Annotated in this window: 49 protein-coding genes and 1 tRNA gene (2 of these 50 only partly in view); 22 read left to right on the top strand and 28 right to left on the bottom strand. The window is 69.9% G+C overall.

Annotated elements, in window-relative coordinates; all coding sequences use genetic code 11:
- Both KGD87_RS15780 and KGD87_RS15775 read right to left on the bottom strand, forming a co-directional pair.
- Positions 1-342 carry the 5' portion of a PaaI family thioesterase gene (locus KGD87_RS15780; RefSeq protein WP_163778356.1) on the bottom strand. It extends 72 nt beyond the left edge of the window, so 342 of the gene's 414 nt are visible here — the first part of the coding sequence; its start codon is at positions 340-342; its stop codon lies beyond the left edge, outside the window.
- 1,223 nt (positions 343-1,565) lie between these two features.
- On the bottom strand, positions 1,566-2,120 hold the full coding sequence (locus KGD87_RS15775) for a peptidase associated/transthyretin-like domain-containing protein (RefSeq protein WP_284668235.1): 555 nt from the start codon (positions 2,118-2,120) through the stop codon (positions 1,566-1,568).
- Positions 2,121-2,778: 658 nt separating this feature from the next.
- On the opposite strand from KGD87_RS15775, the gene KGD87_RS15770 reads away from it, so the two are divergent.
- The gene (locus KGD87_RS15770) at positions 2,779-2,949 is read left to right on the top strand and encodes a hypothetical protein (protein ID WP_284668234.1); all 171 of its coding nucleotides are present in this window, start codon (positions 2,779-2,781) and stop codon (positions 2,947-2,949) included.
- Positions 2,950-3,092: 143 nt separating this feature from the next.
- On the opposite strand, the gene KGD87_RS15765 is transcribed toward KGD87_RS15770, so the two are convergent.
- On the bottom strand, positions 3,093-3,860 hold the full coding sequence (locus KGD87_RS15765) for a hypothetical protein (RefSeq protein WP_284668233.1): 768 nt from the start codon (positions 3,858-3,860) through the stop codon (positions 3,093-3,095).
- Between the two features lie 138 nt (positions 3,861-3,998).
- On the opposite strand from KGD87_RS15765, the gene KGD87_RS15760 reads away from it, so the two are divergent.
- Both KGD87_RS15760 and KGD87_RS36920 read left to right on the top strand, forming a co-directional pair.
- Positions 3,999-4,190 (top strand): DEAD/DEAH box helicase family protein, encoded by a 192-nt coding sequence (locus tag KGD87_RS15760; RefSeq protein WP_284668232.1) that lies wholly within the window; start codon positions 3,999-4,001, stop codon positions 4,188-4,190.
- A 9-nt stretch (positions 4,191-4,199) separates the two neighbouring features.
- Complete coding sequence (locus tag KGD87_RS36920) at positions 4,200-4,460, top strand: DEAD/DEAH box helicase family protein (RefSeq protein ID WP_350102318.1); 261 nt, start codon at positions 4,200-4,202, stop codon at positions 4,458-4,460.
- A 250-nt stretch (positions 4,461-4,710) separates the two neighbouring features.
- Here KGD87_RS36920 and KGD87_RS15755 read toward each other — a convergent pair whose 3' ends face one another.
- A complete protein-coding gene (locus tag KGD87_RS15755; RefSeq protein WP_284668231.1) occupies positions 4,711-5,292 on the bottom strand; it encodes an imm11 family protein in 582 nt (193 codons plus the stop codon).
- 755 nt (positions 5,293-6,047) lie between these two features.
- On the opposite strand from KGD87_RS15755, the gene KGD87_RS15750 reads away from it, so the two are divergent.
- Positions 6,048-6,998 carry a TauD/TfdA family dioxygenase gene (locus KGD87_RS15750; protein WP_284668230.1) on the top strand — a complete coding sequence of 317 codons (951 nt, stop codon included), beginning with the start codon at positions 6,048-6,050 and terminating at the stop codon, positions 6,996-6,998.
- Positions 6,999-7,153: 155 nt separating this feature from the next.
- Here the strand turns inward: KGD87_RS15750 and KGD87_RS15745 are convergent, their stop codons facing one another.
- Positions 7,154-8,191, bottom strand: a complete 1,038-nt coding sequence (locus KGD87_RS15745) for an AraC family transcriptional regulator (RefSeq protein ID WP_284668229.1) — start codon at positions 8,189-8,191, stop codon at positions 7,154-7,156.
- Between the two features lie 134 nt (positions 8,192-8,325).
- On the opposite strand from KGD87_RS15745, the gene KGD87_RS15740 reads away from it, so the two are divergent.
- Both KGD87_RS15740 and KGD87_RS15735 read left to right on the top strand, forming a co-directional pair.
- Entirely contained in the window at positions 8,326-8,895 is a 570-nt protein-coding gene (locus tag KGD87_RS15740) for a hypothetical protein (RefSeq protein WP_284668228.1), read from the top strand.
- A 267-nt stretch (positions 8,896-9,162) separates the two neighbouring features.
- Positions 9,163-10,710: a hypothetical protein gene (locus KGD87_RS15735; protein WP_284668227.1), complete on the top strand. Its 1,548-nt coding sequence runs from the start codon at positions 9,163-9,165 to the stop codon at positions 10,708-10,710.
- 202 nt (positions 10,711-10,912) lie between these two features.
- On the opposite strand, the gene KGD87_RS15730 is transcribed toward KGD87_RS15735, so the two are convergent.
- Together KGD87_RS15730 and KGD87_RS15725 are read right to left on the bottom strand one after the other, a co-directional pair.
- Complete coding sequence (locus KGD87_RS15730; RefSeq protein ID WP_284668226.1) at positions 10,913-11,818, bottom strand: RluA family pseudouridine synthase; 906 nt, start codon at positions 11,816-11,818, stop codon at positions 10,913-10,915.
- A 68-nt stretch (positions 11,819-11,886) separates the two neighbouring features.
- A complete protein-coding gene (locus KGD87_RS15725; protein ID WP_284668225.1) occupies positions 11,887-13,161 on the bottom strand; it encodes a DEAD/DEAH box helicase in 1,275 nt (424 codons plus the stop codon).
- Positions 13,162-13,329: 168 nt separating this feature from the next.
- Here KGD87_RS15725 and hflX point away from each other — a divergent pair, with 168 nt between their 5' ends.
- On the top strand, positions 13,330-14,748 hold the full coding sequence (gene hflX / locus KGD87_RS15720) for a GTPase HflX (RefSeq protein WP_502888027.1): 1,419 nt from the start codon (positions 13,330-13,332) through the stop codon (positions 14,746-14,748).
- Between the two features lie 83 nt (positions 14,749-14,831).
- On the opposite strand, the gene KGD87_RS15715 is transcribed toward hflX, so the two are convergent.
- From KGD87_RS15715 to rpsU, 9 genes are all read right to left on the bottom strand, one after another.
- Positions 14,832-15,740: a hypothetical protein gene (locus tag KGD87_RS15715; RefSeq protein ID WP_284668223.1), complete on the bottom strand. Its 909-nt coding sequence runs from the start codon at positions 15,738-15,740 to the stop codon at positions 14,832-14,834.
- Positions 15,741-16,184: 444 nt separating this feature from the next.
- Positions 16,185-16,652, bottom strand: a complete 468-nt coding sequence (locus KGD87_RS15710; protein ID WP_284668222.1) for an SRPBCC family protein — start codon at positions 16,650-16,652, stop codon at positions 16,185-16,187.
- The gene (locus KGD87_RS15705; RefSeq protein WP_284668221.1) at positions 16,649-17,038 is read right to left on the bottom strand and encodes an ArsR/SmtB family transcription factor; all 390 of its coding nucleotides are present in this window, start codon (positions 17,036-17,038) and stop codon (positions 16,649-16,651) included. The genes KGD87_RS15710 and KGD87_RS15705 overlap by 4 nt, the downstream gene beginning before the upstream one ends.
- Before the next feature lie 532 nt (positions 17,039-17,570).
- Positions 17,571-17,643 (bottom strand) — tRNA-Ile (locus tag KGD87_RS15700).
- A 79-nt stretch (positions 17,644-17,722) separates the two neighbouring features.
- Entirely contained in the window at positions 17,723-18,091 is a 369-nt protein-coding gene (locus KGD87_RS15695; protein ID WP_284668220.1) for an MGMT family protein, read from the bottom strand.
- Between the two features lie 81 nt (positions 18,092-18,172).
- Positions 18,173-20,299 carry an RNA polymerase sigma factor RpoD gene (gene rpoD / locus KGD87_RS15690; protein ID WP_284668219.1) on the bottom strand — a complete coding sequence of 709 codons (2,127 nt, stop codon included), beginning with the start codon at positions 20,297-20,299 and terminating at the stop codon, positions 18,173-18,175.
- Between the two features lie 92 nt (positions 20,300-20,391).
- Positions 20,392-22,212, bottom strand: coding sequence for a DNA primase (dnaG, locus tag KGD87_RS15685; RefSeq protein WP_284668218.1), 1,821 nt, complete (start codon positions 22,210-22,212; stop codon positions 20,392-20,394).
- Between the two features lie 333 nt (positions 22,213-22,545).
- Positions 22,546-23,004: a GatB/YqeY domain-containing protein gene (locus KGD87_RS15680; protein WP_284668217.1), complete on the bottom strand. Its 459-nt coding sequence runs from the start codon at positions 23,002-23,004 to the stop codon at positions 22,546-22,548.
- 104 nt (positions 23,005-23,108) lie between these two features.
- Positions 23,109-23,303, bottom strand: a complete 195-nt coding sequence (gene rpsU, locus KGD87_RS15675) for a 30S ribosomal protein S21 (RefSeq protein ID WP_002614080.1) — start codon at positions 23,301-23,303, stop codon at positions 23,109-23,111.
- Positions 23,304-23,414: 111 nt separating this feature from the next.
- Here rpsU and KGD87_RS15670 point away from each other — a divergent pair, with 111 nt between their 5' ends.
- Entirely contained in the window at positions 23,415-25,028 is a 1,614-nt protein-coding gene (locus KGD87_RS15670; protein WP_284668216.1) for a HEAT repeat domain-containing protein, read from the top strand.
- Between the two features lie 25 nt (positions 25,029-25,053).
- Here KGD87_RS15670 and KGD87_RS15665 read toward each other — a convergent pair whose 3' ends face one another.
- Both KGD87_RS15665 and KGD87_RS15660 read right to left on the bottom strand, forming a co-directional pair.
- Entirely contained in the window at positions 25,054-25,965 is a 912-nt protein-coding gene (locus KGD87_RS15665) for a GGDEF domain-containing protein (protein WP_284668215.1), read from the bottom strand.
- A gap of 60 nt (positions 25,966-26,025) precedes the next feature.
- Complete coding sequence (locus tag KGD87_RS15660; RefSeq protein WP_284668214.1) at positions 26,026-27,087, bottom strand: asparaginase; 1,062 nt, start codon at positions 27,085-27,087, stop codon at positions 26,026-26,028.
- A gap of 246 nt (positions 27,088-27,333) precedes the next feature.
- Here KGD87_RS15660 and KGD87_RS15655 point away from each other — a divergent pair, with 246 nt between their 5' ends.
- Genes KGD87_RS15655 through truD form a run of 3 tightly spaced genes read left to right on the top strand, consistent with a single transcriptional unit; the run spans position 27,334 to position 30,525 of the window.
- Complete coding sequence (locus tag KGD87_RS15655; RefSeq protein WP_284668213.1) at positions 27,334-28,152, top strand: DsbA family protein; 819 nt, start codon at positions 27,334-27,336, stop codon at positions 28,150-28,152.
- A gap of 7 nt (positions 28,153-28,159) precedes the next feature.
- Positions 28,160-29,494 (top strand): DUF4388 domain-containing protein, encoded by a 1,335-nt coding sequence (locus KGD87_RS15650; RefSeq protein ID WP_284668212.1) that lies wholly within the window; start codon positions 28,160-28,162, stop codon positions 29,492-29,494.
- The gene (gene truD, locus KGD87_RS15645; RefSeq protein ID WP_284668211.1) at positions 29,491-30,525 is read left to right on the top strand and encodes a tRNA pseudouridine(13) synthase TruD; all 1,035 of its coding nucleotides are present in this window, start codon (positions 29,491-29,493) and stop codon (positions 30,523-30,525) included. The genes KGD87_RS15650 and truD overlap by 4 nt, the downstream gene beginning before the upstream one ends.
- 93 nt (positions 30,526-30,618) lie before the next feature.
- Here the strand turns inward: truD and KGD87_RS15640 are convergent, their stop codons facing one another.
- Together KGD87_RS15640 and KGD87_RS15635 are read right to left on the bottom strand one after the other, a co-directional pair.
- Positions 30,619-32,028 carry an OmpA family protein gene (locus tag KGD87_RS15640; RefSeq protein ID WP_284668210.1) on the bottom strand — a complete coding sequence of 470 codons (1,410 nt, stop codon included), beginning with the start codon at positions 32,026-32,028 and terminating at the stop codon, positions 30,619-30,621.
- A 17-nt stretch (positions 32,029-32,045) separates the two neighbouring features.
- Positions 32,046-32,363 (bottom strand): DUF4398 domain-containing protein, encoded by a 318-nt coding sequence (locus tag KGD87_RS15635; RefSeq protein WP_163785162.1) that lies wholly within the window; start codon positions 32,361-32,363, stop codon positions 32,046-32,048.
- 77 nt (positions 32,364-32,440) lie between these two features.
- Here KGD87_RS15635 and KGD87_RS15630 point away from each other — a divergent pair, with 77 nt between their 5' ends.
- Together KGD87_RS15630 and KGD87_RS15625 are read left to right on the top strand one after the other, a co-directional pair.
- Positions 32,441-33,496 (top strand): HEAT repeat domain-containing protein, encoded by a 1,056-nt coding sequence (locus tag KGD87_RS15630; RefSeq protein WP_284668641.1) that lies wholly within the window; start codon positions 32,441-32,443, stop codon positions 33,494-33,496.
- A complete protein-coding gene (locus KGD87_RS15625; RefSeq protein WP_284668209.1) occupies positions 33,493-34,458 on the top strand; it encodes an N-acetylmuramoyl-L-alanine amidase-like domain-containing protein in 966 nt (321 codons plus the stop codon). The genes KGD87_RS15630 and KGD87_RS15625 overlap by 4 nt, the downstream gene beginning before the upstream one ends.
- A 7-nt stretch (positions 34,459-34,465) precedes the next feature.
- Here the strand turns inward: KGD87_RS15625 and KGD87_RS15620 are convergent, their stop codons facing one another.
- Positions 34,466-34,912 (bottom strand): hypothetical protein, encoded by a 447-nt coding sequence (locus tag KGD87_RS15620; RefSeq protein ID WP_284668208.1) that lies wholly within the window; start codon positions 34,910-34,912, stop codon positions 34,466-34,468.
- 83 nt (positions 34,913-34,995) lie between these two features.
- Positions 34,996-35,358: a response regulator gene (locus KGD87_RS15615; RefSeq protein ID WP_026114334.1), complete on the bottom strand. Its 363-nt coding sequence runs from the start codon at positions 35,356-35,358 to the stop codon at positions 34,996-34,998.
- Between the two features lie 168 nt (positions 35,359-35,526).
- Here KGD87_RS15615 and hpf point away from each other — a divergent pair, with 168 nt between their 5' ends.
- From hpf to KGD87_RS15600, 3 genes are all read left to right on the top strand, one after another.
- Complete coding sequence (gene hpf, locus KGD87_RS15610) at positions 35,527-35,886, top strand: ribosome hibernation-promoting factor, HPF/YfiA family (RefSeq protein WP_163785154.1); 360 nt, start codon at positions 35,527-35,529, stop codon at positions 35,884-35,886.
- Between the two features lie 144 nt (positions 35,887-36,030).
- Complete coding sequence (locus KGD87_RS15605) at positions 36,031-38,112, top strand: MXAN_5187 family protein (RefSeq protein WP_284668207.1); 2,082 nt, start codon at positions 36,031-36,033, stop codon at positions 38,110-38,112.
- Between the two features lie 110 nt (positions 38,113-38,222).
- The gene (locus KGD87_RS15600) at positions 38,223-39,047 is read left to right on the top strand and encodes a class I SAM-dependent methyltransferase (protein WP_284668206.1); all 825 of its coding nucleotides are present in this window, start codon (positions 38,223-38,225) and stop codon (positions 39,045-39,047) included.
- Between the two features lies 1 nt (position 39,048).
- Here the strand turns inward: KGD87_RS15600 and KGD87_RS15595 are convergent, their stop codons facing one another.
- From KGD87_RS15595 to KGD87_RS15575, 5 genes are all read right to left on the bottom strand, one after another.
- Positions 39,049-40,698 (bottom strand): ATP-binding protein, encoded by a 1,650-nt coding sequence (locus tag KGD87_RS15595; protein WP_284668205.1) that lies wholly within the window; start codon positions 40,696-40,698, stop codon positions 39,049-39,051.
- A 10-nt stretch (positions 40,699-40,708) separates the two neighbouring features.
- Complete coding sequence (locus KGD87_RS15590; RefSeq protein WP_284668204.1) at positions 40,709-42,079, bottom strand: periplasmic substrate-binding domain-containing protein; 1,371 nt, start codon at positions 42,077-42,079, stop codon at positions 40,709-40,711.
- Complete coding sequence (locus KGD87_RS15585; RefSeq protein ID WP_284668203.1) at positions 42,076-43,434, bottom strand: FG-GAP repeat domain-containing protein; 1,359 nt, start codon at positions 43,432-43,434, stop codon at positions 42,076-42,078. The genes KGD87_RS15590 and KGD87_RS15585 overlap by 4 nt, the downstream gene beginning before the upstream one ends.
- Positions 43,431-46,058, bottom strand: coding sequence for a penicillin-binding protein 1A (locus KGD87_RS15580; RefSeq protein ID WP_284668202.1), 2,628 nt, complete (start codon positions 46,056-46,058; stop codon positions 43,431-43,433). The genes KGD87_RS15585 and KGD87_RS15580 overlap by 4 nt, the downstream gene beginning before the upstream one ends.
- Positions 46,059-46,154: 96 nt before the next feature.
- Positions 46,155-47,183: a tetratricopeptide repeat protein gene (locus tag KGD87_RS15575; protein WP_284668201.1), complete on the bottom strand. Its 1,029-nt coding sequence runs from the start codon at positions 47,181-47,183 to the stop codon at positions 46,155-46,157.
- A 197-nt stretch (positions 47,184-47,380) separates the two neighbouring features.
- Here KGD87_RS15575 and xth point away from each other — a divergent pair, with 197 nt between their 5' ends.
- From xth to KGD87_RS15550, 5 genes are all read left to right on the top strand, one after another.
- A complete protein-coding gene (gene xth, locus KGD87_RS15570; RefSeq protein WP_284668200.1) occupies positions 47,381-48,151 on the top strand; it encodes an exodeoxyribonuclease III in 771 nt (256 codons plus the stop codon).
- On the top strand, positions 48,151-48,345 hold the full coding sequence (locus KGD87_RS15565) for a hypothetical protein (RefSeq protein WP_284668199.1): 195 nt from the start codon (positions 48,151-48,153) through the stop codon (positions 48,343-48,345). The genes xth and KGD87_RS15565 overlap by 1 nt, the downstream gene beginning before the upstream one ends.
- 81 nt (positions 48,346-48,426) lie before the next feature.
- Positions 48,427-50,910 carry a serine/threonine-protein kinase gene (locus KGD87_RS15560; protein WP_284668198.1) on the top strand — a complete coding sequence of 828 codons (2,484 nt, stop codon included), beginning with the start codon at positions 48,427-48,429 and terminating at the stop codon, positions 50,908-50,910.
- A gap of 183 nt (positions 50,911-51,093) precedes the next feature.
- The gene (locus tag KGD87_RS15555; protein ID WP_284668197.1) at positions 51,094-52,770 is read left to right on the top strand and encodes a DUF1800 domain-containing protein; all 1,677 of its coding nucleotides are present in this window, start codon (positions 51,094-51,096) and stop codon (positions 52,768-52,770) included.
- 3 nt (positions 52,771-52,773) lie between these two features.
- Entirely contained in the window at positions 52,774-54,318 is a 1,545-nt protein-coding gene (locus tag KGD87_RS15550) for a DUF1501 domain-containing protein (RefSeq protein ID WP_284668196.1), read from the top strand.
- A gap of 55 nt (positions 54,319-54,373) precedes the next feature.
- Here the strand turns inward: KGD87_RS15550 and KGD87_RS15545 are convergent, their stop codons facing one another.
- Positions 54,374-55,594 carry a M20/M25/M40 family metallo-hydrolase gene (locus KGD87_RS15545; RefSeq protein WP_284668195.1) on the bottom strand — a complete coding sequence of 407 codons (1,221 nt, stop codon included), beginning with the start codon at positions 55,592-55,594 and terminating at the stop codon, positions 54,374-54,376.
- A gap of 246 nt (positions 55,595-55,840) precedes the next feature.
- Here KGD87_RS15545 and KGD87_RS15540 point away from each other — a divergent pair, with 246 nt between their 5' ends.
- On the top strand, positions 55,841-56,405 hold the 5' end (the start) of the coding sequence (locus KGD87_RS15540; protein ID WP_284668194.1) for a GMC family oxidoreductase. It continues 1,052 nt past the right edge of the window; only the first 565 of its 1,617 coding nucleotides appear in the window; the start codon lies at positions 55,841-55,843; its stop codon lies beyond the right edge, outside the window.

Below are 56,405 nucleotides of genomic sequence, written 5' to 3'. Positions count from 1 at the left end.
CACGGTCATCTCCGCGATTACGGCCTTGGAGCCGTCACGGATGACCTTCGCGGTGGCCACCAGGTCCTGCTGCTTCGCGGGCTGGAGGAGCCGCACGTTGATGTCCGACGTGACGACGATGGCCCCGCTGTGCGCGGCGGCCGTGAACCAGCCGGCCATGTCCAGCAGCGTCGCCAGGATGCCGCCATGCGTGTCCTGCATCCCATGGTCGAAGTCAGGCTTGCGCTTCCAGCGGCAGATGGCTTCGTTCTGGTCGTTGTATTCGAGCGTGACGCCCAGCAGCTTGTTGACCGGCGCTTCGGTGAACTGTGCAATCAGCAGGGCGTGGAGTGGGTTCGACATGTGTGATCTCCTTTGGGGAATGAGGCCCCCTCCGCCTATCACAGGCAGGGCATGCGCGTACCTGCAAATCTAGACCAACCAGAACACCCTGGGCCGCCGGGGGAAGGAGACTGGCCGGACGCACCGTGGGGTGCTCGTCAGGCCCACCGGCCTCAGGCGGTCCCCGTCGGATGCGCGTGCGCTCATCCCCTTGTCCCGCTGATTGTGCTGACGTTTGACCTCTCGATACATTCAGTCGCGGATGCTTATTTGTCAAGTAAATCAGGATATCAGTGGATGCGTATGGTTATTGCCACGGCGCCGTTCGCGGGTGTTTTGAGCGGGCGTAGAGATACCGCTCCGTCGTCCATCAGGCCAGGGCCCGGTACGTGCGTTTTTGTCTGTCAATTTGCATCACCTCCCAAGTCTCCCCGTCGAACCGGCCTTGTCAGTTCGCGAGAACAAAGGGCTCTGGGTGGGTTCTTCCCTGATGCGCTTGTCCGTATGTCTGGTCAACCCGCGGGGTCGCCGGGATATATGTTATTGCGCGGGCGCGGCCGGATTCTTGATGTCTGCGAACCGCGGCGGGTGGTCCGGGAGGGGAAATCCGCCTGGGCGGCGTCGCATCCGAGCCACGGGGTCGGGCCCCGTGGCGCCCCCTGGCGCGTTGGGATTCAACCCGTCAGGTGGGCGGGGGGGCCTCTCAGCGCACGGAGGGCTCCGCCGGGTCATGGGGATGGACGCCGAGCTGCCATGCTTCCCACCCACTGCGGCTGAGCGAGTCAGACGAGGGCGATGAAGGTCCTGTCGCCTCGTGTGCCGGCACGGCGCACGTGCAACCGAAGCTGGCCTCTCCGGCTGGTGCTCCGCGCTCGCCAATCCACCCAGGCGGTTCAAGGCGCCCGCGTCACCGTCACGGGGTGGGTCTGCGACGCCCTGCGGATGAGGAGCGTGGCGGGGCTGCCTGGCGCCCCCAGTTCGCGCTCGCGGGCCTCGCTCACGTCGAGCACCGTGGCGCCATCAATGGGCGGCTGCGGCGAGCGGAAGCGTCTCCGACTCCTGGGACGTGACAACCGAGGGCAGCTCGCCCCGCCGTCCACCCTTCGTGGCCCAGATGCGCAGCGCTCGCGTGCTCACGGAGTCCGCGCCCATGCCGGAGGCCGTGACCAACGCACGCGCCGCGGGAGCCCCGTCCGCATTCTCGACGAAGCCCTTGTTGAAGGCCGAACCGTCCAGTTCGACGGTCAGCTCCGCCCCAGCAGGAACCAGGACTCGCTCGATGCGCGTGGGCGCGTGCCCGGGGGGCGGGCCTCGAGCAGGTACTCACCGGGGGCCAGGCCCTCGAAGCGGAACGCCCCCCACGAATCACTGGCGCCCGTGTGCTGCTCCTCGTCCGGGGTCCTGGCCGCGCCCCCCCCCCGCGTGCGCGGCGTGCGCGTGCGCTGCGTCAGCGTGACGGGCTCACGCGAGGCACGAGCCGCCGTGCGGCCCGCCAGCACCGCGCCCGCCTCCAGCGTGAGCCCCACCTGCGTGCGCGCCTCGCCACGCGCCCGGGTGACGCTCACTCGGGCCGGCGCGAGCCCCTCTGCCTTCGCGCTGACGAGGTAATCCCCCGCGCGAGCGGGGAGCGTCGTCAGTTCTCCCGAGGCATCCGTGGAGCCCTGCCCCGAGGTGAACCAGGCCGCCCGGCCCCGACGACGGTCGCTCGCGCCCAGGAGATACACCGTGACGCGCGCGACTCGCACGGGGCCCGCGCCTCCGAGGACCTCGACGTGCAGCGCGCCGTCCTGTTCTCGCATTGGCTCCGGAATCCGGCCGCCGTGGGGTTGGGATGAAACGCTTGTACCGCCTGGAGGTGTCGCTCCGCGACCTCGCGGGGCGTGGGAGCGGGCACGTCCTCCAGGTAGAACTTAGGGAAGAAGAACTGCACGTCATCCGTGAAGAGGTCCGACAAGGTCGCGTGAATGAAGTGATGGTGGCGACCTCGTCGGCGGACGGGGGCTGGGTCGAAGCGGTCCCCCTGGCTGGCCGGCTCCTGCCAGTCGGGCCGCTCAACCGCCACGGTTCCCCGCTCCCAGCGGGGACGTGGATGCTCAGGTTCGAGGTGCTGCGCTCTCCTCCATCGAGCCTGTCCACGCCGACGGTCGACGTGCTCGGCTTGACCCGGCGAGCCCACCCGCGTGGGGCCGCCGCGCGGTCATCCGAGGGGCAGGGCCCGTGCAGGTTCGGCCCGCGGCCTCCATCTCAATCCAGGCCTTTGGTTCCGGAGGGGCAATGAGGACCCGCCCTTCAATGGGGCTCCACGCTGGGCGGTGTCCTGACGCTGATCTTCTTCGGCCTGGACCGCTTCAAGGCCATCCACGTCCCGCCGAAGGTCATTGTGGGGTTGCTTCTCTTCACGTTCGTCGCCGCCGTGGGCTGAAGCCGGGCGACGTCGTCCTCCGCTATGGGAAAGCCATGGTGAAGGAGCCCGCGGAGCTGTCACACGCCGTGGCGGTTGCCCGCCGCGCACCGCTCATCAAGGTGGAGGTCCTGCGCGACGGGCAGCGACAGACCTTCTACGTGCGGGGCGGTGTCAGCCTCGCCGCGACGGGCTCGCCCCTGGTCGTGCTGGCCGGCTCCGACTGAGGGGCGCTGGAGGGCAGGACGCTGCTCAGGTGTTGTCCTCGCGGTCCACTCATGCTCCACGCCCTGGCGCCCTCGCCCGCGTTGCCCGCGGAGCGGGGCGTTGGGCGGATGGCCGGGGCGAAGCACTACGCGCTCCTATCCCTTCATTCATCCTTTCGCGTGCAACCAGACTTCGCAATGAGCTCCGTCGGGCATTTGACCCGGCGGAAGGTTGTGTTCGGGTTTTTCGCGTTCTTGAACCAGCCGAAGCGCCAATTACAACCCTGCCGCAGCTCCGCCGGCAACTGGGAACATTGGCTTGAATTGCTGACGCCGCCGTATCGCGCACCCCAACCCTCGCTTGGGGCATTCCACTGGCTCTGACAGCCGTTGAAGATGCCAACCCCACCGCCAGGAATCATCAGGCTGAAATGGTTCGAATCCGGATCTGAACTCATTGTCGAATTGATCACCTGGGCCACGAACGTCTTGCCCTTCACGGATCCGCTGGTGAACTTCAATTCGTAGCAGGCGCAAGAGGTGTCACTTTCAGACTTTCCGGCCAGGCTCGCCGCGGCAAATCCATACGATAGCTTCTTGTTCACGGGCCAGGGTTGATTCGAGGTGCAGGTGAAGCCCGTGCCGCCACTGCAAATGGACTGTGTTGCGGCATCGACCGGTGTCTTGCCATCCCTGGCGCAGGCCTTGACCGGAGCGTTCACCTCGGCCTTTCCATCAAACGCGCCGCTTGCCTTGCAACAATCCCAATAGCGGGTCGTCTTGGCCTTCGCCGAGTTGGAGAGATAAGTGAAGGACGGGGATGTCTGCGCCTCGGCCTCAGGAGCGAAGACGCCGCAGCCGAACAGGAAGACGAGCGCCGTTGTTGTGATGGTGTTTTTCTGGGGCGTGATTCTGTTCAGGGTGATTTTCATTGTATGGATTGGAACACGGCGATGGGTGGGCGTCAAGCATTAGTGCTATGCCTTGTGTGCTGTGTGACCGGCAGACGCACCAACGAGACGACGCAATCAGGCGGGCATCGACAGCAATGAGAAGTGCCTCTGGGGGGCGTGTGTTCCACTTCCCGCCGGTACGCACGGACGGCCCTCTGTCAGGCCGTTCCGAGCCTCGCGGAGCGCGAGCGTCGCAACCAGATTGAAATCATCGACCACCAGGACTGGTACGTGGTGACAGGGAAGCCCGACCCGGACTCCACCCCGCGAGGCTGGGTGGAGCGGGAGGAGCGGGCCCAGGCAGCCTGATTCGCCGGGTTGCGGCTGACGGGCAAAGCCTACTGGGTCGAGCGCTCGGACTGGATCGGCATTGTTGACTACGAGGCCCGCGTCTCGAAGACCTTCGCGGGCCGCAACATCATTGGCATGTGCAGCTCCTGTCTGGACCGGTACCCGCCGCACGAAGTCCTGGATGTGGTCGCCAACCACGAGTTCGCCCGCGCGCGCGGGTCGGGCGGCTGGCAGATGATTAGACCCGGCACGCGGACCTGTCCTGGGCCATTGACCGTTGGGCGGTAGCGCGCCTGCCTTCCGCCGAGCGGGAGGCGGTGCGCGCGGCACGTCAGCGGGCGGTGGATGCGCTGCGTGCGGAGGTCTCTTCGCCGACCGATGCGGCGCTCCTGCGGACGCTGGGGCTGCCTGAGCCAAAGGTCGCTGTCGCGATGGTGGACCTGCTCTCGCGGGAGCTCTGGAATTGAGGCCCGGGTCTGCTCGTGGGCGAGCTCCGCCCGCCTGTTCTCCGACCTGTTCGAGGAGCACGAAACCCGGCTTAAATCATGCCCGGCTCATATTCATCATCGGCAACGAACATGAACCCGGTGAGCGCCGCCTGTTCAACGGCTTCCTTGATGCTCTTGTGAACGACAATCAGCATGATGTCCTCACGCAGGCGGAAGATTTTCTGGCCCTGTAGCTTGTCTTCGTCCAGGCACATTTCCTTGATGGCCAGGACGTTTCCACGGCTGGACATCACGACCTCCGACTGGTCCAGGTCGAGCCCATTTACAATGCCGACTACATTCGCCACCTTGTAGGGCAGCTTCTGCCCGGTAGGCTCGTAGACAACATCAGCATTGAAATATTGAACATTGTCGACCCCGAGCCCCGTGAGCAACCCGATAAACCGCTGAGAAAACAGGAGGGCACGAGAGGGGGCGTGAATGTCACACGGAGGGAACTCGGAGGCATCCTTCGCCTTCTTGTCTACAGACAGGAGGATTGAATAGTCCTGTTGTACGTTGTTCAGGAGAACCCCGTCATTCACCTGGATGTCTGGGCCAGAGATGATTTTTGGTGTCGGGCCCGCCCAGGGTGGATCCGCCAGCATGATGTAGAAGTTCTTGCTTGCCATGGGGATGTCGTCTCTAGCGAAAGGTCATGTTCATGAATGGGTTGTGACTGCTATTTCGGATTGTCGAATATCAACGGCATTGAGGGAAGTGGGCCCTCCTGGATTCGAACCAGGGACCCAGCGGTGATGAGCCCGGTGGGCAGGGGCTCGCAGCCCCTGTCAGCGCCTCGGAACCTGCGGAAAGGACTGGGGCTTCCCAGGGAGGCGGTGTCGAGGATGCTCACGATGCGTGAGGTGGCGGAGGAACTGGCCGTCTGCCGGGCCACCGTCAACGCGCTCCTGGAGCGCGGGGAATTGGGACGGGTGTGAGGCGGGCGGTCCATCCGGATCCCGGCCGCGTCGCTGACGCGTAGCCGCCGGCGGTACACCTGGTGGAGCGGGTGTCTCATCGAGAGTGGACGCTGTCCTTGGCGCACCGGGAGCGCCCATTGTGGAGCACCGTCACGGCTCACGCGGCCTGCTCGGCGCGAGGGAGGCCTGTCCTTCCGCGAGCATCCGACCGTCGGTGAGTGCCTGTTTCGCGGTGTTGACACGTTCCTCAATCCTGTGTGATTGTTATCAGCGCTACATGGAATGCGTTGAGCTCACATGCAGGAGCACCGCTCCAGTGCGCGACGCCGAGGGAGTGTTCAAGAACTCCCATCCAACATCAGGCTTGAGGGGCCTCTCCGCTCGATGCGGCGGAGCCAGGCCTTATTTTGTCGGGAGCGCTTGAGCGCAGAAGCGCTGCCGTCTGCACCGGGAGGGCTGCACGCATGTCGACACGGGTCAAAGATCGTCCACTGTTGTTGACAAATGAGGGCCGAGGCTGCTCCGACATCACCGAACAAGAGGTTTGGGATGCCCTGGATACTCACGGCGCCGTCTTGTTCCGGGGGTTCGACGTCGACTCCGACGGCTTCTATGCGTTCGCATCGCGCTTCAACAGAGGCTTCCTGACCTCGCCTTTCGACGACCGGAAGGCGGCGCACGAGCACAACGAGCTGCAAACGGTGACATTGGGGCGAGCCGGCTTGAGCGTGCATTTCGAGTTTGGAAACATGCCGCTCCGGCCGGATCTGCTGTGGTTCTACTGCCGTCGCCCCGCCGACCAGGGGATGGGTGGAGAAACCCTGGTCGTGGATGGCATCGCCCTCTTTGAAAAGCTGCAGCCAGGCACGCAGCAGGCGCTGCGGGAGCGGCGCATCAAGTACAGAAACTACTTGCCGCGCCATGCCATGGACGCGATCCTGACAAAGAACGATCAGATGCAGGGCATGTTTGGCCATGATGTCATCGGCTTCCTGCACACGCGCTTCGCTTTCCACATCGTCGAAAACAACGCAGACAGGATCGTCTTCGACTACACCGCGCCCGCGGTGATGCCATCCGCGGAGGATGGCAGGATGAACATTTGCCAGAACATCTTGACGGACGCCTACCATCGCCCGACGCACCAGGACGCACCGGATTCGTTCAGCACGGAAGTCACTTGGGATGACGGCGCGCCAATCGCCGCGGACATCCTGCAGGACCTCAAGACTTCCGCCAGCTCACTCACTCGCGGCATCCGCTGGCGAGCGGGCGATTTCGTCGTCGTCGACAACAACAGGGTGCTGCACGGCAGAAACCAGACGCGAGATCCGCTGCGGGACATCATCATGCTGAACTCCTTCAGTGTGCGCCATCCGTTCTTGAGCGCACAGGCGGAAGAGCGGCCGTGTTGAGGGAGTGGGTTGGAGCGGCGATAGAGCGCTCCCCAAGTTGTAACGCAGGACCGGGAGCAGCACGCTCCCCGTCCGCGGGCTCAGCCAGACAAGGCGATAGAAATTTCGTAGAGACTCCACCGCGCGCGCCGCAGCCAGTACGTGCGCGGCGGGCGTCACGGCGCCGCGTTGCGCGTCCGATAGGCTTGCGGTGTCATGCCGTGCCAGCGACGAACGGCACGAAAGAACGACGCCTGCTCGGCGAAGCCGAGGAGATAGGCAACCTCGGCGAGGGTCAGCTCCGGCTGCTTCATGTAGCCCTCCGCCAGCGCCTTGCGTGTGCCGTCGAGCAGCTCTTGAAAGCCAAGCCCGAAACCCTGGAGACGCCGCTGCAGCGTGCGCTCGCCGAGCCCCAGGGCCTGGGCGACGCTGCCCAGCGTCGGCGCGCCCTGCTGGAGGTGAGCTCGGATGACGGCGCGTACCGAGGTGAGCAGCTTCGGAGCATCGTCGGGCATCGGCAGGGCGCGCTCGAGGACGCCGCGAAAATAGCACTCCATCTCCGCGTCCGCTTTGCGCACGCCCAACGTGGAGACAGCCGGCTCCAAGATCAGCTCGGCGAAGGTCGCGCCGGTCGTCACGGCGGCGCCGAGTGTCTCCTCATAGAGTGCGCGCTCCCGTGCTGGCATCCGTGCTCTGCGGCTGTACATCGCAAGCACGGGGATGGGGGCGTCGCTCAGCAGGGAGAGCAGGCGGACGGCGACGAGCATGGTGTAGTCGGAGATGAGTTGGCTGCCGAGGCGCGGGTCATCTCGCTGTTCGCGGAGGTGTAGGCCGGTGGCCGCGAGGACCGTCTGGTAGGTCGCGGTGCGGTTGGTCAGCCTTTGAAAGCGGGCGTGACACGCCATCGCCACACCGACGTTCGGCATGGTCTTGCAGGCGAGGCCCACGACACCGAGGCTCTTGGCGTCGTATGCACGCACCGCCTCGACGACGAACTCGGCATAGCGGGGCTTCTCGAACATCAGCTCCATGTGCTTGTACGTCGACGCGCCGCTGACGCACGCATCAGGCTCGAGCAACACCTGTCGGCGCCAGCCGAGCTGGCTTGCCAGTTCATCCTCGGTGGCACCGAACCGGAGTGACGTTTCGAACGCCGGGATGACGTTGCACGCGGCGATGTCGCCCTCGGACAGTGGTTTGGCGGCCTGGGACATTGTTGGTGGCTCCCCTGGGTCAGCATCATCTCCGCATGAAATGCCTGAGTGCGCTCTTCTTTGTTGTGTGCGGTGCGGTTGGCTGTGGGCACGTACCCCTCACGCCCGAGCAGACGTCGCGGTTGGCGGCGCCCGTGGCCAGCCATGGTGAGTTGATCTCCGTGGGAACGGTGACGCCCGAGGGGAGCACCGCCCCTGTGTTTCGCTACGAACGACGCGTCGTGGAGCGCCCGAACGGCGAGCGCGTCTCGACGCACATCACCTTCGCCGACAACACGCCGGTCGTGCTGCAGCAGGCGACGCAAGCGGGTGACGGTCGCCTCATTGAGTTCGATGAGGTGCACGGTCAACGCGGCGAAGCACATCACTTCGACGGCGGCGAGCGCCGTGGGGCAGGCCTCGTCGTCGGACCGACGCTGTTTCGGTTCGTACGCACGCACCTGCGTGAGCTGCGCGCCGGGCAGGCCGTCCCCCTGGAGTTCTGGGACCGAGGCAGCACCTACGGCTTCGAGCTGACCTTGCACGGCGACACCGTGCGGATGCGTGCGACGAGCTTCTTCGTCGCGCTGGCGATTGCACCCATGGCGCTTCGACTCGGCCCGGATGACCAGGTCGTGGCGTTTCGCGGGCGCGTGCCACCGCTGCACGAAGGCGACGCTACCGACGCCAACGTGACCTACGTGCACCTCGCACCGTTCCGCTAGGACCGAACCCCGCGACACCTCGGTGGATGACGCGGATGGGGAGGCGCGCGGGGTGACGCCTCCGCGGTGGTGACTGGCGCCATCTGCCTGGTGACTGCGGTCACCGGCCCAACCCCTCACATGGGGGCCCCGAGGCCATCGAAGTCATGTGAAATCAGTATGTTGCGTAGCATGCGCGAGGTGGCATGGGCGCTGCATTGAGACAGCGCATGGGCGGGACAGACTCGCCGCAGCAATCCTCCTTCGCTGTCAAAACCAGGTGATCCCATGATCGGCAAGGCCAAGACCCGCTCCTTCTCCCCCAAGCGTCCGGACGCTGCGCAGCCCTCTCCCACGACGCCGAAGCCGCCGCCCTCGGCGGGGCCGGTTCCGGACAAGGGCGGGCGCGTCCCCCAGGGCCCGTCGAGCCAGTCGACGCGGCCTTCCGGCCCGGTGGATTCGTTCCAGCCCTCAGGCGGGCCCTCACGGCCCTCCAACCCGGCGGCGGCGCCCCAGTCCGGCGCGCCTGGACGGACCTCCGGCCGGGAGGCGGCGCTCCAGGCCGTGGCGGACTACGGCCCCGCGGCGCTCCAGACGGTGGCTGACTTCGGTCCCGCGGCGCTCCAGGCCGCGGGCGCCTTCGGCCCGGCGGCGGCGCTCCCGCCGATGGGCGCCTTCGGTCCTGGGGCCGCGCTCCCGCCGATGGACAGCTTCGGTCCGGCGGCGGCCCCGCAGATGGGCGGCTTCGGTCCTGGGGCCGCGCTCTCGCCGATGGACAGCTTCGGTCCCGCGGCGGCGCTCCCGCCGATGGGCGGCTTCGGTCCCGCGGCGGCGCTCCCGCAGATGGGCGGCTTCGGTCCGGGGGCGGCGCTCCCGCCGATGGGCGGCTTCGGTCCGATGTCGCCGCTCCAGGCTGGTGGCGTGCCCATGGGCCACGCCAACCCGATGGACGGGTTCGGAGTGGGCGCCATGCCCCACCCGCAGTCCTTCAACGCGCCGATGTTGCCGGGGGCGCAGGGGCCGGTCAGCCAGCCCGCCACCTTCGCGCCCCGCGGGATGCCCAAGAACCTGGAGAACCTCAAGCCGGCGCCCGAGACCACCGGCTCCGGCGTCCCGAGCGCCAAGGACAAGCGCCCGGCCGGTGACAAGCGGACGGCAGCGCAGATCGTCGATGACTCCCCCGCGCTGAAGAACCTGGGCCGCCAGAAGGACATCAAGTTCAAGGAGCTGTGCAAGCAGACGGGCATCGACCCCAAGCTCGACCTGAAGGACGCGAAGCAGAACCCGGACGCCGTCTACCGGCTGGCCAAGGTGCTGGAGTTCATCGACAGCGCGAAGGCCTCCACTGGCGACGACCGGTCGAACAAGGTCAAGAATGGCAAGGGCGACGGCAACATCGAGGGCATCACCAAGGATGGCGATGCGCGGCACGGCACCGAGGCCGGCATGGTGAAGGACTTCGCGGAGAAGGGGTACTCCTTCCTGGGTGAGCACCAGTTGCCGACCACGAAGGACACCCACGTCAAGGCGGACGGAAGCAACAAGGACAACTTCCAGTGGTTCGCGGGTGAGGCGGGCAAGCACCTGTGGTTCCTGCCGGGCGTCAGCAATGTCCTGACGGGCATCGGCAACTCGGAGGGCGGCGTCAAGGGCGTCTTCGAGGGCGCCGCGAAGGGCTACCTCAACACCGTGAAGGGCGCAGCGGAGGGGGTCCTCGGGGCTGTCACCACGGGCCGCATCAACCCGGCCTCCATGATCTTCGGAGGCGCCATGGGCGCGCTGGCGAACACGGAGGCCGCGCCGCAGCCGGTGAAGGACATCGCCAGCATGCTCTAAGTTCGTGGTGTGGCCTTTGCGCCAGCAGCTCCCGGCTTGAAGACGTCCCTCGGTGCCCCCGTCCAACGGGCAAGCTCCGGGGGACGTCCGCTTGGGGCTCAGGACAACGTCGCGCGGGTGGCGCGTCCCCACGGCCGAACAGGTCACCGCGCGGCACCCTGTGGCCGGCGCGCACGCGTGGCTCGAGGGATGCGCCCGGGCGCTAACGCCAGGAGTCCCGGACGCGGAGCTCGAGCGGGGGTGGCGCCTGAAGCTGAACGTGCTCGCCCGAGCGCGGATGCAGGAAGGTGAGCGACTCCGCATGCAGCAGATAGCCGCCGTCTCCGGGCAGGCCGGGGTGCTCCGCCAGCGGAAGGCCGCCCACGGCGAAGAGCGGGTCCCCCACGAGCGGGTGCCCGATGAAGGCGAGGTGGATGCGGATCTGCTCGGAGCGCCCCGTGTGGATGTCCACCTCGAAGAGGGTGTGCTCGGAGCGCCGCTCCAGCACCCGGGCCGTGCTGTGTGAGGGCTTGCCCCGCGCACTGGCCCCATGGACTTCGCCCAGCAGCGGATGGGGCACCAGCCCGATGGGCGCGCGGATGTCGTAGGACTCCTGGGCGGCGAGCCCCTGGGAGAGCGCGCGGTAGCGCTTGTGCACGCGGCCCTCACGCCAATCGCTCGCCAGGCGCGCGGCTGCGTCGCGGGTGCGGGTGAAGAGCACGAGGCCCGACGTCGCGCGTCCCAGGCGGTGCATGGGGACCGCTTCGGGCCATCGTGCCTGGACGAAGGAGAGCAGGGTGTTCTTCAGGAAGCCTCCCGAGGGCAGGGTCGGCAGTCCGCTCGGCTTCACCACGACGACCAGCTCCGCGTCCTCGTACACGCGCTCGAAGGACTGCGGCGTGTCCGCCTCCTCCCACGGCGGGCGGTGCCAGCACAGCCACTGCCCCGGCCTCAGCGGCTCCGAGCCGTCGGCGGTGACGTCGTCGAGTCGCACCTCGCCCCGAGCGAAGCGTGCCCGCCACTCCTCCTCCGAGGAGTGCCGATACTTGTCCGTCAGATGGGCGAGCGCGCTGCTGCCCGGTTGGCGCCCGAGCTTCTCTCGATACACATAGCCGTCGTTGAGCAGCACTCGCGCACCCTACACCAGGAGGGACTGACCCGCGCGTGGCCCTGCTGTCCGCGCGGGAGCAGGAGCCGCTACGGCTTGCGCTTCGGTGGGGGAGTGGCGGCGGCAGCAGCGGCGGCTTCGCGCAGCTTGTCCTTCTTGCTCTTGCGCCGCCCCTTCACGCCGCCGTTCGGATCCAGGGGCTGCGGGGTCGGCGAGACCTTTTCCGTCGGCTCGAAGCCCGGCACCTGCTCACGCGGGAGGTCGAGCTGGTGGCGTTTCTCGATGAGTCGGAAGTGGGCTTCGGTGTCCGCGCTGACGAAGCTGATTGCCTCGCCCTTGTCGCCGGCGCGCCCCGTGCGGCCGATGCGATGCACGTAGTCCACGGTCGAGCGGGGCAAGTCGTAGTTCACGACCGCAGGCAGCTGCGCGATGTCCAGGCCGCGAGCGGCGACGTCCGTGGCTACGAGCACGCGCACGCGCTTCGCCTTGAAGTCCGCGAGCGCCTTCGTGCGCGCGCCCTGGCTGAGCTCCCCATGCAGTGACGTCGCGGCGATGCCGGCGCGGTTCAGCTTCAGCGCGACATGGTCCGCCGTGTAGCGGCTGGCAACGAACGTGAGCACATGGCTCCACGCATGGGTTTCCAACAGGTGCCGCAGCAGCATCGTGCGCCGGGGCACATCCACCTGGATGGCCCGCTGGAGGATGAACTCCGTCGAGGGCAGCTCCCCGTCATCGACGTCGATGCGCGTGGGCTCGTGCAGCAACTGCTCCGCGAACTTCCGCACCTCGGGCGGGAAGGTGGCGGAGAACAACAGGCTCTGTCGGCGCGCGGGCAGCAGCGCCAGCAGGCTGTTGAGCTCATCGGCGAAGCCCAGCGAGAACAGCCGGTCGGCCTCGTCGAGCACCAGCGTCTCCACCTCGTCCAGCCGGAGCGCGTTCTGGTGCACCAGGTCCAGCGCGCGGCCGGGCGTGGCCACGACGATGTCCGCGCCGCCCCGCAGCGCCAGCATCTGCGGGTTGGCGGAGACGCCGCCGACCGCGAGGCAGGTCTTCAGCGGCTTCTTCAGGTGTTGGCCGTACCGCTCGATGGAGTCGACGATCTGCGCGGCGAGCTCCCGGGTGGGCACCAGGATGAAGGCCCGCACCGGTCGGACGGACCCACCGGGACGCGCCCGCAGGGCTTCCAGGATGGGCAGCAGGAACGCGGCGGTCTTCCCCGAGCCCGTCTTCGCCGAAGCCCAGACGTCGCCACCTCGCAGGACCACTGGGATGGTCGCGCGCTGCACTGGCGTGGGTTCGTCGTATCCGAGTCCGGCCAAGGCGCGGGTGAGCGCGTCCGACAGGCCGAGCGAAGCGAATGTCATGGGAAGGAAGCCTTGGGTGACGCGAGGACGCGGAAGCCTACCCTGTCCGGGACGTCCGCCCCCGGCATTCCTGCCCCCTCCCCATCCAGGCAAGGTGTCTTCCGGACCTGGTGGGGGGCAGGGGGCGTGGACTCGTCCCGTCACGGGACGGCCCGACGTGGTACGAGCATGCGCATGACGATATCCACTCTCCCTGAGCGTCCGCGTGCCGTCCTCGTCGGTGTCCAGCTTCCGGGCGTCTCCGACGAAGAGCACGCCGCGGACTTCGCGGAGCTGCGCCGGCTGGTGCACACGCTGGGGTATGACACGGTGGCGACCGTGTCCCAGAAGCGGACGCGGCTGGCCACGGGCACGGTGCTCGGGACGGGCAAGCTCAAGGAGCTGGCGGCCCTCACCGGTGGCTCGGGCGTGATTGCGTCCGGAGCGAGCGACCGGACGTCGAAGGCCCGCGAGAAGTGGGAGGCCGCCGCCAACACGGAGCCCGACCCGGAGGAGGACGAGGCCGGCGACGTGGAGCCGGAGGACGCGCTGGTGCCCCCGCCTTCGGAAGAAGACGACACAGCGGGGCCCCGGCCCACCGTGGTGGTCGTGGACCACGAGCTGTCGCCCAGCCAGCTGCGCAACCTGGAGAAGGCCACCGGCGCGATGGTGCTGGACCGCGCAGGCGTGATTGTCGACATCTTCCACCGGCACGCGAAGAGCCACGAAGCGCGGATGCAGGTGGAGATCGCCCGGCTCAACTACCTGGCCCCCCGGCTGCGCGAATCCACCGGAGGCCGCGAGCGGCAGCAGGGGCGAGGCGCGGGTGACTCCGCGGTGGAGCTGGACCGCCGCAAGATTCGCGATCGGCTGGCGGAGCTGCGCGAGGGACTGGCGGCCATCCAGAAGGACCAGGATCACCGCCGCTACGCGCGAAGGGACCAGCTGCGGGTGGCGCTGGTGGGCTACACGAACGCGGGCAAGTCCTCGCTGATGCGTGCGTTGACGGGCAGCACGGTGCTGGTCGCGGACCAGCTCTTCGCCACGCTCGACACCACGGTACGCGCGATGCAGCCGGAGACCCGTCCGCGCATCCTGGTCTCCGACACGGTGGGCTTCATCCAGAAGCTGCCGCACGACCTGGTCGCGTCCTTCCGCTCCACGCTGGACGAGGCCCTGGAAGCGTCACTGCTGCTCTACGTGGTGGATGCGTCGGACCCCACGTGGGCCGCGCAGCTTGAGGTCACCCGCACGGTGCTCCGGGAAATCGGCGCGGACGCCGTACCGAGCAAGCTGCTCTTCAACAAGGTGGACCGGTTGGACGCGGCGGCGAAGGAAGCGCTGCTCGCGAAGCACCCGGACGCCCTGATGCTCTCCGCGCACCTGCCGGACGACGTGGCGATGCTGCGCAAGAACATCATCGCCTTCTTCGAGTCCTCGATGGTGGAGGCGGACCTGGTGATTCCCTACGCCCGGCAGGGGCGCATCGGCGAGGTGTACGAGCACACCACGGTGGTGTCCCAGTCCCACGACGAGAGCGGCAGCCGGCTGCGCGTGCGGGGGCTGCCAGGGGCCATCGCGAAGCTCACCCAGACGTTCCAGGAGTAGGTCTTCCCCGGGGGCCGCCCCAGTTGGCGGCTGCCCCCCCTTTTTACGAGCTGCGGGCGCTGACGCGCCTTGGTCGGGAATCCCTACCGCTGAAGCCCCTGCTGAATCTCCTCAGCACCCGGCCTCCACATCACCTTCCAGCGCGCCTCGGGGAGCTGCGGTGGAGGAGGCTTCACCTCCGACACCCCCGCTACCTCCACGTGCACCCCGCCACCCCAGGCGATGATGCCCGCGAACAATCCCAGGACGCTCATCGCGGGATGGATGGGGCCCTCGTAGCGCCGCGCGCGCCAGTGATGCAGGCGTGGCGCCGCGGGCCCCCTGGCGCTGGGTATCAGGAAGAGCTTGCCGGGGGCCTGCGCCCCTGGCACCGGGAAGAGCGGCACGATGAGCAGGCCCACTTCTCCGGCCTCCATGTGAACCGTCGTCTCTCGCGGATAGCGCAGTCGCGACTCGGGAGGCCCCGACAGCTTCAGCGTCAGCGCCCGCTCCGCGTCCACGCACCCCTGCGCCATCAGATGCAGCTCCAGCGGCGCGGGTCCCTGCTGGGCCACTGCCAGTCTCACAGCGAAGTGCACGCCGTCGACCTCGAGGATGTCCTCGGCCCGGGCCCACTCGCGTAGCACGTTGGGCAAGACCTCCTCCCGCCGCCAGTCCTTCCACATCCGGCCCCCGATGAACGCGGTCACCATCGCGCAGCCCAGCGCGAGCCACGGTGGAAGCCCGCTGAAATCGGAGGAGGCCACCATCCAGATGCCCAGCACGACCGGGGGCGTCCCGAAGCAGAACAAGAACAGCTTGGCCGCGCCGTCGGCGTCGCGCTTCCAGAAGGCCCGCGCGCTCCACGTCGCGAGCAGCAGCCCGCCCACGAGCCACCCCAGGGCGGGGGCAGGCGGGGCCCGATAGCGCAGCGTCACCCCGGCGATGCCCGCGGCCGTCAGCCCCACCAACACCAGAAGTCCCAGCAGCACATGTCCGCGTGTCGCTCTCATGGCACCACCCCGTCCTGAGCCTGCCCCGGTTCCGTGGCTCTCCCTCACTTTTCGTGCTCTCCCTCGGAAGCGCAGGCAGACGCAGCAGGGCGCCATTGGAGACAATCTCCCCGGGAGGCCCGGATTTCGAGCCGGACTCTCTCCCCAGTCTTTGACGACGGACAGGCTCGCCCCCTCGGAGTCCGCGCACCTGAACAGCACCTCTCGCGAACCCGCCCTGTGCCACGCGTCACTCGAAGTGCGGGAGAGCCACGAAATCGGGGCAAGCCCAAGGCATTGCCGGGGATGTTAGCGCCGGCCGAAACTCCCCCTTCACTGCGTCGAGCTCATTTCCGACCAGGGCCGCATCCGCACGGGCTTCGGTTCTTCCCCATGCTGAGCTCGCTGCGCTTGAAGCCGCGCTGACGTGGGCACTCGCGCGCACGGTGCCGTGGCGACGAGCGACTACTGCTGCGTCGCGAGGTGCTGCTCGAGTCGCGCGAGCGTCTGATTGCCGCCTTCGACTGCGTACTTTGCCGCCTGCTCGCGAGCTTCGACGGTGGGCATCGTGTGCTGCATCGTGACGCGCGTCTTTCCCGCCTCATCCTGGAAGGTGACGACTGCCTTGAACATCACCTCGCCCTCCTTCGAGCCGTGCTCCCACTCAAGCCGCTCGTTGGGGACGACCTTCGTGTAGACGATGTGGTTCGGGAAGTCGGTGCCATCCGGCCCGTGCATGGTGAACTTCCACGCGCCACCCGGACGCACATCTTTGATCACCGTCGTCGTGCGGAAGCCGTTCGGCCCCCACCAGTTGGAGATCATCTTCGCGTCGGTGAACGCCTGAAAGACCAGCGCGCGTGGGGCGCTGATCAGCCGCGAGATTTGCAACTGCCGCTTCGCGAGTTCGTTGAGGTCGATCGCTGCGTTCATGTGTGTGCTCCTCGTTTGGGCTTCTTCGGAGTTGCAACCCTGCGGGCGCGCGCCGGGCGCTTCTGCCCCTGGAGGTCGGCGAGGTAGTCCTCGAGCCGGTCGAAGCTGCCCTCCCAGAATTCGCGGTAGTGCTCGAGCCAGGCGTTCGCGACTTTCAGCGGCTTCGGCGCGAGTCGGCAGGGGCGCCACTGCGCTTCGCGGCTCCGTGTAATCAGCCCTGCGCGCTCGAGCACCTTGAGGTGCTTCGTCACGGCAGGGAGGCTCATTTCGAAAGGCTGCGCGAGCTCCGTGACGGAGGTTTCACCCTTCGCGAGCCGCGCGAGGATCGCGCGCCGGGTCGGGTCGGCGAGTGCGGCAAAGGTGGCGCTGAGCGGGTCGGTCGACATGGCGTAATTAACCACTTGGTAATCTAACTAGTTGGTTAAAAAAGCGCAAGCACGGTCGCGCGAATCGCGTTGAACGGCGCGCGAGGATGGCATCAGGGTGTCGGCGATGTGGAAACGGGAACGTCCCGGACAATGTGCGGAAGTGGGACCACCTGGCTACCCATGGCGGCGAGCGTCGCCGAGCGCAGGCAAGCCTTCGGCTCGACACCGCAGCGCTGTCGCGGCAAGACGCGCGATAGGGATTGGACTTCCGCTGGCCCTGTGCGCCTCGGCCCCTCCCCGCCCCCCACCCAGGCAGTGCAGGAAGTGAAGCGCTTGGCTTAATCCTTTCACGCGTCATCTGCGTTGACACTCACCGCACGCGGGCCTGGAGCAGCTCAGCTTCCAGCCAACCGAGGAGCCTCTTGCAGTGGTGCTCCCGCTGGCCGTGGGCGGCCCGCATGGTGCGCCGGTGGCGGAGTTCGGCGGAGGCGGCTCAACGCGCAGACGCCGCCGGGGAGATTCCCGAGTCGGTGCGCGGGGTTGAGGGGAGTGGGCCCTCCTGGATTCGAACCAGGGACCAATCGGTTATGAGCCGACAGCTCTAACCGCTGAGCTAAGGGCCCTCATGCGCCAACCAACCGCGTGACGGATTGCATATCGCCGGGCGCGCAGTCCTGGCAAGGGGCGTCGTTCCACCCCTCCTCAGCGCTTCCGCTTCGCTCCCACACCCGGTGCCGGCGCCACTCGTGGCACCTTCACGCGGAAGGTGTCCCCACGCTGCGTCACCTCCACGCCCTCGGCCCGAAGGTGCCGTGCCTGCTCCTGGGCCACCTGGGGCGCCAGCGTCCCGTCCGAGCGCGTGACGCGCCACCAGGGCAGCGGCAATCCGGGCTGCTGGGCCAGGGTGGCCATCTCCCGGCCCACACCCCGTGCCGCGCCCGGCCTCCCCGCATAGAGCGCCACCTGGGCATAGGAGCGCACCTGCCCGCGCGGAATCGCCCGGACCGCCTGCCACACCGCCTTGGAGAAGGGGAGGGGTGTCGTCGTCTTCGTCTTCGCTCGGAGCGCCACGGCCCCGGACTCTAGAAACACGAAGGCCCCCGGTCCACGAATGGAGCGGGGGCCTACATGCCAGCTCAGCTCAAGCCCGGCTCAGCTCTCCACGAAGGAGCGCAGGCGCTTGGAGCGGCTCGGGTGGCGCAGCTTGCGCAGCGCCTTGGCCTCAATCTGACGGATGCGCTCGCGCGTCACCTCGAAGTCCTGGCCCACCTCTTCCAGCGTGTGGTCGGACTTCTCGCCGATGCCGAAGCGCATGCGGAGCACCTTCTCCTCACGCGGCGTCAGCGTGGCGAGCACCTTCCGGGTCTGCTCCGCCAGGTTCATGTTGATGACCGCGTCCGCCGGCGACACGAGGCTCTTGTCCTCGATGAAGTCGCCCAGGTGGCTGTCCTCTTCCTCGCCAATCGGCGTCTCCAGGGAGATGGGCTCCTTGGCGATCTTCAGGACCTTGCGGACCTTGTCGAGCGGCAGCTCCATCTTCTCCGCGATCTCCTCCGGCGTCGGCTCGCGGCCAATCTCCTGCACCAGGTAGCGGCTGGTGCGGATGAGCTTGTTGATGGTCTCAATCATGTGCACCGGGATGCGGATGGTGCGGGCCTGGTCCGCGATGGCGCGGGTGATGGCCTGCCGAATCCACCAGGTGGCGTAGGTCGAGAACTTGTAGCCGCGCTTGTACTCGAACTTGTCCACCGCCTTCATCAGGCCGATGTTGCCCTCCTGGATGAGGTCCAGGAACTGCAGGCCGCGGTTCGTGTACTTCTTCGCGATGGACACCACGAGGCGCAGGTTGGCCTCCACCAGCTCGCTTTTGGCGCGCTCGGCGCGGCGCTCACCCAGGCGGATGGCGTCGTAGTTGCGGCGCAGCGACTCGACGGGGAGGTTGGCCTCCTCCTCCACCTTCTTGATCTTCCGCACCGCCGTGCGCACGTCGCGGTCCAGGACCTCCAACTGCTCCGGCGTGAGGTTGAGCTGCTTCTGCAGCTTCTTGCCGATGTTGGGGTTCTCCCGCGACTCCTTCAGCTGCGGGCGCAGCTCCTTCATGGAGCAGTCGTAGCGGCGCTCCAAATCACGCAGCTCGTCCTCGGCCTTGTCGACGCGCTCGATGAGGGCCTTGAGGTTGATGACGATGCGGTCCACCTGCTTCTTGTTGAGCCGCATCTCCTCCAGGACCTCCATCATCTTGGTCCGGAGGTCCTTCATCTCCTGCTTCACTTCCTTCTTGCGCACCTCGGTCAGCTTCTTCTTGGAGGACAGCTCCTCCTCCAAGACGTCGCAGTCCTGGGCGAACTTGCGGAAGCGCTCGATCTGCTTGCAGATCTGCTCAATCTTGTTCAGCTCGCTCTGCGCCAGCTGCGCGGGAGCGTCACCCTCGCCGACCTCCTCGGGCGCCTCGTCGGCACCCTCGGCCTGGGCCTCTTCCGGCGCGTCCTTGATGACGTCGCGCACGCGCAGCTTGGCCGTCTTCAGCTTGTTGCCGATGTCGAGGATCTCCTCGACGGCGACCTTGCACGCCAGCAGCGCGCGGAGGACTTCCTTCTCGCCCTCCTCGATGCGCTTGGCGATTTCGACCTCGCCCTCGCGGGTGAGCAGGCTGACGCTGCCCATCTTGCGCAGGTACAGGCGCACCGGGTCGTTCGACTTGCCGCCCGGCTCGTCGTCCTCGTCCTTCTCGTCCTCGTCGGCGTCTTCCTTCTCTTCCTCGACGGTGACGGTGGGCTTGATTTCGTTGTTCTGAGCGGCCTTCTGCGCGTCGACAATCTCGATGTCGTTGTCGCCGAACATGCTCATCACGTCGTCGATCTGATCGGACGACACGATGTCGGCGGGGAGCGCGTCATTGACCTCGTCGTACGTGAGGAAGCCCTTCTCACGGCCCGCGGCGAGCAGGTCCTTGACCTCCTTGCGCTCGGCGACCGGATCCTCCTCGATGTCGTCCTCGACGGCGTCGGGGTCCACCTGGACGGCGGCGGCGGCCTCTTCCGCGGCCTCCTCCGGGTCCACGTCATCGCCCATGGCCGGGGCCACGCCCTTCTTCTTCTTCTTGAGCTTCTCCGTCGCCTCGGCGAACACGTCCCTCGCGGCGAGTTCTTCCTTCTCCTCGGCGCCCGTCTTGGCCCCCTTCGCCGCGGCACCGTCCGGAGCCTTCTTCTTGCGGATCACCGGATCCACCTTCTTCTTGGTGGGCTTCACGGACGCCTTCGAGGGCTTCTGCGTCGGCATTCGGGTACTTCTCCTTGAGCAAATTCAGGGGCTTGAGGCCTGGGCGAGCCGGCCGATCTACCGCAAAGTCAGGGTTTCTTACAAACGCGAACTCAAACCGGTTGCATGGGCGCCTTTGTTCCCGAGGAGGCAGGCTTGAGCTCCTCCAGGACACGCTTCTTGAGCGCCAACAGTTCCACGCGCTCCGACAGGAGCTGGCGCGTCTCCTCTGTCAGGTCGAACGCCCCCGGCGTCTGCTCCGTCGCCCGCTTTATATAAACGAGCCGCTCGTCGATGCGCCGCACCATGATTTCCCTGCAGATGGAGAGGAACGCCGCCTCCAGGGGGACGGGCTCCGAGGGGAGCTGCCGCAGCGCGCTTTCGATGCCGCGCTTCACGGCTTCCGAGGATTCAAAGAGCGCGTCGTTGGCGCCGTGTCCCGACGTCGCATGCGCCAGCGCCATGCGCAGGCCCATGTGGGACAGCTCGTCACACACGCGGAAGGTGTCCCGCGCCATCAACCGTGGCTCTTTCAACACCGCGCCCACGTAGAAGCACTCCAGCGCGGGGGGCGGCTTCTCCAGGGGTGGGGCGGGACGGTTGGGGCTCGAAAGAGGTGCCTCCCCGCCGGCGGGCTTGGGCAGGGGCACCTTGCTGCGCAGGGCGGACTCCACGTCCGCGGGGCGCCAGCCGAAGTGCTCGGCCACCGCGCTGAAGAGGGTGGCGCGCACCAGGCCCACGGGGACCTGGCCCACCACCGGCTTGAGCCGCTCGAGCGCTGTCATCTTCTCCTCGAAGCTCGCGGCCTTGCCCTCCGGGAGGAGCGAGGCGAAAAGGTGGCTGGTGAGCGGGTGGGCGCCTTCCAGCAGCCGCTCCACGCCCTCCTGGCCCTCTCGACGCGCGAAGGTGTCGGGATCATCCCCTTGCGGCAGCAAGGCAACTCGCGCGGTCGCCCCCGCGGCGAGCAGGGGACCGGAGAGCCGTTCGACCGCGGCGAGGCCGGCCGAGTCTCCGTCCAACAACAGAATCAGCTCGCGAGCCTCGGCGCGCTTGAGCACCTGCATGTGCCCGGCGGTGAGGTTGGTGGAGCACAGCGCCACCGCGTGCCGCACGCCCACCTGGTGCAGGCCAATGGCGTCGAAGTAGCCCTCCACGAGCACGGCGGCCTTGCGCTTGCGCATCTCGTCGCGCGCCTGGTCCATGCCGAAGAGCGTCTCGCTCTTGTTGTAGAGCCGCGACTCGCGCGAGTTGAGGTACTTGGGCCCTTCGTCCGCGCCGACCAGGCGGCCACCGAAGGCGATGGGGCGGCCCTCCGGCGCGCGGATGGGCACCATCAGCCGGCTGCGGAAGAAGTCGTAATAGCCGTCACCGCTGCTTCGCTTGAGGACCAGGCCGGCCTTGGCCGCCCACTCCAGCATGCCCAGCTTCTGGAAGCGCTCCGCCAGCGAGGCCCATTCGTGGGGCGCCCAGCCCAGGCCGAACGCCATGGCCGTCTCCTCGGAGACGCCGCGGCTGGCGACGTAGGCGCGGGCGGCGCGGCCTTCGTCCTGCTGCCACAGCATGGCGCGGAAGTGCTCGGCGGCCTGGTCCGTGGCCTCCTTGATTTGCTGCCGCTCCCGCATGCCGGGGTCCTGCTCGGCCTCCAGGTCCACGCCGAGCTCGCGGGCCAAATCCCGCACCGCGTCCAGGAACGTCTTGCCCAGGTAGCGCTGGACGAAGGACACCGCGTCACCGCTCGCGCGGCAGCCATGGCAGAAATAGAAGCGCTTCTCCGGCACCACGTAGAAGGAGGGCGTCTTCTCCTGATGGAAGGGACAGCAGGCCTTCCATTCGCGCCCGGCCTTCTTCAGGTCCACATGCCGGGAGATGAGCCCGACGAGGTCCACCCGGTCGAGGACCTCCTGGATCTTGTGCTCAGGAATCACGACGCCCACCCCCTGGCCCACCCCTGGGCGGGCCCAGCCCCTGCATCCTGCCGGACAGGGCTGACGTCGCCTGCCCGCCGGCCGACCTGGCGGATCACCCCCAGGGGGGCGGAAGCCGGGGCGCTCGCGAGGGCAGGGGGTGGTTGTGGCATGGGGTGGACTCCTGAGGCCCCTGCACGCGGTTTTCCGCTGGGGTGAGCGGGCGCCGCGGCGGGACTGACCCAGGCACTTAATGATGGGGGGCCGAGGGAGCAAGTTTCCGCATCCCTGTCCAGCCCTTCAATGCAAAGGCGCCGCCGGTTTCCCGACAGCGCCAGCGCTGACCCCAGAACGGTGGACGGCTCAGGAGAGCTTCGCGAGCTCCGCCTTCACGGCGTCGGAGATGGCGCGGCCTTCCGCCTTGCCGTGAATCCTGGCGTTGAGGTTCTTCATCACCGCGCCCATGTCCTTGGGGCCCTTGGCGCCGGTTTCGGCGATGGCGGCGCGGACCTCGGCGGTCAGCTCGTCGGCGGTCAGCTGCTTGGGCAGGTAGTTCTGGAGGATGCTGATTTCAGCCTCTTCCTTCTCCGCCAGCTCCGGGCGGCCGCCCGTCTTGAACTGCTCCACGGAGTCGCGGCGCTGCTTGATGAGGCCGGCGATGACGGTGAGGATTCCCGCGTCATCCAGGGCGGCGGCGCCGGGCTCCACTTCCTTGTACTTCACCGCGCTCTTGAGCATCCGCAGCACGCTGAGCGTCAGCTCGTTCTTGGACCGCATCGCGTCCTTCAGGTCCGCGTCGATCCGCTCCTTCAGGGTGGCCATGGTCGCAACTCCGGAGGGTGAAACGTTGTTCAGGGGGACTTCGACGGCGGGAGCCAGGGCACCTGACAGCGGTGGGGCCCCGGCTCCTCGCGCGAGGCACGCGCCTAGAACGACTTGCGGGCCTTCTTCACAGCGCGCTTCTTGGCGGCGAGGGCCTTCTTCTTCCGCTTCACGGAAGGCTTCTCGTAGTGCTCGCGCTTACGGATCTCGGAAAGGATTCCAGCCTTCTCGGTGGCCTTCTTGAAACGCTTGAGAGCGCTCTCGATGGACTCTCCTTCCTTCACTCGGATACCGGGCATGCAGTCACCTCCTTCCGCCGTACGTAGATGTGGGTGTAGATCAAAAGGGGCAGCGGGTATGACCCACTGAGACGGAAAACGCAAGGCCGCTGGACGAAAAGGCCAGGTCGGATGGACTACACTGTCCGCCTCGTGAGCCCAGCCCTCCTTCTGGTGGTACTCCTGATGACTGGTCAGCAGCAGGGGGGGACGCCAACCCGTGAGTGCTGGATGTCCTGCCAGCGGCATGTGACGGACCCGGCCTTGCGCGCTCGGACCTGTAGCAGCTGCCTGCCGGGTGGCCGCGTGGATTCCTGGGTGCAGGGCCTGGCGGGGCAGCGGCCCATTCCTCGTGCGCCGCTCGTCTCCGCCCTGAAGGATCCGGACTGGCGGGTGCGGTGGGCGGCGGTGCGCGCGGAGGCCAGGCGTCAGGGCGTCACGGAGCGCCGGGCGCTGGCGGACTGGGTCCTGGCGGAGCCGGTGTCGTCCAACCTGGACGCGTGTCTGACGGCGGCTCGCGCCGCGGCGGCGGCCGGAGCTTCCTCCGCGAAGTTCCTGCGGGAGGCGGGACCTCGGGGCGCCAATGCCGCGGCGCGTGTGTGGGGGCGCCGGGCGGCCATTCGCGAGGCGCTGGAATTGGAGATGTACGAGGAGGACCTGGCGGTTCGGAGCTCGGCGCTGGCTCACCTGGCCGGGTTCCTGGGCCGCAAGCCCGCGCGCGTCGTCCTGGACGCCATGGCGACGCGGCCGGAGAGCGTGGATGCGGTCAGCGCCAGCGCGCTCAAGGCGGTGGCCGGGCGCAGCCGGTCGTCGGTGGGGCGGATGCTGCTGGACGAGGCGAAGCCCGCGGAAGAGGCGCGCATCAACCGGCTCTTCGCCGTGTATTCGAAGGAGCTGGAGGGGATGCAGCGGGAGCTGACCGTGGCGGACCCCCTCCAGCGCCGGCGCGCGGTGGAGTCGCTGCGGGTGTACGGGCCGCTGGCGATGCGGGAGCTGGAGCGTGCGCTCGGCGATCCGGACCGGTGGGTGCGCCGGGACGCCGCGCGGGCGCTGGCCGAGGCGGAGGGCGTCCCGCTGCGAACGGTGGCGGAGCGGCACATCGAGTCGAGTGATGCGACCCACGCGCGGCCGTGGCTGGAGGCCATGGCGCGGGAGAAGGGGTGTGCGGCCTTCTTCCTGGGGACGGCCCGGGCCAAGGCGCTGGCCGCGTCCGTCCGAGGGGCCGCGCTGGCACAGCTGGCGGACTGTAGCGAGGGGGCTCGGGAGCGGGTGTCCGCGGTGGAGTCGTTTTTGACAGATGAGCAGCCGCTGCTTCGCGCGGGGGCCGTGCGGGCCTTGAGCGGCTTGACGACGCGGCAACCGGGCGTGCCGGAGGCCACCTCGCGTGCGCTGAGGGATGGGGCTCCCGAGGTGGTGAGCGCCGCGCTGGAGTTGCTGACGCTTCAGCGGCAGACGTCCCGGGGCGATGACGCCGCGATGCTGCTGGAGTCGGACCATGCGGTGGTGCGCACCGCCGCCGCCGAGGCGCTGGAGCAGATTGGCCGCGCGTCCCATGTGAAGGCGCTGGCCGGGTGCCTGAGGGAGGACGCGGAGGCCGCGGTGCGGGTGGCCGCGGCCATGGCCCTGGGCCGGATTGGCGGCGCGCAGGCGGCGGCGGCGCTGTCGGACGCAGCGGCGCGCGACCCGGACTCCCATGTGAAGCATGTGTCGCGCGAGGCGCTGCGGCGGCTGGGCTTCGGCCCGTAGGCGCGGGAGCGGCCGCGCCCGAAGCTCAGAGCCCGCTGACGGCCTTCGCGTCCACGCGGTTGCGGCCCGCGCGCTTGGCCCGGTACAGGTACTTGTCCGCCGCGGCGATGAGGTCCTCGGGCTGGGAGAAGTCCGAGTCCAGCAGCGTGGCCACGCCCAGGCTGATGGTCACCTTGATGGGCGTGCCACTGAAGACGAAGTCCGCCTTGTCCACGGCGTACCGGCAGCGCTCCGCGCACGCCAGGGCCTGCTCCTCGGCGGACTCGCGCAGCATCAGCGCGAACTCCTCGCCGCCGTAGCGCGCGAGCAAATCCTCGGTGCGCACCGTGTCGCTCACCCGCTGGGCGATGCGCGTCAGCACGTAGTCACCGGCCGGGTGGCCATACGCGTCGTTGATCTTCTTGAAGTGGTCCACGTCGAAGAGGACCAGCGACAGCGGCACCCGGTGGCGCAGGCAGTAGCTGAACTCCTTGCGCACCGTCTCCAGGAAGTACTTCTTGTTGTAGACGCGGGTGAGGCCGTCACGCGTGGCGGACTCGTAGATGCTGCGCTGGTACTGCTCCTCCAGCGCGTCCTGGATGGAGAACTTGAGGACGGTGTTGGAGCCGATCTGGATCTTGTCGCCGTCGTAGAGCGGGGCGGCGTTGACCTTCAGCCCGTTGAGGTACGTCCCGTTGGTGCTGGCCAGGTCCACCAGCTGGAACCGGCCGTCCCCCAGCGCCACCACCTTGGCGTGCTTGCGGGAGATGCCGTCATCCTCGACCTGGAACTGCGCCTCGGAGCTGCGCCCCAGGACGACCTCGGAGCGGTCCAGCTTGAACATCCGCCCGATGCCCGCCGCGGACTTGGCGCTGATGACGATCAGATAGGCGCTCTGCTGCTGGGCGCTGCCCAGCAGGTCCGAAATCGAATGGACGGAAGTTTTCTCCTCGGACATCGCAGCACCCATCTTACGGGCCGCCTTTTCGCGGCGGCAAGCATACTGCCCGACTCTCCACTACTCTCCTCGGGGCCGGCGGGTGGCCGGGGACCTCCGGGGGGCCTCCGGGGGCACTGTCGGCCTCCCGACGGTCAATTCTCCGGCCACCGGCCCCTGGATGTAGCGCGCCAGGGCTCCGGACGCGCCGGAGTGGTAGGCCAGCCCCTGCATCAGCTTCACCAGGGCCGCCGACGGCGTCATGTCCGCGCCGCCCATCGCCCCGGCCTCCAGCGCCGCCGCTCCGGACTCATACAAGGAGAGGTCCACGCCATTGCGGTGCGCCTGGCTCACCACCACCACCGGGACGCCTCGCTCCCGCGCCTGGAGGAAGAGGGGCCTGAGCGAGCGCCCCTGCTCCGGGTCGATGGGGAAGTTGCCCGCCCCATAGGCCTCCAGGACGAGGCCCCGGACGTGAGGCAGCAGTTGGAGCGGCAGCGCCGGGTCCAGCCCCGGGTACACCTTGAGGAGGAAGACCTTGGGGTCCAACCGCTCATGGAGGCGGAAGGCGCCGCGGGGCTTGAGGCCCGGCTCGAAGGTGGCGTCCACGCCCAGGGTGCCCAGCACGGGGAAGTTGGGGCTGTCGAAGGCGTCGTACTCGGAGACCTTCACCTTGCGCGCCCGGTTGCCCCGGTACAGGCGCGAGTCGAAGCAGATGGTGACCTCGTGGGGGCCGTGCAGCGCGGACAGCACCGCGTCGATGAGGTTGAGGCGCGCGTCCGAGCGAATCTTGCCCAACGGCCGCTGGGAGCCCGTCAACACCACGGGGCAGGGCGGGTTGCGCAACATGAAGGAGAGGGCGCTGGCGGTGTAGGCGAGCGTGTCCGTGCCATGGGTCACCACGGCCCCGTCGAAGTGGGGCAGGCGCGCATGGAGGTGCGCGGCCATCCGGCTCCAGAGCTCCGGCTGCATCTCCGAGCTGTCCAGGTTGCTGAACAGCTCCAGCTCGATGTCGGCCAGCTCGAACAGCTCCGGCGCGCGGGCCTTGAGTGTCTTGAAGAAGGCCGCGGGCTTCAGGGCGGACGGGCGGCCCCCGGCCATTCCGAGCGTACCCCCGGTATGCAGCAGCAGGACTCTGGGCATGATGAACAGGCGCTTCCCTGCCAAGGCTGGCGTTGCTTTACAAGCCCCGCGCGCGTCGCTAAGACCCGCCGGGTGTTCCTTTCCTGCTGGAAGCGTGTCGTTCCCCTGCTGGCCGCCGCGGTCCTGACGGCCCCGGGGTGCAAGAATCCCGAGAGCGCGGCCCCGACCGGAGGGCAGCCGTCGTCGTCCGCCCCGGCCCCGCAGGCTCCCGTCGCTCCGGCCCCGTCCGAGCCCGCCGCCCCGCCCGTGGACCCGGCCGCCGCGGTGTCGGGCATCCCGGGCATGGACTTCTCCTCGCTGTCGCCCACGGCGAAGCGGGAGCTGGCGACCGTCTTCAATGACGAGTTCTGCTACTGCGGCTGCCCCCACACGCTGGGCGCCTGTCTGAAGACGCACACCCCCTGCAAGCACGCCCGGCGCATGGCGCAGCAGGCCGCGCGGATGGTGTCCGAGGGCAGCCCGGCCACCGAGGTCATCCTCTCCCTGTCGACGTACTACGCCGCCTTCCGCGACCCGCGGGCGCAGTTCAAGGTGGATGACCGGATGTGCATGGGCCCGGTCAGCGCGCCCGTGACGGTGGTGGAGTTCTCAGACTTCGAGTGCCCGTACTGCGCCAAGGCCCGCCCGGTGCTGGAGGCCTTCGCCAGGAAGCACGCGCAGCAGGTGCGCTTCTGCTACCTGCCGTTCCCCCTGTCCATGCACCCCAACGCGAAGCAGGCCGCCCAGGCGGCGCTGTGGGCGAGAGACCAGGGCAAGTTCTGGCAGATGCACGACGCCCTCTTCGAGCACCAGTCCAACCTCAAGCCGGAGGCGATTGCCGCCCTGGCGACGTCGCTGGGCCTGGACGGCGCGAAGCTGGCGGCGCTGCTGAAGACGGACGCGTACAAGGAGGAGCTGGACGGCTACCGCGGCCAGGGCCGCGCGGCGGGCATCAGCGGCACGCCCGCCGTGTACTTCAACGGACGCGCGCTGGACCTGTCCTTCGTGGAGGCGCAGATGCTGACGCACAGCCTGGAAGACGAGCTGGAGTGGTCCGCCAACAAGAACGCCTGGGCGGCTGACTGACGCCGCCATGACACCCCGCTTCCGCATCGACGCGTCGGCGCAGCTCGTCCCCGAGGACCGGAGCGTGCCCTCACCGCTGGCGGGGCGCTCGGGGACGTACGCGCTGATGGCGACGGCGCCCGACCTGCTGGTGTTCTCCCGCACGCCCGCGGAGGGTGGCTCCATCCCGGTGCCGCGCGTGGTGCTGGCGGGGGACGCGGGCGGCTTCCCGCTGTCGGACCTCATCGCCTTCCTCAGCCAGTCGCGCTGGAGCGGCGTGGTGCGCGTCCACTCGCCGGGCGGAGAGCGCTCCGTCACCCTGCGCGAGGGCGAGGTGCGCGGCGCCTCCTCCGACGACCCGGCCGACCGGCTGGGCGAGGTGCTGGTGCGGATGGGCTACGTGGAGCGCGCCCAGGTGGAGGCGGCGCTGCGCGAGCAACCGCCCTCCAAGGTGGGCCGCTCGCTGGTGGAGAAGGGGCTGCTCAAGTCGCACGACCTCTTCAAGTGCGTCACCCACCAGGTGAGCGAAATCTTCCACGCCATCGTCCTGTGCCGGGAGGGGAACTTCTTCCTCATCGACCAGCCGGTGGAGGACAAGTCCGGTCACATCATCCAGCTGTCCACGCAGAGCCTGCTGATGGACAGCATCCGGAAGATTGACGAGATGGCGCATTTCCGGAAGCGCATCCCCCACGGCCGGCTGTACGTGACGCGCAAGCGCGCCTCGGACGGCAAGCTGGAGGAGGACGAGGACCGGGTGCTGGGCCTGCTCGACGGCCGGCGCACCATTCTGGAGCTGGGGCACGCCGCGCGCCTGTCGGAGTTCGACGTCACCAAGGTCGTCTTCCGCCTGCTGGAGGGCGGCTTCGCCTCGGTGACGGACAAGCCGCTGATGGTGCCGGGCCCGGGCGTCCCGACGCCGCTTCCCGAGCGCACGGCGCAGGCCGCGGCGCCGGCCCGCGCGCCCGCGCGCCCGGTGGTGACGGTGGACCCGCGCCCGGTGGCCCGCGTCTTCAACTTCATCTTCCGGGAGATTCGCGACGAGGTGGCCAAGCAGGGCATGGACCGCGAGTTCATCGCAGCGGCCAACGCGGCCCTCTCCGGTCAGGGCTTGACGTCGTCGCCGGTGCTGGAGGGGCTGGCCTTCGCTCCGGACGGCAGCATCCCGGAGAACAAGCTCATGGAGAGCTTCGAGCGCCACCGCGCCCAGCTGGGCAGCGAGCCCCTGGCGACCTTCCGGCAGGCGCTCAGCGACATGATGTTCTTCCTGCTCTTCCAGGCCGGTGAGTTGCTGGAGTCACGCGCGGACGAGGACCTGGCCCGCCGCGTGAAAGAACTGCTGTCCACGCTCGAGGCATCGTGACGGATTCAGGTTGGCCGCGGCTGACGGCGGAGGTGCCCGGCTGCGGGGGCGCCTTCAAGCTGGTGCCCGAGGATTTCGAGGTGGAGGAGGTTCCCGCCTACCTGCCTTCCGGCGAGGGTGAGCACCTCTACCTCTGGGTGGAGAAGCGGGGCCGTGACACGCGCGAGCTGGTGCGCGCGCTGGCCGCGTCGCTGGGCGTGTCCGAGGACGACATCGGCGTGGCGGGGATGAAGGACCGGCACGCCATCACCCGTCAGCTGGTGTCCGTGCCCGCGCGCGCCGAGCCGAAGGTGCCGGAGTTCGCCCTGGACGGCATCCAGGTGCTGTGGACGAAGCGCCACGGCAACAAGCTCCGCACCGGGCACCTGCGGGGCAACCGCTTCCGCCTGCGCCTGCGCGGCGTGAAGGACTGTGGCGCGGCGCGGGAGACGTTCTCCCGGCTGGTGGCGCAGGGCGTGCCCAACTATTTCGGTGAGCAGCGCTTCGGCCGGGCGGGGGACAACGCCGACCTGGGCCGGCTGCTGGTGCTGGGCCAGCGGCTGCCGAAGCGGCCGGACCGTTTCCAGCGCAAGCTGTACCTGTCCGCCTTCCAGTCGCGCCTGTTCAATCAGGCGCTGGCGGCGCGGCTGCACGCGGGGACGCTGGCCACCGCGCTCGCGGGCGACGTGCTGCGCAAGGAGGAGACGGGTGGCCTCTTCGTGTGCGAGTCACCCGAGGTGGACGGGCCCCGCGTGGCCGCCTTCGAGGTGAGCCCGGCAGGGCCGCTCTTCGGCCCGAAGATGACGGCGTCCGCCGGCGCCGTGGCCGAGCTCGAGGCGCGGCTGCTGACGGAAGCGGGCGTCACGCCGGACGACTTCAAGCGCGGCGGTGGTGAGACGGAAGGCAGCCGCCGGCCCTACCGCGTCCGCCTGGGCTCGCCCGAGCTGACCGCGGAGCAGACGGCGGACGGCGAGGACCTCTGGCTCACCTTCGAGCTGCCTCGGGGCGCGTATGCCACCGAGGTCCTCCACGAGCTGCTCAAGGACGGCTGAGCCCCCGAAACGACGACGCCTCCGTGGGCGCGAGGCCCCGGAGGCGTCGGGTGCGTCGTGCCCCGGCCAGGCGTGGCCGGGGCAGGGCGGCGGTTACTCCGCCACCTTGAACTCGGTCCGGCGGTTCATCGCGCGGCCCGTCTTGGTGCTGTTGGGGGCAATGGGCTGCGTTTCGCCAAAGCCCACGGCCTTGATGCGGCCCGGGTCGATGCCGCGGCGGATGAGCTGCGCCATGACGGAGTCCGCGCGGCGCTGGGACAGCCGCAGGTTGGAGGCATCATTGCCCATCGAGTCGGTGTGGCCTTCAACGCGAATGCGCTTGATCCACGGCGCGTCGCGCAGGGCCTGCGCCACGTCGTCGAGCACCGCGGTGCTCTGCTTGCCGTAGATTTTGTGCGAGCCGGAGCTGAAGAGGATCTGCTTCTTGATTTCAATCCGGTCGCGCTTGATGACGACCATCTTGTACTGCTTGGCGCAGCCGCGCTCCTCCTGGACGCCGGGCTCCTCGGGGCACGCATCCAGCCGGTCCACGATGCCGTCACCGTCGGTGTCCTTGTCCGCGCAGCCGCCATTCTCCGCCGGGCCGGCCTCGTTCGGGCACTTGTCCTGGACGTCCGGCGTGCCGTCGCCGTCGTTGTCCAGGTCGGGGCAGCCGTCCTCGTCCTGGAAGCCGTCCTTGTCCTCCGGCTCGTCCGGGCACTTGTCGTCCACGTCGAGGATGCCGTCACCGTCCTTGTCGACGATGGGGCAGCCCAGGTTCTGCATGGGGCCGGCCTCGTCGGGGCACTTGTCGGCCGTGTCGACGATGCCGTCGTTGTCGTTGTCCAGGTCGGGGCAGCCGTCCTCGTCCTGGAAGCCGTCCTTGTCCTCGGCCTGGTCGGCGCACTTGTCCTCGTTGTCGGGGATGCCGTCGCCGTCGCGGTCCTTGGGCGCCTCGGCCGGGCAGCCCTGGTTCTCTGGCACGCCGGGCGTGAGCGGGCACTTGTCGTTGCCGTCCAGCACACCGTCGTTGTCGTTGTCCGGGTCGGGGCAGCCGTCCTCGTCCTGGAACCCGTCCATGTCCTCGGCCTGGTCGGGGCAGGGGTCGTCCTTGTCCAGGATGCCGTCGCCGTCGCTGTCCGTCTCCTCGATGCGGACCACCACCTGCGGCTGCTGCGGCTGCTGGGGCTGTTGCGGCTGCGGGGCCTCCGGCCGGTCGCGGACCAGCACCTGGCGCGGGCCACAGTTCCGGGAGAGCTCCAGCGCGCGGTTCACCGCGGTGTCGGCGGTGCGCGCGTGGGTGTCGGCGCGGCCGCTGTTGCCCTGGCTCAGCTCGCCACGGGCGAAGTCGAGGTGGGCCTCCGCGGTGGCCAGCTCCACGGGCGCGCAGCGCAGGGCGCCGCTACGGCGGGCGCGCTCCACGTTGGCCGCGAGCACCTCCGTGTCCGCGCGAATCTTGCTGCCGCTGACACAGGAGAGGGAGACGAGGAGGGGAAGCAGCGTGACCAGGAAGGGACGCGTCATCGGGGAGCGCTCGGTCATCACGGGTTCGGAGTGCGGCCGCCGGGCTCGTTGCCGCCAGCCACGGCCATGGCCTTCTCGCGGGCCTCGTTGGCGTAGCGGGAGGCCTTCACGGCGAAGTCAACGCCCGCTTGATAGTCGGAGTACCCCACCTCCTCGCGGGCCTTGCCGATGTACAGGTTGGCGGCGGTCCACTCGTAGGGAGCGAGCTTCTCCGCCCCGGCGGTGCGCGCGGCCTGAATCTGCACTTCAGCGTCGAGGATGTTCGCGGTGGACTTCACGGGGCCGCACGCGGTGAGCGTCCCCGACACCGCCACCAACGCCATCAGCTTCTTCATAGGGTGGCGCCTTGAGAGAGAGGTGAAACCTGACGGTCGTATCAATCGCCCTCGTGAGGGTCAAGAATCGGGCAGACGTGCCGGCCGGGGGGCCGGGCATGTGGTGGGACTTTGACGGCTGGCTCCGCCCTTGCCATCGTCGGGGGCCCGTGCCTTCGTCCGTCCGCCTCGTCCTCCTCCTCTCGCTGCTCCTCCCCTGGACCGCCCTGTCTGGACCGGCGTCCGCCGCCAAGCGGAACTCCCGGCGCGCGGACACGGACGCGGTCATCCAGGCCGTGGTGCGGGGTGGCGCCGTCCCCGCGGCCATCTCCCGCCTGCGTTTCCTGCGCGAGGAGGCCTACGCGGCCCGGGAACTCGCCTCCACGCTGCGCACCGTCCACGAGGAGCGGCTGCGCCGCAACCTCGTCGCGGTGCTGGCGGGGCTGGGAACGCGCGCCGCCGAGCCCACCCTGGCGGGCCTGGCGTCGGACGAGGACAGCGCGGTGCGGATGTACGCCGCGCAGGGCCTGGCGAAGCTCAACAGCCGGCTCACCCAGGTGCTGGTGCCGCTGCTGGAGGACAAGAGCAGCGGGGTGCGCCGCGAGGCGGCGCGGGCCCTGGGCGCCTCGCGCAATCCGAAGATGGGCGCCTTGCTGGTGAAGACCGCCCGGAAGGAGCCGGAGCTGGAGGTGCGCGCGGCCCTGCTCGCCGCCGTGGGGGAGGCCGGGGACGCCAGGCAGGCGCCGGCCCTCAAGGAGTTCCTCGCCAGCGATTCGGAGAGCACCCGCTTCGCGGCGGCGCGAGGCCTGTGCCGGCTGGGCTCGCCGGACGGCTTCGCCTTCGCGGGCAAGCTGCTGGGCTCGGACGACCGCTTCGTGCGCCGGCAGGGCCTGGAGCTCTACGAAGGTGTCAGCGCGAAGAAGGCCTCGCCCGCGCTCAAGCCGCTGCTGGAGGACAAGGACCGCGTGCTGGCCGCCAGCGCCGCCCGCATCCTCCACGAGGGCGGGGACGCGGCGATGCTGGAGTGGCTGGTGCTGGCGTCGTGGAACGCGAAGTCCGACGAGAAGCTCGCGTACGAGCGGGAGCTGGAGACGCTCCAACTGCGTGACGACCGGCGCAAGGCCATCCTCCGCAAGGCGGGTGTCGCGCAATGAAGGTCGTCGCGGTCCTGGCCGCGGCCCTGCTGTCGCAGGCGCCCGCGGTCTCCACGCCCTCGGAGGACGTGGGCTCCCGGCCCGGCGCCGAGGCGCTCCTGGAGTCGCCCGCGGCGTCCAAGCAGCTCGCCACGGCCCGGCCGGTGAAGCCCAATGGCTGGGTGGGGCTCGGCGCACAGGCGCGCGCCGCGCTCGTGGCGGAGGACGCGGACGCGCCGCTGGCCGGGCGGCTGCTGCGGATGAGCGAGCGCTTCATCAACACGCCCTATGTCCTGTCGCCGCTGGGTGAAGGCCAGGGCGTGGACCCCGACCCCACCTTCCGGCTGGACGCGGTGGACTGCCTCACCTTCGTGGAGCAGTCGATGGCGCTGAGCCTCGCGAACAGCGAGGACGAGGTGGCGCCGCTGCTCGAGCGCATCCGCTACGCGAGCGCGCCCACCTATGAGGACCGCAACCACCTCATGGAGGCGCAGTGGCTGCCCAACAACATCCGAAAGGGCTTCCTGTCGGACGTGACGCGGCGCTACGCGGGGGATGACGCCGTCACGGTGACGAAGTCGCTGACGAAGGTCACCTGGCAGTCGCGCTCGTCGCAGGCGCTGGGCCTGCCCAAGGCGCGGCAGGTGGTGGGCACGTACCCCTTGAACATGCTGCCCCTGGAGCGGGTGATGGCGCACGCGCGCGACATCCCCTCGGGCACCATCCTGGTGGTGCTGCGGGAGGACCTGCCGCTGAAGGCCACCCGCATCACCCACCTGGGCTTCGTGGTGCAGCGCAAGAAGCGCACGTACCTTCGCCACGCCTCACGCGGGGGCTACAACCGCGTGGTGGACGAGGACCTGGAGACGTTCCTGGCCCGCAACGGCCGCTATTCGAAGTGGAGGGTGACGGGCGTCAGCCTCTTCGAGCCGCGCCGCCCCGATGTGGCGAGCGGCGGCTCGGTGTCGCGCCCGGTGCCCTGAGCGCCGTTCAAGAGGCCGGTGGCGGCGCGACGGGGGACTCGCTCTCCCGCTCCTCGGCCTCCGCGGCGGCCGCGGCCTCGTCGTTGGTGGCCAGCTCCCGCAGGCGCTCCTGCTCAATCAGCGTCACGGCCCGGACCTGCAGTTCGGCGGGGACGTGGATTTCCCACCAGGGCAGCACGTTGCCGGTGGTCAGCTTGTCCACGACGCCCGAGCGGCCAGCGCGCACCAGGACGGGGATGTTCGCGTCCTGGAGGAGCTGCGCGTAGGCCTCGGCGGTGAAGGGGTCCTCCGCGGAGCCAGCCCGGACGAAGACGCGGGTATCCAGCTCATGTGGGAGCGGCAGCCCCCTGCTGCGCATCTCCTCCGCGCTCACGAGGAGCGGGTTGCCTGGACAGTCAGCGCACGCGTTGACGCCGTCCTGATATTCGGAGCCGCACCTGGCACAGTATTTCATCGCCGTCCCTCCAGCCCGTGGGTGTCTGGAGTGAAATAGTAGGTCTGGGGCGCGTGGACGGCACCGGGGGCCCGTCACTTCGTTCAGTGCCGCGCTTCGTCGCCCAGCCTGCACACCGCGGCGCTGAGGCGCTCCACGTCGATGGGCTTGCGCAGCACCACGTCACAGTGTTCGGAGCCCTGCACCTGGGTGTAGCCGGACACGAGGATGACGCGGGCCCGGGGTTCGCGCTCCTTGACCTTCTGCGCGAGCTCGGTGCCGCACATGCCCGGGAGGGATTCGTCCGTCACCACCACGTCGGGGTGCTCGGCCTCGAACATCTCGAGGCCGGCCAGGCCATCGGTGGCCGTCTTCACGTCGAACTCCGACTCCAGGAGCTCCGCCAGCAGCTCCCGGCTGTCCCCGTCGTCCTCGACCAGCAAGACCTTGATTCGCTCGGCGCCCATGCCTTTGAGAAACCCGCGCCGCGGTGGGATTCGTCCTCCCCGGGTGCGGGCGCTCCGCTGCCCCGCCGCCCGGAGAGCAGGGGAGCGTCACGGGGGCGCCATGATTGGACAGGGGGTGGCTCACCACCGGGCGTCAGGCTACCCATCTTTGGGCTCGGAGGAAATGCCATGAAGGTGTTGCTGCGTGGAGTGCACCTGGACCTGTCGGATGCTCTCAAGTCGTATGTCGACGAACACCTGGTGCGCCATATCGAACGGTTCGCGGATGACGAGGCGGCGGAAATCGACATCTCGCTGGTGGACACCAATGGGCCCAAGGGTGGCGTGGACAAGGAATGCCGCGTCACCGTGCGCATGCCCGGGCTCTCCTCGGTGCACGTGACGGAGACGGCGGAGTCGTTGTTCCCCGCCATCGACGCAACGCGTGACCGGTTGGAGAAGAGCCTCAAGCGCATGCTGGGGAAGCGGCGCGATGTCCACACCAACGGCCTGCCCGAGGACGTGGCGGCCGACGTTCCCACCTACTAGTCGCGGTTGGCGGCGGCATGAGCCCGGCCTCCCAGGTTGTACACCTGGCGGCCGGGCTTGTCTTGTCCAGTGCCCGAATCTTGCTGGGGCCGAACGGTGAACGCTATAAGCGGAACCCTTCAACCTCGGGCTAAAAGGACGGCGATGGTCCGCCTCAAGTTCCTCGTCTTCGCATTCCTGGTCATCGGACTGGGCGTTGCTCATCTGCCGATGCTGTCGGGACCGCTGCGCGAGCGCGCCGTCGCCGGTGCATCGGCCCAATCTTCCGCGGGCGCCGCCGAGGTGGCGCGCCGTGTGGATTCTCGTCGTGCCGAGGTGCAGTCGCTGGCGCTGAAGCTCGCGGCCATGCCGGAAGTGGTGTCCGCCGCCGCGCCGCCGCTTCCTGAACAGCCCGCGCCGCGCAGCCAGCGCGAGCGTGAGCGCGCCGAGGCGGAAGCCGCCGCCGCCCGCGTCTTCACCGCCGAGCGCTTCGCCGCGGTGCGCGGCGCCGTCGACGCCTTGGTGCCCCCGGAGCTCAAGGGCGCGGTGGTGGCCGTGGTCGCCCAGGACACGCAGTTCCACGCGGTGGCCGGGGCCGAGCCGTCCTCGGACGCGGCGAAGCTGGACGTGGTGAGCCTCGTCAAGTCCGGGGCCAGCGTGGTGGATGCCTTCGGTGCGCCGCATGCGTTCGCCGCGGTGCCGCTGTCGTGGCACGCCGGGGCGCCCGCGGTGACGCTGGTGCTGGGCGCGCCGCTGCTGGACGAGGGCGGGCTGGAGGCCGCCGTCCAGGCGTCGGGCGTGGCCGCGCTGGCGCTGCTGAAGGGCGACGCGCTGGCGGGCGTCGCCGGTCCGCAGAAGCTGCTGGCGGAGGGCTCGCTGACGAAGGTCGCCGCGGAGGCCTCGGGTGTGGTGCTGAGCACCGGCAAGCTCCTGGAGCTGGGCCCGGTGGCGCTGCCTGTCTTCACCCAGGATGACCCCCTGGGCGGGAACGCGCCGTTGATGGTGGGCTCGCGCCGCGCGCTGGCCAGCACGCCGCTGGAGGTGCTCGCCATCGCCAGCACGGAGCCGGTGCTGGGCGCGCTGGCCGCGTATCAGCAGAACGCGCTGTTCGCCCTGGCGGGCCTGGTGGGCCTGAGCCTCCTATGGACGCTGATGATGGGCTCCGGCCGCAAGGCAGGGGATGCGGAGGCGTCCAGCGGCAGCTCCGACACGCTGAGCCTGTCGGCCGCCATGGCCTCGGCGCCCGCTCCGGCCGCCGTCACGCAGCCTCCGGCCCCCGCGCCCGCCGCGGACCCGTTCGCCTTCGCGCCGCCGCCGGCCGCTCCGGCGCCCGCCGCGGACCCGTTCGCCTTCGCGCCGCCGCCCGCGGCTCCGGCGCCCGCCGCGGACCCGTTCGCCTTCGCGCCACCTCCCGCGGCGCCCGCCGCGGACCCGTTCGCCTTTGCTCCTCCGGCCCCCGCGCCCGCGGCGGACCCGTTCGCGCTGCAGGCGCCGCCGCCTTCGGGAGACCCGTTCGCGATGTCGCCCCCGGCGCAGGCGCCCGTGGGAAACCCGTTCGCGTTCGCCCCGCCGGCGCCGCCTCCTGCCCCCGCGGCGGCCCCGTTCGCCTTTGCCCCGCCGGCGCCCGCGGCGGACCCCTTCGGCTCGGCAGAGGCGTTCCCATTCCCAGCGCCGCCGCAGCAGCCGCCCGCGCACGCGGGGGCGATGCCGTTCGAGCCCTCGCCCGAGGCCTTTGGTGGCCCCGAGGCGCTGTCGCCCGCGTCCCCTCGCAGGGGTGCGTTCGCCTTCGAGGACCAGCCCACGGCGGCGTACTCGCTGCAGCAGGCGGCGGACCCCTTCGCCCTGGCGGCCTCCCAGGCCGCGCCGGACAGCCCGGAGACGACGCGCGTGGCGGCGATTCCGCGCGAGCTGCTCCAGGCCAGCGCGCGGCCTTCGACGTCGGACGCCATCCCCATGCCGCCGCCGCGCTCCGCCCCTCAGCCCGCCGCGATTCCGCTGCCGGGCCTGGGCAACTCCGCGGTGGCGCTCACTGATGAGCAGCACTTCCAGGATGTCTTCCGCGAGTTCCTCACCACCCGTGAGCGGTGTGGCGAGGCGGCGGACGGCCTGACGTACGACAAGTTCGTGCAGAAGCTCCGCAAGAACAAGGAGCAGCTCGTCCAGAAGTACGCGTGCAAGACGGTGCGCTTCCAGGTCTACGTGAAGGAAGGCAAGGCGGCCCTCAAGGCCACGCCCGTCAAGGACTGAGCCCGCGCGCGGCCCTGGCCGCCAAGGAAGTTCCGAAGGCCCGTGGTCTCCTGGAGAGGCCGCGGGCCTTCTCGCGCGTGGCCTTGAGGGCCGCCTGCCAGGAGGGGACGATGCAGACGCGGTACGTGCCGAACCTCACGGGGATTCCGGAGACGATGCTCTGGACGCTGCACTGCCGGGCAGGGGAGGCGAAGCGGCCGGATGGCATCCTGAAGGACGCGGAGGCGCTGCGCATCCACGGCGCCATCGACTACGACTTCGAGAAGTCCTTTGGCCGCGCGGAGCCGTCCCTCGCGATTCGCGCGGTGGAGATGGACCGGCGCATTCGCGCGTGGCTGGCCACGCACCCCGAGGGCTTCGTGGTGTCTCTGGGAGAGGGGCTGGAGACGCAGGCGCAGCGGCTGGACAACGGGCAGTTGCGCTGGCTGAGCGTGGACCTTCCGGAGGCCGTGGCCATCCGGGAGCGCTTCCTCACGCCGAACGAGCGGCTGATGCACCTCCCGGTGAGCGCCCTGGACCGCGCGTGGATGGACCGCGTGGACGCCACCAAGGGCGTGTTCATCGTCGCGCAGGGCCTCTTCATGTACCTCGAGGAAGACGACGTCCGCCGGCTCATCGCGGACCTCGCCGAGCGCTTCGCGGGCGCGGAGCTCCTCTTCGACACGGTTCCCCGCTGGTTCTCGCGGCGAACGCTCAAGGGGCTCCACCGCACCCTTGCGTACCGGTTGCCGCCCATGCCCTGGGGCATCAATCGCGATGAGGTGGAGGTGACGCTGCGGCGGTGGGCGCCGCGCATCCGCCAGGTGGAGCTGACGCCCTACACCTTCCCTCGAGGGCTCCTCCGGCTCATCTACAACCCCCTCAATGAGGTGCCCTGGGCGAGGGAGCGGGTGCCCACGGTGGTCCACGTCCGCTTCGCGGCGCGCGGCGCCTGAGTCAGGCGGCGCGCGGCAGCACGAGGCTGAAGCGCGCGCCCTGTCCAGGCTCTCCGCCCACCTCCAGCTTGCCGCCGTGCTCCTGGAGGATTCGCGAGGCGATGGCCAACCCCAGGCCGGTGCCGCCGTCCTTGGTGGTGAAGTAGGGCTCGAACACCCGGGCCCGGTGCTCCAGTGGGATGCCGGGGCCGCTGTCCTCCACCTCGACGATGGCGTCGGCTTCGGTGGAGCGCACGCGCACGCGCAGGGTGCCTCCCGTGGACGTCATGGCCTCCTCGGCGTTCTTCACCAGGTTCACCAGCACCTGGGTGAGCTGGTCGCGGTCCGCCCGCGCCACCACGCCCGTCTGGAGCGTGGGCAGAATCTGGATGCCGGCCGGAGGCGTGGCGTACAGCGCCAGCACGCTCTGCGCCAGCTCGCCCAGGTCCACCGGCGCCAGCTGCGGCTTGGGCATCCGCGCGAAGTGGCTGAACTCGTCGACGATGCGGCGCAGCCGGTCCACTTCCTCCAGCACCACGCCCGCGCTCTCCTTGAACATGTCCGGGAAGCGCGGGTGCTTCGCCTCCTGCGCGGCCTGGAGCGTCTCCAGCGACATGCGGATGGGCGTCAGCGGGTTCTTGATTTCATGCGCCAGCCGCCGCGCCACTTCCTGCCACGCGGCGATGCGCTCGCTGGCCATCAGCCGCTCGGTGGTGGCCTTCAGCTCGGACGTCATGCGGTTGAACGTCCGCACCAGCTCGCCCACCTCGCCGCTGGCCTTCACCGTCACCTGGGACTCCAGCGCGCCTTCGGCCACGCGGCGGGCGCCTTCGGTGAGGGCCTCCACGGGCCGCGTCATCCACCGCGACACCAGCAGGCCGAGCAGCACCGCGAAGGTGCCGCCCAGCGCCGCCAGCAGGAGGAAGGCGCGCATGACGCCCTGCTCCGCTTCACGCGCCGCCGCGCGGCTGAAGACGAGCCGCACCGTGGCCGCTTCCCCCAGCGGCAGCGACTTCATCACCGTCGGCGCTTCGGCGGTGCCCGCGCTGGCCAGGGGCGTGTCACCCGCCAGCAGCGTCACCTGCGTCTGGGTGAGGCGGGCCAGGTGCTGCGCCAGGCCCTCATCGAGCAGCACGCCGCCCACGGCCCACAGCCGCAGGTCCCCGAAGTCCACCGGGCGCGCGGTGACGAGCGCCGGGAGCTGACGCAAGCCGGAGGCCGTGCGCACCTCCACGCGCACCGGCACGGGCCGGGGGGACTTCTCCCGGGTGACGGCGAAGAGGGCCGGGTCCGGGTCTCCCCGGCGCGCGGGCAGGTGGCCGGAGGAGAGCACCCTGCCGTCGCGGTCGAAGAGGGCCAGCACGCTCAGGCCGCGGCTCTTCATCAGGCCCTCGGCGGTGCTGGCCTGGATGGCGCGGGTGGGGCGCTCCCGGGCCTCGCGGGCCAGGTCCTCCATGATGGTGCTGTCCACCAGCTCCTCCACCGCGCGGCGGGCGGTGGCGCCGGAGCGCTCCAGGGACTCCTGCGCGGAGGCGGTGGCGGCCTCCATGCGTGCGTCCAGCTCGCGCGACAACGTGTCGCGCAAGCGGGTGAGGGTGAGCGGCACGACGACCGCGAGCGGAACCAGGGCCAGCAGGGCGAAGGCGAGCGCCAGCCGCGTCCTCAAGCGCATGCCGTTCTCCTCAAGGACGTCCTCCCATCGCCGTCCCCTCCGCTGGAAGCACGTGCAGTCCGTCCAGCGAGGGCAGGCCTTGTGCGTCCATCATCACCCCGCCCACGTCCCGAGCGAAGCGCATTCCCAGCCCCTGCACGTACAGGGGGACCAGGGGGACGGACGCGGCCAGGGCCAGGGCCCGCTCGCGCGCCCGCGCGTCCCGGGCCACGGAGGACGCAAGCGCGCCGATGGCGGGCAGCTCCACCCCCAGCAAGTCCTTGCGCCCACCCGCGTCCAGCACCACCGCCAGCGCGGGACCGGGGATGGGGGGCAGCAGCAGCGCGTGCAGCATCAGCTCGAAGTCGCCCTGGGCCCAGCGGGCGCGCAGGGCCGCGCGGGGGAGCGCCTCCAGCGCCACGGTGTAGCCGCGCTCGTGCAGCTTCACCTGGATGCGCTCCGCCACCGCGCGCTGGTCCTCCACCGAGGCGTCGTAGCGCAGCGTCACCGTCCTCGCGGGCCTCGCCGACGGCGCGGCGGGCCGGGGGCGCGCGGGCGCGTCCAGCATCGCTGGCGGGAGCAGGTGCGGCATGGGCTGCGCGGGCGCCTGGACGAAGAGGCGGGTCAGGTCCTCGCGGTCGATGGCGCTCTCCACGGCCTGCCGGAAGTCCGGGGGCAGCCGCCGGGGGGAGAAGGCCAGGAAGGTGGCGTAGAGCGGCGCGCCGGCCGTGGTGTCCGTCTCCGACGCGACGCCCAGCTCCACCTGGACCTGCCGGGACGACCACAGCCGGGAGAGGCCGCGCTGGTCCGTGGCGGTGAGCAGCAGCCGGTCCAGGTACGGGCGCCCCTGGGGCCAGGCCGTCTGCGCTTCCAGGGCTCCGCGCCCCGCGGCGGTGAAGGGGCCCAGGGCGTTGGCGTGGGCGGGCGGCGCCAGCGCCGGGTGGCACAACGCGCGCTCGAGGTCCGGCCAGGGATAGGCCAGCGTCAGCTCCAGCGTGGCGCCCCGCGGCGTCACCTGCCGCGCCTCTCCGCGCAGCGGATGGAGGAGGGCCCGGTACGGGGATGCGCCGTCGCTGCTCGCCAGCCGCATCCAGGCCCGCGCGAGCGCGGTGGCGGACGCGGGGCCAGGCAGGGTGATGCGCAGGGACTGGGGCGTGGGGCGCGACAGCTCCCGCGCGAGCGCGGGCTCGAAGCCGCCGTCCCGCGTGGCCCGGCACACCGGTGGGGACAGCAGCCCCAGCAGGGTGGCTTCCAGGGGCGTGTCGGCCAGCGCGGGCTCTGCCACTTCCGGCGGGCCGTCATGGGCGACGCGCAGCTCACCCCCATAACGAGGCCGGCCTGCCGCCAGCGCGGACGCGGACGCGAGCAACGCGAGGCAGGCCAGGGTGGAGCGGAGTCTCATGGCGCCCCCTGGCGCAGGAGGAACAGCTCGCTGGTGCCGTCCGGCTTCCAGAGGCCCACGATGACGTCGCGGCGCTGGTCGTCGTCCAGCCGCGCTGTCACCACGTACAGCGCGCGGCCCGTGGGCAGGGCGCCCTGCCACAGCGGCTCCTGCGTGCCGGGGTCGTCCCCGGAGGCGCGGTGCACGCGCAGCACGTCGGGGGCGGGCGCGAGCTGAGTCGAGGTGGTGATGAGCTCTGGCACACCGTCCCCATCCAGGTCTCCCAGTGCGCTGCCGGCGCCCAGGTTCGTCCAGCGTGCCGGTGCCGCGCCCGCGTGCGCGTAGAAGGCCGCGGTGCCATCCGGGTGGACGAACAGCATCCGCTGGCCATCCAGGCTCGCGGTGGTGAAGGGCGCGGGCACCGTCAGCGGGCGGCCCTCCGCCAGCTTCACGTTGGGCGCGAAGGCCGTCTGTCCCGGAACGAAGGTGCCGCGCTCGGTCGCGCCCAGCGGCGCCGTGTCCAGCGTCCCCACGGCGCGCAGGGTGGCGCGGGCCTTGTCCAGCGCCAGCAGCTCGCCGTGCGCATGGCGGGTGCTCCACGCGGCCAGCCGGGGTGGCCCCGGCAGGAACGCCAACGCGCCAAAGGGCTCCCGGGTGGTGGCGCTTCCGGCGGGAAGGGTGTCCAGCGCCTTGCGCGCGACGAGCCGCCCCTCCGCGTCGAAGACGGAGACGTCATGCGCCGTGAGGGCCACCACTTCATCGCGGCCATCCCCGTCCAGGTCCCCCGCGGCGAGCGCCGCCAGGGGATGCTCCAGTCGCGCCAGCGCCGCGCCCAGCAGCCGGATGCCGCGAGGGCCCGGTTCCGGGGGCGAGGTGGGCGACGTGCCTCCACTCTCCAACGCGAGCGCCAATACGGTCGGGTCCGCGGGCACCGTCTCCACCAACGTGGCGGCGGGCTTGGGCGAACGTGTGGGCGTGCGGCCGGACCAGAAGTTCACCCAGGTGCCAATCAAATCTCCCCGGGCGCGCAGCTCGCCACCCTCCACGTCCAGCGAGAGCCGCACCAGCGTCCGGGCACCTTGCGCGCGCGCCAGCGTCTCGGCGGCCTCGGCCGTGGGCGCATCCAGCACCATGGGCGACAGGCCCGCGGCGGAGAGCTGCGAGGCGAGCACCGTGCTCACCGCGCGGCGAAGCTCGGCCGAGCCTCCCGTGACATTCACGGCCACCGGCGCCTCCACGCCGCGCTGCGCGCGCACGGCCCCCGTCACCTGCCGGGCGAGCCGGGGAATGGCGGCGGGGGCGTCGAACGCAGGCGCCGTCCGCGCCGCGAGCGCGGCCAGCACGGGGGCGAGCAGCAGGGCTCGGGCAGGGCTCACAATCCCCGCCTGTTGCCTTCGTCGAGGAAGAACTGGTCGGTGGTCACCTGCCCCGGCGGTGGCGCCTCCGCGGTGGGCTGCGTGCCTTCGAGGAAGGGCTCCAGCCGGCCTGGGACGGAGGTGCCCGCCAGCAGCCCGCTGATGGGGTCGATGCGCACCTGCACGACGCCAGGGGGCACCTCGAACTCCCGCGTGGGCAGCCCTTCGTGGGCCACGCGCATGAACTGGAGCCAGATGGGCAGCGCGGCGCGGCCACCCGTCTCACTGCCGCCCAGCGGCGCGTTGTTGTCGAAGCCCACCCACGCGCTGGCCACCCAGTCCGCCGTGTAGCCGGAGAACCACGTGTCACGGGACTGCTGCGTGGTGCCCGTCTTGCCCGCGGCGGGGCGCTCCAGCGCGAGCACGGCCCGGCCCGAGCCGTCCTCCACCACGCTGCGCATCAGCGACGTGGTGAGGTAGGCCACCGCGGGCGGCAGCGTCTCCTCGAAGGCCGGCTGGTGCTCCTCCAGCACCTTGCCGCGCGCGTCGCGCACGCGCAGCAGCATCAAGGGCTCCGCGTAGCGGCCACTGGCCTGGAGCGTGGCGTAGGCGTTGGCGGCCTCCAGCATCGTGACTTCACCCGTGCCCAGGGCCAGCGTGAGGTTCTCCGGCAGCGGGGAGTGGATGCCCGCCCGGCGCGCGAAGTCGATGGTGGTGGCCGGGGTGAGCGCCTCGATGAGGCGCACGGACACCGTGTTCTTCGACTTGGTGAGCGCCTCGCGCAGCGTCATCGGCCCCTGGAACTGACGGTCGTAGTTCTGCGGCTTCCACGTCTTGCCCGTGTACGGGTCGCGGACGGCCTCGGGGGCGTCATTGACCTTGGACAGCGGCGTGTAGCGGCCACTGCCCATGGCGGCGGCGTAGAGGAACGGCTTGAACGACGAGCCCGGCTGCCGCTTCGCCTGCGTGGCGCGGTTGAAGGACGAGCGCTCCGCGTCATAGCCGCCCACCAGCGCCACCACATGCCGGTTCTCCGGGTGAATGACGACCAGCCCGCCCTGCACCTCGGGCACCTGGTCCAGCGTCGCTTCCACGAAGGCCGGCGCGGGCGGCGCCTTGAGCACGCGCACGAAGACGAGCTCTCCCTCCGTGAAGACGTCGGAAATCTTCTTCGGCGCGCCCTTGCCCTTCCGCCGCGCCCAGGTGACGGACGCGAAGGCGACCTCGGCGGTGCGGCCCACCAGGTCCACGCGCGCCACCTTGCGCTTGTCGTCCACCTGCATGACGTAGCCCGTGAGGCGCAGGCCCTCCTCCATGGGCTTGAGGCGCACCGACTGCGCCAGGAGCTGGTCCGCGGAGAGTGGCGCCTCGTCCTCGGGCGACAGGTCCGGCCGCTGCTCCTCGGTGCCTTCCTCTTCGAGCGGGTCCAGGGGCGCTCCCGCGAGCTCGGGCGCCTTCGGTTCTTCCTTCTCCACCTCCGCCAGCGAGGACAGGTCCGCGACGTAGCCCTGGTCCTTCTGCCGGCGGCCCGCCTCCTCGATGCGCGTGGCGATGAGGGCCCGGTAGCGCTCCCACTGGCCCTTCTCCAGCGAGCCACGGGGGCCGCGGTAGCCCTGGCGCCGGTCCACCGCCTCCAGGCCGTCGCGCACCGACTGCTCCGCCGCGAGCTGGAGCTTGGGCACCATGGCGATGTCCACGCGCAGCCCACCCTCCATCACCACCTGCTCGCCGTAGCGCGCGATGAGCGTTCGGCGAATCTCCTCCGTGTAATACGCCCCCACCACCTTGCCCCGCCGGGGCGCCAGGACGATGGGCTTCTCCTTCTCCGCCTCCGCCACGTCCGCGGACACGAAGCCGTTGCGCGCCATCTGGTCCAGCACGTAGCGCTGACGCGACTTCGCCCGCGTGATGTTCGTCACCGGGTTGATGCGGTGCGGGAGCTGCACCGTGCCCGCGAGCACGGCGGCCTCGCCCACGTTCAAGTCCTTGGCGTGCTTGCCGAAATAGAAGAGGGCCGCCTCCTCCATGCCGTAGCGGCGCTGCCCGTAATAGGACTGGTTGAGGTAGAGCGAGAGAATCTGGTCCTTGGTGAGCGCCTCCTCCACGCGCGGCGTGAGAATCCACTCGCGCGCCTTGCGGGAGAACTTGCGCTCGGGGGACAGCAGCAGGTTCTTCACCACCTGCTGGGTGATGGTGGACGCGCCGGACTTGCGGCTGTTGGGGATGAGGTTCTTGATGGCCGCGCGGGTGATGCCGAAGAAGTCCAGGCCCTCATGCTTGTAGAAGTCCGCGTCCTCGGCGGCCAGGAAGGCGTTGCGGACGTGGGGCGGCAGGTCCTCCACGCGAACCAACGTGCGCCGCTCGCGCGCGAACTCGGCGCAGAGCGTGCCGTCACCGCACGTCACCTTCGTCACCTGCGGCGGCTGGTAGTTGCGCAGCGCGTCCACGGAGGGCAGGTCCTGGCTGTAGTACGCGTAGCCGCCCGCCACGGTGATGGCGCCGAGCACCAGGCACACGACGCCGGTGATGAGCAGCCGCTTCGTCCAGCGCCACAGCCGGGCACCGAACCCGGGTCGCGACGGCGGCGCGGGGGGAGTGGGTGTGGAGGAATCGGGCGAAGAGGGCATCTGGGGCGCCGTGCTCATTGCGTTGGAAGGAAAGTCCGCAGGTTAGACCGGGGGACACTGAACGGGAACCGCTCTGGAGGCCCGCCCGGCGCAGGGCCTCCAGGCAGGAAGGCGCTACCGGGAAGCAGGCGCCTCTCCCTGGGTGGGGCGCGCCTGCCCACGCTCCGTCCGGGCGCCGGCCAGGTCCGCGTGGGCCGTGCGGCGCATCCGGTCCGCGTTGACGCGGGCCTGGACGTAGCGCGGTGACAGGTGCATGGCGGCGGCGTAGGCGGCCCGGGCCTCCTTCACCTGTCCGAGCCGCTGGTGGGCCACGCCCAGGTTGTTGTGCACATAGGCCACGTGCGGGAGCAGCTCCGCCGCCCGGACGAGCACGTCCGCGGCCTTCTGGGCTTCCCCGGCGCGCAAATAGGTGAGGCCCAGGTTGTTGAGGGCGTAGCCATGCTCCGGGTGGAGGTGGACGGCCTGCTCGAAGCGCAGCATCGCTTTCGCCAGCGCGTCCTGCGCCAGGTGGGCGCGCCCGAGCACCTGATAGGCCTCCACGTACTCGGGATTGCGCAGCACGGCCTCCTCGCCCACGGACACCGCTTCGGCATGCCGGCTCAGGGACACCAGCAGCCGCGCCTGACGCACCAGGGGACGGGCATCCAGGGGCAGCAGGCGGCCGAGCTGGGCATGGGCACGCACGGCCAGGTCCATTCGGCCCGTGAGCCCGGCGAGCTCCGCCGCCAGCGCCAGGGCGGCCACGTCGTCAGGGGCGTCATGAATCGCACGGCGGCACTCGGTGAGCGCGCCCGCGAGGTCGTCCCAGTCGCGCAGCAGGTGGGCCCGGCTCAGGTGGTCCACGCGCCGCCCATGTCCGTGTGGCAACGCGAGCTCGGCGTCTGGCGCGATGTCGGAATCATCCGAAGCGGTTTCTTCCGGCGCGCGCTGCTCGAACGCAGGTGGGAGCGCGGCGGCGTCCGCGTTGGACGTGGACGGCTCCTCGGTGGCGAGCCATGCGCGCAGCGCTGGGGGCAGCGGCACCTCCGCCCACGCCAGGGTCAGTCCGAGCGCCACGCGCCCCACCAGCACCAGCGCGCGCCGCACGAAGGTCGGCGGGCGGCGGCCGGTGGGGGACGTGGGCTTCGTTTGGTTGCGGCGCATGGCGGCGACCTCGACTGCTGGCGGAGCGCCCGGGACGGGGGCTCCGGGGCGCCGCGTGCCGGCCTCCCACCCGGCGTTATTGCGACTGGCGTGCCAGGCATGTTCCCAGAGGGACAGAAGGGGCTGTGTGGCCCTGTGGCCACAGGGCCCGGGAAAAGCATGGCGGGGGGCGCGGGCGGCATGCGACGGTCCGCGCGATGAAGATCGCCACCTGGAACGTGAACTCGGTGCGGGCCCGTCAGGAACGGCTGCTCGCCTGGTTGAAGAAGGCCCAGCCGGACGTCCTCTGCCTGCAGGAGCTCAAGTGCGTGGACGAGGACTTCCCCATGGAGGCGGTGCGCGAGGTGGGCTACCACGCCGCCGTCCACGGGCAGAAGACGTACAACGGCGTCGCCATCCTCGCGAAGGAGGAGCCGAAGGACGTCGTGAAGGGCCTGTCCGACGGCGTGGATGACTCGCATGCGCGCCTCATCGCGGCGACCGTGGGCGGCATCCGCGTGGTGAGCGCGTACGTGCCCAATGGCCAGTCGGTGGACTCGCCGCAGTACCAGTACAAGCTGGAGTGGTACGGCCGGCTGCGGCGCTACCTGGACACCCGGCACAAGCCCGACGAGCCCCTGGTGCTGGGCGGGGACTGGAACGTGGCGCCCGAGGACATCGACACCTACGACCCCAAGCTCTGGGAGGGCCAGACGCTCTTCACGCTGAAGGAGCGGGACGCCCTCCAGCACCTGGGCGCCTTCGGGCTCTCGGATGCTTTTCGCAAGCTGCACCCCGGCGTGCAGAAGTTCACCTGGTGGGACTACCGCATGCTCGGCTTCCCGAAGAACCTGGGCCTGCGCATCGACCACCTCTACGTGACGGCGCCCGTGGCCGAGCGGCTGACCGTCGTGGACGTGGACCGCGAGGAGCGCAAGGGCAAGCAGCCCTCGGACCACGCACCGGTGTGGCTCGAGCTGCGCGATTGATGCCTCCGCCGGAAGCGCCGCCGTTCCCCGACAGCCTCTGCCACCGCTGCGCCGCGCCGCCTCGCTACGTCCAGTCGCGGACGACGACCTTCATCCTCTGCCCGCTGCTGCCCGGGAAGTACCCGCCGCAGCCGGTCCGTGCGTGCGCGCTCTTCCAGCCGAAGCCGCCGCGGACGCCTCCGGTGCCCCGTTGAGAGCGGGCCTGATATACAGGGATTGCTGGTTTCATCCCGAATGCCGGGCACCTCGACTCCCGGCAGGGTAGATTCCGCGTCGTGTCCGAGGAGAACAACCGGAGTTCGCCACCCGAGGGGACCGACGCGACGGTGCTGTCGCCGCTTCCGCGTCCCGCCATCACCGACGTGCCGGAGCGCGCGCTGTTCGCCGGGCGCTACCTCCTGGAGGAGCTGGCCGGACGCGGTGGAATGGGCGCGGTGTACCGGGCGCGAGACACGCTGGTGGGCGACGTGGTGGCGTTGAAGCTGCTGGAGCTGGGCGCTTCGCCCGCGCCGGAGTGGCTGGAGCGCTTCCGCCGCGAGGTCCGTCTGGCCCGGCGCATCACCCACCGGCACGTGGCGCGGACCTTCGACCTGGGCGAGCACTCGGGCCGTCTCTACCTGACCATGGAGTACGTGGAGGGGGAGAGCCTGCAATCGTTGATGGAGCGCGAGCACGCGGTGCCTCCCGCGCGGGCGGCGCGGCTGGTCCTGGCGCTCTGTGAAGGCCTGGCGGCGGCGCATGCCGCGGGCGTCGTGCACCGGGACCTGAAGCCGGCCAACGTGCTGGTGGAGGCCCGTGGCCGCGTGGTGCTCACCGACTTCGGCATCGCCCGGGCCATGGCGGGCGAGGGGGCCTCGCGCACGCAGGGCCTGGTGGGCACGCCCATGTACATGGCACCCGAGCAACTGGAGAGCGGCGAGGTGGACGCGCGCGCCGACCTCTACGCCACGGGCCTGGTGCTCTATCAGTTGCTCACCGGCACGCCCCCGTTCGCCGGTGATTCGCCCATGGCCGTGGCCGTGGCCCGCTTGAGGCAGCCGCCGCCCGACCCGCGCCTGCTGGCGGCGGTGCCGGATGCGCTGGCGGAGCTGGTGCTCGCGTGCTTGTCGCGTGAGCCCTCCGGCCGGCCACAGGACGCGGCCTGTGTGGCGGAGTCGCTGAGGCAGTGGCTTGGCTCCGTCGGCGAGCCCATCGAGCCCGAACATGCCCATGGCGCGCACCTCGGGACGAGAGGACCCGCCGCGGGCGGCGACAGCGTGGCCTCCAGGGGCGGCGCTCACGGCACGTCCACGCCGCGGCCCGGCGGCTTCGGCCATGACCCGGTGTCCTCGGGCGCGCTGGCATCCCGGACGCCGTTGCGCCCGGACGAGCAGTCGTTGGCGGTGCTTCCGCTGCGCTTCCTGGGCGCTTCGGACCAGGCGTTCCTGGGCGACGGCGTGACGGAGGCGCTCATCGACGTGCTGTCGAGGACGCGCGGCCTCCGGGTGCAGAGCAGCGGGGCCACGGAGCGGTTCCGGCAGGAGCGGGACCCTCGCGCCGCGGCGCGCGAGCTGGGCGTGGAGCTGCTGGTGGATGGGACGCTCCAGGCCGCCGGCAAGACGGTGCGCGTGACGCTCCGGGTGGTGGAGGGCGCGTCGGGCACGCAGTTGTGGAGCGGCCGCTTCGACGACGCGGATGACGACCCGTTCCAGCTCCAGGACCGGCTGGGACAGCGGCTGGCGGAGGCCCTGCGCGGCGAGCTGGCCATCCTGGCCTACCGCGCCACGGTGCCCGCGGAGGCCCTGTCTCTCTACCGGCAGGTGGTCTCCCGGATGCTCGCGCACTCGATGACGCGGGAGCTGAAGGACGAGGTCATCACGCCGCTCGAGCAGCTTCGCGACACGGTGCCTGGCTTCCCGCACGCGGCGGCGCAGCATGCGGTGGCGACGCTCCGGGCGGGCTTCCTCCGCACCATGGCGGACGAGGTCGACTGGGACGCCCTGGCGCGGACGAGCCTGGAGCGTGCCCGGCAGTTGGCGCCGGAGCTCGTGGAGACGAAGCTGGCACAGGCCATCCTGGCCACCCGGGAAGGCCGGTGGCGGGACGCGGTGGTGGCCTTGCGCACAGCGCTCGATGCGGCCCCCACGTTCGCGCCCGCGCTCCAGCTCCTCGGCAACCTCCAGTGTGAGGCGGGCCGCGCGGATGAAGGCCTGCCGCGCTTGAAGCTGGCCTATTCGCTGGAGCCGGGCATGGCCATCTGCCTGGTCGAAGTGGCGCGGTGCAGTGCCCTGCGCGGCGACGAGGCGACCTATCAGTGGTGCATGGCGCGCCTGAACAGTCAGCCCCTGTTCGGCATGGTGGTCCTCGTCCTCCGCATGCGTGTCGCGGCCTGGAAGGGCGACCTGGACGACCTCCGCCAGTGCCGGGCCGCGCTGTTCGAAGACCCGAGCCACATGGCCTCTCACGTGGCCACCTATTGCTCCGCGGCGCTGGGCGAGATGACGGTGGCGGAGACGGGGACAAGCCTGGACGGCATGCTCACCTGGCAGGTCAACTCGCGTTTCGCGTCGATGGTGTGTCAGCTCGCGGCGGAGCTGATGTGCATCCGGGGCGCGCCCGCCGAGGCGATGCGTTATCTCCAGCAGGCGGCGGACCTGGCCCTCATCGACCTGGAGTGGATGGACCGCTGCCCGGCGCTGGCGCCCCTGCGCGCGCAGCCCGGGTTCGCGGAGGTGCGGCGCAAGGTGCGCTCCCGCGTTGAGGCCATCTGGTCCGCGTGAGGCGCCCCATGGCACCGGTCCGCGCGTCCCCGTGACGGCGGGGCGCACCTTGACGGGTCAATCCTGCTCAAGGCGGGTCAAAGCTGCATTTTGCGTTTAGTCTGCTTTGCCTGCTATGTCCGTTCTCGGTGAGGCGCTTGTCGTGCTGCCCGAAGCCGCCGCCTCGCCAGGAGAACGTCCCCCATGATTCGACGCCTCACCCTAGCCATCGCCGTGTGCGCGACGACCGCGTGCGCACCGGAAGACAGTCCCCCGGAGGTCGTGGAGAGCGAAGTGCTCGGCCAGCAGGCGCAGGCCGCCGAGCCACTGGACACTCCCTCCGAGGCGAATGCCATCCGCTTCCTCGAACAGGCCACCTTCGGACCGAAGCTCGCGGCCGGAGCGAGCCCCCTGCCCATCGACTCGGTGGAGTATGTGGTGGCGCAGGGCATCACCGACGCCATCACCGCGCAGCTCAGCGCCCCCCGCTCCACCTACAGCGGCGCGCTGGAGACGCGGGACATCGGCTCCCAGTTCTTCACGAACGCCATCCAGGGGAAGGACCAGCTGCGGCAGCGCGTGGCGTTCGCGCTGAGCCAGATTTTCGTCGTCTCGCAGTCGGGCATCCCCAACCTGATGTCCACGCCGGAGTCGGAGCCGAAGCTGGCCATGGCCGGCTATCTCAACCGGCTGTCCACGAATGCCTTCGGCAACTTCCGCACGTTGCTGGAGGCGATGACGCTGGACCCCGCCATGGGCACGTACCTGGACATGGCGAACAACAAGGCCTTCAAGACGAACGGCCAGCCCGTCGCGCCCAATGAGAACTACGCGCGGGAGATGCTCCAGCTCTTCACGCTGGGGCTCCACAAGCTCAACGATGACGGCACGGAGAAGGTGGACGCGCAGGGCGCGCCGATTCCCGCGTACACGGAGGCGCACGTCCAGGCCTTCGCCCATGCGCTCTCCGGGTGGACGTATGCCAGCGCCACCGGCTGCCCGACGGTGGGGCGCTCGAACCCGGCCAGCTACGCGCAGAAGATGATTGGCTGCAACGTGAATCACGACTCGACGTCGCGCGTGCTGCTGCGCGGCGTGTCCACCACGGCCGGCGGCGGCGCGGCGGCGCACCTGAAGCAGGCGCTGGACAACGTCTTCGCGGACCCGAACGTGCCGCCGTTCATCTGCAAGCAGCTCATCCAGCACCTGGTCACCAGCAACCCGCGTCCGGCCTATGTCCGGCGCGTGGTGAACGTCTTCAAGGACAATGGCAGCGGCGTACGCGGCGACTTGCGCGCCGTGGTCCGCGCGATTCTGGAGGACGTCGACGCGCGCGGTCCCCAGGTCCCGCTGGCGCAGCACGCCAGCTACGGCCACCTGCGCCCGCCGGCGCTGTTCGTCACCACCCTGGTTCGCTGGCTCAACGGCACGCTGGACACGGTGGGCGGCACCAAGGACCCGGGCGCGAAGCTGGCTTCCTGGAGCAGCGCCATGGGCCAGGCCGTGCCCCGGCCGCCGTCCGTCTTCAGCTACTACCCGCCCAACGCGCCCGTGCCGGGGGGCAACGGCCTGCTCGGTCCCGAGTTCGCCATCCTCGACACGGCCACCATCACGGCGCGCGCCAACTTCGTGCATGAGCTGCTGTATTCGACCACGCCGGCCAACGCGGGCGTCCTGGTGGACGTGAGCGCGCTCCCGGCGGACTCGAATGACCTGACGGTGTGGCTGGGCCGCTACTGGCTCCACCATACGATGTCCTCGGACCTCCAGCTCACCGTCTTCAACGCCATCACCGATTCACGCGCGGGGAACGCGACGCGCAAGCGGAAGCTGGCCGTCTATCTCACGTCGCTCTCCCCCGAGTTCCAGGTCCAGAGGTAGCCCATGTCCTTCTCGAGACGACAGTTTCTTCGTGGTACGTCCAGCGGACTGGGCCTGCTCGCCGCGTCGTCCGCGCTGCCTCGCTGGCTGGTGGGCGAGGCCGAAGCCGCCACCCTCGGTGGCTACGCGGGCTACCGCGCCGCCGTCAGCGTGTTCCTGCTGGGAGGCAATGACGCCAACAACCTCCTGGTGCCGCTCGGCGCCACGCCCTACGCGCAGTACAGCGCGGCGCGGCCGAACATCGGCATCCCCAAGGCGGACCTGCTGCCCATCAGCCCGGCGGGGCTGGCCGCCAACTCCTACGGGCTGCACCCCGCGCTCAAGAAGGTGCAGGCGCTGTTCGGCCAGCAGCGCGCCGCGCTCGTGTGCAACGTGGGGCCGCTGGTGGTCCCCATGCGCAAGGCGGACTACACCCAGGGCACCGCCGCCCGGCCGGACAACCTGTACTCCCACAGCGACCAGCAGGACGCGTGGGCCAGCGCCATCGCCAATCCCTCCACCGCGCCGGTGCCCTTCGAACTGGTCGGCAAGACGACGGGGTGGGGCGGGCGGACGGCGGACAAGCTTCACGGCCTCAACCCGGGTGAGTATCCGGAGGTGGTCTCCTTCGGAGGCAAGCCGCTGTTCGCCGCGGGGGCCGTGCGCCAGCCGATGATGGTGTCGCCCAGCGGCACGCTCGCGTTCCGCCAGACGTCCGACGCCGACTTCAACGCGCTCCAGACGCAGGCGCTCGCCGACGTGATGGGGCACACGAACGGCGTCACCCTGGAGGCGTCCTACGGCGGCATCTTCACGCAGGCGCAGACCTTCGCCACGGCCCGCGCCGCGGCGCGCGAGGCGGCGTGGGCCTCGCTCCCGGAAGCCACGCGTGTCGCCATCGACGCGCTGTTCGTCCCGCCCACGGGCGGCACCAACTGGACGCTGCTCACGCAGCTCTACCAGGTGCTGCGGGACCTCGTCGCGGGGGCGACGGCCACGGCCCTGGGCGGCCTGGGCCTGAGGCGCCAGGAGTTCTCTGTGGGCCTGGGCGGCTTCGACACGCACGTGGGGCAGCCGCCGACGCACGACTCGCTGCTCACCCAGCTCGACTTCGCGCTGGACGCCTTCTACCGGGCGGTGGCGCTGCTGCGCTCGTCGGGGGCCTTTGGCGCCACCCCGCCGCAGGCCACGCTCTTCACCATGAGCGACTTCAGCCGGACGATGGTGGAGAACTCGGACCGGGGCACGGACCACGCCTGGGGCGGCCACGCCATCGTCCTTGGCGAGCGCGTCCAGGGCGGCCGGCTGTACGGCACGTACCCGGACCTGGACCTGGCCTCCAACGGCGTGAACAACCTGGACACCACGGACTCGCGCGGCCGCTGGATTCCCACCCTGTCGGTGGACCAGTACGCCCATTCGCTGGCGCACTGGCTGGGCCTGTCAACAGCCGCCGAGCGCGAGTACGTGTTCCCCAACCTCGCCGGCTACATCACCGCGGCGACGGCGGGGGGCTATCCCTCCTCCGCCCGCTCGAATCGCATCGCGTTCATGCTGGCGGACACGTAGCGCCGCCGGGAGCCCCGGCGCAGGTCTCGCGCCGGGGCCCCTGGGCTTTCAGGGGCTACTGCATGCCGCCCTTGGCCAGCTCGGAGACGTAGGCGGCGGCAATCTTGGAGAACTTGAGCGCGTGCGCGGCGGTGCTGTCGGAGTTCGCCACGGTGTCCCTGGAGGTGTGGATGTTGGGGTTCTTCTGGACGACGGTCCCCTCGAAGGGGATGGAGGCCGCGAAGCCCTGGTTGTGCCAGGAGGCGTGGTCCGAGCACCCGTAGCCGCACGTCGTATTGGTGAACGGCACGCCGACGTACGTCGTTATCAGGTTTCGGATGAACTGGTTCTGGGCGGAGTTGGTGTTGTCGGTGACGATGCCCACATCCGAGGTGGCGTTGGGGTGCTTGAAGTTCGTCATGTCGAGCTGCATCACCCCCACGACGTTGATGTTGTTGTTCTTGTGCCAGAGGGCGATTTCACGTGAGCCGCGCAGGCCCGTCTCCTCCGCGGCGTAGGCCATGAACTTCACCGTGCGCTGGGGTCGGTAGCCGCGGGCCATGGCGGCGCGGATGACCTCGGTGAACGTCGCGATGCCGGACGCGTCGTCGTCGGCGCCGGGGGCGGCGCTGGTGGAGCTGATGGAGTCCAGGTGGCCGCCCACCACGACGACCTCGTTGGGCAGCGTGGTGCCGGGGATGGTGAGGATGACCGAGGGCTGCCGCCAGCCGGTGTGCGGGTAATACTCCACGGTGACGTCCGTGCGCCCCGCGCTGGTGACATAGCCCCGCCACTTCGTCAGGAGCATGGCCGCGGCGTCCACGCCACCTTGAGAGGTCTGGCTGCGCGTGGGGAAGGCGGACAGCTCGGCGATGGTGGTGCGGATGTTCGTGGCCGACAGCGCGCCCATCAGCGAGTTCACGGTCGCCGCGTTGGTCAGGGTGTAGCTGACGGCCTTCTGGGTCGCCGTGGGGGACACGGGCGCAAGGGACGCCAGTGCCTCCTCCTGCGTCTCGTAGGTGATGAAGCCGGCGCACCGGTCGAACTTCTCATGCATCATCACCGCCAGCCGCGACAGCTGGGACTCCTTCATCTGGAACACGCCCGCGTGCTCCTGCTGCTTGAGGGCGGTGGGCACGTTCCAGCCTTCGGCCGCGAAGGTCTCCTGCATGGGCGCGATGGCGTCCGTGCCAATCGCAATCCAGACAGTCTTGTCAGCTGGCTTTGCCTTGAGCGGCTCGGCAAGGGCCAGCGGGGCACTCAGCAGCAACAGCGAGACCGGCATCCAGGTCTTCATCCGCATTGCTCCTCCAGGGGCACGGCATTGCGTTGCAGCACGGGGGTCGGGCTGCGGGGAGGAGCCTCTGCTTTTCGAGAAATAAAGGCTTTCTGCGGGTGGCTTGGAGTGTTGGAAAGAAGACATACCTGGAGTGAAGCCGGGCTGGGCAGGCAGGCGCTTCGTTCCACGCACCGCCTGAATCTCCGCGCCGGGCTGACGCATCTCTTTGTCGTAGAGTGGTGTCAGAGGGGAGGCAGGACGGCCATGGACTGCGACTGGCTCATCATCGGCTCGGGGTTCGGCGGCAGCGTCAGCGCGCTCCGGCTGACGGAGAAGGGCTACCGCGTCGTGGTGCTGGAGAAGGGGCGGCGCTTGCGCGCCCCGGACTTCCCGAAGACGAACTGGGAGCTGAAGCGCTGGTTCTGGAAGCCCCTGCTGGGGTGGCGGGGCCTGTTCGAGATGACGTTCTTCCGTCACGTCACCGTGCTGTCGGGCGTGGGCGTGGGCGGCGGCTCGCTGGTGTACGCCAACACGCTCCCCATCCCCCGGGACGACTTCTTCCAGGCCACCTCGTGGGGGCACCTCGCCGCGTGGAAGGAGGAACTGGCGCCGCACTACACCACCGCGCGGAGGATGCTGGGGGCCACGCCGAATCCGCTGCGCACCGTGCCGGACCAGGTGCTCCAGGAGGTGGGCGCGGACCTGGGTCGCACGGACTTCCAACCCACCACCGTGGCCGTGTACTTCGGCGAGCCGGGTGTCACCGTGAAGGACCCGTACTTCAACGGTGCGGGACCGGACCGGACGGGCTGCAACGCGTGTGGCGGGT

This window comes from Myxococcus sp. SDU36, from assembly GCF_030168875.1.
Lineage (GTDB): Bacteria > Myxococcota > Myxococcia > Myxococcales > Myxococcaceae > Myxococcus > Myxococcus vastator.
This window is presented reverse-complemented; position numbering and strand designations above follow the sequence as displayed.

Excerpts from the sequence above, each read along its gene's own strand:
- KGD87_RS15775 (WP_284668235.1), bottom strand. The coding sequence starts at position 2,120 with ATGCGAGAACAGGACGGCGCGCTGCACGTCGAGGTCCTCGGAGGCGCG.
- KGD87_RS15770 (WP_284668234.1), top strand. The coding sequence starts at position 2,779 with ATGGTGAAGGAGCCCGCGGAGCTGTCACACGCCGTGGCGGTTGCCCGC.
- KGD87_RS15765 (WP_284668233.1), bottom strand. The coding sequence starts at position 3,860 with ATGAAAATCACCCTGAACAGAATCACGCCCCAGAAAAACACCATCACA.
- KGD87_RS15755 (WP_284668231.1), bottom strand. The coding sequence starts at position 5,292 with ATGGCAAGCAAGAACTTCTACATCATGCTGGCGGATCCACCCTGGGCG.
- KGD87_RS15750 (WP_284668230.1), top strand. The coding sequence starts at position 6,048 with ATGTCGACACGGGTCAAAGATCGTCCACTGTTGTTGACAAATGAGGGC.
- KGD87_RS15745 (WP_284668229.1), bottom strand. The coding sequence starts at position 8,191 with ATGTCCCAGGCCGCCAAACCACTGTCCGAGGGCGACATCGCCGCGTGC.
- KGD87_RS15735 (WP_284668227.1), top strand. The coding sequence starts at position 9,163 with ATGATCGGCAAGGCCAAGACCCGCTCCTTCTCCCCCAAGCGTCCGGAC.
- KGD87_RS15725 (WP_284668225.1), bottom strand. The coding sequence starts at position 13,161 with ATGACATTCGCTTCGCTCGGCCTGTCGGACGCGCTCACCCGCGCCTTG.
- hflX (WP_502888027.1), top strand. The coding sequence starts at position 13,330 with ATGCGCATGACGATATCCACTCTCCCTGAGCGTCCGCGTGCCGTCCTC.
- KGD87_RS15715 (WP_284668223.1), bottom strand. The coding sequence starts at position 15,740 with ATGAGAGCGACACGCGGACATGTGCTGCTGGGACTTCTGGTGTTGGTG.
- KGD87_RS15710 (WP_284668222.1), bottom strand. The coding sequence starts at position 16,652 with ATGAACGCAGCGATCGACCTCAACGAACTCGCGAAGCGGCAGTTGCAA.
- KGD87_RS15705 (WP_284668221.1), bottom strand. The coding sequence starts at position 17,038 with ATGTCGACCGACCCGCTCAGCGCCACCTTTGCCGCACTCGCCGACCCG.
- rpoD (WP_284668219.1), bottom strand. The coding sequence starts at position 20,299 with ATGCCGACGCAGAAGCCCTCGAAGGCGTCCGTGAAGCCCACCAAGAAG.
- KGD87_RS15680 (WP_284668217.1), bottom strand. The coding sequence starts at position 23,004 with ATGGCCACCCTGAAGGAGCGGATCGACGCGGACCTGAAGGACGCGATG.
- rpsU (WP_002614080.1), bottom strand. The coding sequence starts at position 23,303 with ATGCCCGGTATCCGAGTGAAGGAAGGAGAGTCCATCGAGAGCGCTCTC.
- KGD87_RS15670 (WP_284668216.1), top strand. The coding sequence starts at position 23,415 with ATGGACTACACTGTCCGCCTCGTGAGCCCAGCCCTCCTTCTGGTGGTA.
- KGD87_RS15665 (WP_284668215.1), bottom strand. The coding sequence starts at position 25,965 with ATGTCCGAGGAGAAAACTTCCGTCCATTCGATTTCGGACCTGCTGGGC.
- KGD87_RS15660 (WP_284668214.1), bottom strand. The coding sequence starts at position 27,087 with ATGCCCAGAGTCCTGCTGCTGCATACCGGGGGTACGCTCGGAATGGCC.
- KGD87_RS15650 (WP_284668212.1), top strand. The coding sequence starts at position 28,160 with ATGACACCCCGCTTCCGCATCGACGCGTCGGCGCAGCTCGTCCCCGAG.
- KGD87_RS15640 (WP_284668210.1), bottom strand. The coding sequence starts at position 32,028 with ATGACGCGTCCCTTCCTGGTCACGCTGCTTCCCCTCCTCGTCTCCCTC.
- KGD87_RS15635 (WP_163785162.1), bottom strand. The coding sequence starts at position 32,363 with ATGAAGAAGCTGATGGCGTTGGTGGCGGTGTCGGGGACGCTCACCGCG.
- KGD87_RS15625 (WP_284668209.1), top strand. The coding sequence starts at position 33,493 with ATGAAGGTCGTCGCGGTCCTGGCCGCGGCCCTGCTGTCGCAGGCGCCC.
- KGD87_RS15620 (WP_284668208.1), bottom strand. The coding sequence starts at position 34,912 with ATGAAATACTGTGCCAGGTGCGGCTCCGAATATCAGGACGGCGTCAAC.
- KGD87_RS15615 (WP_026114334.1), bottom strand. The coding sequence starts at position 35,358 with ATGGGCGCCGAGCGAATCAAGGTCTTGCTGGTCGAGGACGACGGGGAC.
- hpf (WP_163785154.1), top strand. The coding sequence starts at position 35,527 with ATGAAGGTGTTGCTGCGTGGAGTGCACCTGGACCTGTCGGATGCTCTC.
- KGD87_RS15605 (WP_284668207.1), top strand. The coding sequence starts at position 36,031 with ATGGTCCGCCTCAAGTTCCTCGTCTTCGCATTCCTGGTCATCGGACTG.
- KGD87_RS15600 (WP_284668206.1), top strand. The coding sequence starts at position 38,223 with ATGCAGACGCGGTACGTGCCGAACCTCACGGGGATTCCGGAGACGATG.
- KGD87_RS15595 (WP_284668205.1), bottom strand. The coding sequence starts at position 40,698 with ATGCGCTTGAGGACGCGGCTGGCGCTCGCCTTCGCCCTGCTGGCCCTG.
- KGD87_RS15590 (WP_284668204.1), bottom strand. The coding sequence starts at position 42,079 with ATGAGACTCCGCTCCACCCTGGCCTGCCTCGCGTTGCTCGCGTCCGCG.
- KGD87_RS15580 (WP_284668202.1), bottom strand. The coding sequence starts at position 46,058 with ATGAGCACGGCGCCCCAGATGCCCTCTTCGCCCGATTCCTCCACACCC.
- KGD87_RS15575 (WP_284668201.1), bottom strand. The coding sequence starts at position 47,183 with ATGCGCCGCAACCAAACGAAGCCCACGTCCCCCACCGGCCGCCGCCCG.
- xth (WP_284668200.1), top strand. The coding sequence starts at position 47,381 with ATGAAGATCGCCACCTGGAACGTGAACTCGGTGCGGGCCCGTCAGGAA.
- KGD87_RS15565 (WP_284668199.1), top strand. The coding sequence starts at position 48,151 with ATGCCTCCGCCGGAAGCGCCGCCGTTCCCCGACAGCCTCTGCCACCGC.
- KGD87_RS15555 (WP_284668197.1), top strand. The coding sequence starts at position 51,094 with ATGATTCGACGCCTCACCCTAGCCATCGCCGTGTGCGCGACGACCGCG.
- KGD87_RS15550 (WP_284668196.1), top strand. The coding sequence starts at position 52,774 with ATGTCCTTCTCGAGACGACAGTTTCTTCGTGGTACGTCCAGCGGACTG.
- KGD87_RS15545 (WP_284668195.1), bottom strand. The coding sequence starts at position 55,594 with ATGAAGACCTGGATGCCGGTCTCGCTGTTGCTGCTGAGTGCCCCGCTG.